Here is a 56,742-nt window from a genome sequence, read left to right as displayed (position 1 = left end):
GTGAACGTGCAGGACATCGGCGCCGACTTCTTCGTGTTCTCCGGCCACAAGGTGTTCGGCCCGACCGGCATCGGCGTGGTGTGGGGCAAGCGCGAAGTGCTCGAGGACATGCCGCCCTGGCAGGGCGGCGGCAACATGATTGCCGACGTAACTTTCGAGAAGACCGTGTTCCAGCCGATCCCGAACAAGTTCGAGGCCGGCACCGGCAACATTGCCGATGCCGTGGGGCTGGGTGCAGCCATCGACTACGTGAACAAGGTGGGCATCGAGAACATCGCGCGCTACGAGCACGACCTGCTCGTGTACGGCATGGCGCAGCTCGGCGCGATTCCGGGCGTGCGGCTGATCGGCACGGCGGCCGACAAGGCCAGCGTGATGTCCTTCGTGCTCGACGGCTACACCACCGAAGAGGTGGGCCACGCGCTCAACGACGAGGGCATCGCCGTGCGCACGGGCCACCATTGCGCACAGCCGATCCTGCGCCGCTTCGGTGTCGAGACCACCGTGCGGCCGTCGCTGGCCTTCTACAACACCTTCGACGAGATCGACCGGCTGGTGTCGGTGGTGCGGCGGTTGGCAGGGCAGCGGCGCGGCTGAACGCCGGGGGGCTGGGCCGGCTCGGCGGCTTCGTGCGCCGGGCGCATATCGATCCCTGCTTTTCTTCGTTGTGCACGCAGGCGGCCGTTGATACGGTCGCCTTCTTTGCATTGCGAGGCAACCAACCATGGGCGCGAGAGATTTCGAGCGGCAGCTTCTTTCGGGGAGCGACGGCTCCGACAGGCATCAGGCCGATGTCCTGGTGATCGGCGGCGGCCCGGCGGGCGCATGGGCCGCGGTGAGCGCGGCCGCGCAGGGCGCGCGCGTGCTGCTGGCCGACAAGGGCTTCTGCGGTACCTCGGGCGCCACCGCGCCCTCGGGCACCGGCCTGTGGCATGTGCCGCCGGACGGCTCGGCGCGCGAAGAGGCCAAGGCCAGCCGGCTTGCCATGGGCGGCCATCTCGCCGAGCATGCCTGGATGGACCGGGTGCTCGAGCAGACCTGGGCCAACGTCGAGCGGCTCAAGGACTGGGGCTATCCGTTCCCCGCCGACGACCAGGGCGCGCTGCGCTGCACTTCGCTGCAAGGGCCCGAATACATGCGGCTGATGCGCAAGCGGGTGAAGGAAGCGGGCGCGCGCATCCTCGACCACAGCCCGGCGCTGGAATTGCTGGTGGACGAGCACGGCACTGTCTGCGGCGCCACCGGCGTGAACCGCCAAAGCGGCAGCACCTGGGTGGTGCGTGCCGGCGCGGTCGTCATCGCCACCGGCGGTTGTGCCTTCCTGAGCCGGGCGCTCGGCTGCAATGTGCTCACCGGCGACGGCCAGCTGATGGCGGCCGAGGTCGGCGCGGCGCTGTCGGGCATGGAGTTCTCGAACGCCTACGGACTGGGGCCGGCCTTCTCGTCGGTCACCAAGTCGCTGTTCTACAACTGGGCGACTTTCTACACGGCCGACGGCACGGCCATCGAAGGTGCGGGCTCCTCCAAAGGGCGCGGCGTGATCGCGCAGACGCTGCAATCGCAACCGGTGTTCGCCTGCCTCGACCGCGCCGACGCACAGATCCGCGCATGGATGCGCACGGCGCAGCCCAACTTCTTCGTCTCCTTCGACCGCCAGGGCATCGATCCGTTCACGCAGCACTTTCCGGTGACGCTGCGGCTCGAAGGCACGGTGCGCGGCACGGGCGGCCTGCACCTGGTGGACGACAGCTGCGCCACCTCCGTGCCCGGCCTCTACGCCGCGGGGGATGCGGCAACGCGCGAGCTGATCTGCGGCGGCTTCACGGGCGGCGGCAGCCACAACGCGGCCTGGGCCCTGTCCTCCGGCTTCTGGGCCGGCGCAGGCGCGGCGGCCTTCGGACGCGACGCGCGCGCTGTGGGTTCCAACCGCACGGCCTTGCGCGCCGGCGGCGTGGCGCTTTCCTCGCGCGGCGCCGCGGCCTTCGACAGCCAGGAAGTGATTCGCACCGTCCAGGCGGAAGTCTTCCCCTACGAGCGCAACTGGTTCCGCGAGGGCGATGCGCTGCGCGATTCACTCGCACGGCTCGATGCCCTCTGGACCCGCCTGCGCACCAGCGCGCCGGCTGCCACGGCGACAGAGGCTGTTCGCGCACGCGAAGCCGCCGCCATGCTGGCCACCTCGCGCTGGATGTACCGCAGCGCCTTGCAGCGCACCGAAACGCGCGGCATGCACCGCCGGCGCGAACACGGTGCGGCCGACCCGGCGCAGCGCCACCGGCTGCTCAGCGGCGGGCTCGACGAGGTCTGGGTGCAGCGCCATGCCGTGCGGGACGAGGTGGCCGCATGATCGAAGTCATCAGCGCCGAGCGCTGCACCGGCTGCAACATCTGCGTGAACGCCTGCCCGACCAACGTGTTCGAGGCGGTGCCGGGCGGCCCGCCGCGCATCGCCCGGCAGGACGACTGCCAGACCTGCTTCATGTGCGAGCTGTACTGCCCCGAGGACGCGCTGTACGTCGCGCCCATTGCCGATCGCAGTGCCACCGCCGAGGAGCGCGATGCCGCGGCCTCGGCCCTGATGGGCAGCTACCGCAGTGCCATCGGCTGGGGCCGAGGCCGGCAGTCGACCGCTTCGGCCGATGCGAGCTTCGAGCTCCTGCGGCGGGCGCACTGAGCCCTTTTTTTCTTCCTTCCTGCTGCGAGTCCTCCCGATGTCCGATCTCTCCAGCCGCCGCCGGTTGCTGCGCGGCGCCGTTGCCGCAACCGCCGCGAGCGCATTGCCCCGTTTCTCCTTTGCGCAGGGCAGCGGCCAGGTGCTGCGTCTCGGCTACATCGGCCCCGGCAAGAAGCCCGCGGCCGCCACCGGCTGGGCGCTGCGCCAGGGCCACCTGCTGCGCGAGCTGGCCCCGCTCGGTTTCAAGGAAGTGACGACGCGCAATTTTCCGAACGGGCCCGATCTCAACGAGGCTTTTCTTTCGGGCGCGCTCGATGTCGGCATCTACGGCGACACGCCCGCCGTGGTGGCCCGCTCGCGCGGCCTCGAAGGCCAGCTCATCGGTTTCGACGCGGTGGGCATGAACGTCTGGCTGCTCACGCCGCGCGACGGCGTGCGCAGCGTGAAGGCGCTCGAAGGCCAGTCCATCGGCGTGGCGCGCGGCTCCTACATGCACCGCTACGTGCTGGGCCTGCTCAAGGAGAACGGGCTGCAGAAATCCGTCAAGGTGATCCACATGTTCCCGCGCGACGGCGAGGCGGCGCTCGACCAGGGCTCGATCGCGGCCTTCGCAGCGCAGGTCGACGTGGGGCCGCTGCTTGCTTCGCGCGGCTATCCGGTCATCGACGAGGCCGAGAAGCACCCGACGCTGCGCGGCACCTCGGTGATCGTCGCATCGAGCAAGCTGCTGGCGGCCGCGCCCGGACTGCCTGCGGCCTGGACGCGCGCACGCCGCGCGGCGCTGCAGGAGATCCGGCGCAACAGCGCGGACTACTACGCCTTTCACTCGGAGGTGAGCGGCTTTCCGCTCGAGATCGTGAAGATCTCGCACCCGCTCTCCCACTTCCCCGAGGCCGCGTATCCGCCCGAAGGCCTGGCGCTGCTGGACGAGGTCAAGAAGTTCCTGCTCGCTGAGAACCTCGTGAGCCGCGATTTCGCGCTCGCGCAATGGCGCGCCCAGGAAGACTGATGCGCACCGTGCTCAGGAATGGCAGACGAAGCCGTCCTTGAGCAGCGTGATCTCGAACTGCAGGTTGCCCACGCGCGCGCCGCGCGCCTTGTCCAGCGTACCGTCGGCACGCCATTGGCGCAGTGCGGCGGCCAGGTAATCGCGCGACATGGCGTCGCCTTCGGGCAGGCGGATGGCGGCATCCGAGGGTGGACGCAGGTCGCCGGCCAGGGGTTTGTAGAAGCGCCATTCCTCGCTCCGCATGAGCCGTTCCAGCACCTCGGCGTCCTCGGCGAGCGCCGCGCATTCGCCGGCCATGAAGGCCGACGCCGCATGCACCGAAGAGGGATAGCTGCGCGGCTGCGCGCCATAGCGCTGCGACACCGCGGCGGCGTAGCCCGAACCTTCGCCTACGCAGACCGATGCGCCGCGCAGCGCAGATGGCTCCTGAACCTTGCCGCGCCTGAGCGAGACCACCAGGCCGCGGCCGGTGTCGTAGCTGCCGGGGGCGGCGGCGATACCGTGTGTCGATCGGGCGGGCACACCCGCCACCAGCAGGTCGACGCGGCCTTCGCGCAGCGCGGCCTCTTGCGCCGCAGGGTCGAGGCCGACCAGCTCCAGCGGCACGCCGAGCGAAGCCGCCAGTTGCCGTGCGAGCGTGGCGTCGAAACCGTCGGGTTCCGGCGGCGTTGGCGCCTCGGGCGGGGCAGGGCGCGGATAGCGGCGCACGCCGACGACCAGCTTGCCGCGCTCGATCGCATGGGCGAGCACCGGTCCCTTGGGCAGGCCCGACAGCGGCGGCGTCGTGAAAGCCCGGGCGCCGCCGAGGCCCGCGACCGCCATGGCCAGCACGAGCGCCGTGCCGGCCAGCGCCAGCCCGCGCTTGGGCAACCTGTGCTCAGTCATCGAGGCTCAGCCCCTTGCGCCAGCGCAGCAGCCGGCGCTCCAGCAAGGCCAGCAGGTAGTTGAGCAGCAGGCCGAGCACGGCCAGCAGCAGGATGCCGGCGTACATCGTCGGGATCTGGAAGGTCTCCTGCGAATTGAGCGTGAGAAAGCCCAGGCCCGAATGCGCGCCGATCATCTCGGCCGCCACCAGCGCCGTGATGCTGTAGGCCCCCGCCAGCCGCACGCCGGTGAAGATCGACGGCAGCGAAGCCGGCAGCACCACCTTGAAGAAGACGAAGCGCGGCGAGGCGCCCATCGACAGCGCCGAGTTGACGAGCAGCCGGTCGACCTGCTTCACGCCGCTCACCGTGCTCAGCAGCACAGGCCAGAACGAGGCCCAGAAGATGATCGCCACCTTCGACAGCTCGCCGATGCCCAGGAACAGGATGAACACCGGGAACAGCGCGAAGGCCGAGGTCTGGCGAAACAGCTGCAGCACCGGATCGACGATGGCCGCCAGCCGCTTCGAGCTACCGATCAGGAGACCCAGCACCACGCCCGAGAAACTCGCGAGCAGCAGGCCCCACAGCGAGCGCTGCAGGCTCGCCGCCACATGCTTCCAGAGCTGGCCGGTGTCGACGAGCTGGGCGATGCTCGCGAGCACGGCGGACGGTGGGCTCAGGTAGGCATCGCTCACGACGCCCAGGCGCGGCAGCGCCTCCCACAGCGCCAGGAAGATCACGATGCCAATGCCGCGTTCGGCCACGCGGCCAAGGCTGCGCGCGAACCTGAAGAAGCGGCCCGGCGGGCGGGCCGCCGGCGCATCGAGCACCGCGCTCATGACACCACTCCCTCGAGCGACCGCGGCTTCAGCCCGAGCTGCACTTCATCCTTCAGCACCTCCCACGCGCGCTGGCGCAGCGCCGCGAACTCGGCCGTATGGCGCACCTGCGCCAAGCGCGGGCGCGCGAGCGGAATGTCGATGATGTCCTTGATGCGCCCAGGCCGCTGCGTCATCACCGCCACGCGGTCGGAGAGGTACACCGCTTCCTCCAGGCTGTGCGTGATGAAGACGATGGTCTTGCGGTACTGCTCCCAGATGCGCAGCAGCTCGCCCTGCAGCACCTCGCGCGTCTGCGCATCGAGCGCCGCAAAGGGCTCGTCCATCAGCAGCACGTCGGGCCTGTAGGCGAGCGAGCGCGCAATGGCCACGCGCTGCTTCATGCCGCCCGAGATCTCGTGCGGATAGCGGTCTGCAAAGCCATGCAGGCCCACCAGTTCGAGGTATTCGTGCGCGGTGCGGCGGCGCTCGGCCTTGCCAATGCCGCGAATCTCCAGCCCCACGGCGATGTTGTCGAGCACCGAGAGCCACGGAAACAGCGCATAGCCCTGGAACACCACGCCCTGGTTGCGGTTGATGCCCGCAAGCGGCTGGCCGTTGATGGCAATGCGCCCGCCGGTGCGCTCCGTCAGCCCGGCCAGGATGCCGAGGAAGGTCGACTTGCCGCAGCCCGAGGGGCCGAGCACCGAGAGGAATTCGCCGTCGCGCACGTCCAGGTCGAAGCCTTCGAGCACGCGCACGCGCTCGCTCGCACCGCGCGCCGCATAGTCCATCCGCAGGTCGCGGGCCGAGATCTTGAAGCTCATGGCGGGCGTGGGGTCAGGACTTCGCGGCCTGCTGCTGCGCGAAGGGATTGAACTCGTTCGTGTAGACGTCCTTCACCGCCACCTTGCCGGCGGCGAGCTTGCCCTCGGACTGCAGGATGTCGATGTAGTACTGGATCGGCGGCTCGGTCACCACCAGGTCGTCGACATAGGCGTAGCGGTCGACGTTCTTCAGGTCCATGTTGATGCGCTTGGCCACCAGCTTGCGCGCTTCCTCGGTGTTGGCATTGACCCAGTTGCCGGCCTTGGCGAGCGCCGCCACCACATCGCGCACCGCCTCGGGGTGCTGGCGGATGAACTGGCCATGCGCGCTGTACGGCGCCATGCCGCCCAGGCCGCCGTCCAGGTCGTAGTCGCTCCACAGCCGCACCAGGGGCTCGGCGTTGTCGGCCCGGCCCGAGAAGGGCGCGTGGATGATCGCGAGGTCGGTGTTGCCGGTCACCAGCGTCTGCTCGGCCTGCTCGTCGGGCACCACGACGAAGTTGATCTTCGCCACGTCCACGCCGTGCTGGCGCAGGTACTTCTTGGTCACGAACTCGGCGCAGGCGCCGAAGCTGTTGAAGCCGATGGTCTTGCCCTCCAGGTCCTTCGGGTTGCGGATGCCCGAGTCCTTGCGAACGAAGTACTTCATGTGCGGCGCCTCCTGCAGCGTCTTGCCGCCCGCGGCCACCACCTTGAGGTCCGCGCCCGACGCAATGGCCGAGATCACCAGCGGCACCATGCGGCTGCCGAAGTCGATCTCGCCCGTGCCCACCAGCGGAATGATCTGCGGCGCGGCGATCTTGCCGACGTACTCGGGGCGGGTATTGGTGCCGTCGAAGTAGCCGAGCTCGTCGGCCAGGTAGATCAGGTCGAACGACGGGTTGTTCGGGTACTTGAACGCCACCTTGTCGCCGGTCTTCTTCACCACGGCCGGGCCACCGGCCTCGCGCGAGCAGCCCGAAAGCCCGAGGCTGCCGATGGCCGCCACGGAGGCGAGCGAAGCGAAGGTCTTGAGCGCCAGGCGCCTCGAAGGCGGGGCGCTGGCATGGGAAGAGGAGGGCGTCTCGATGGGCATGGCGGCGCGCTCCGGCGCGGGAGCGGTCTGGCTGGTTGCGAAGCGCCGATCCTAGAAGACCGCGCACGCCTCATCAACGAAGAAAACCGCGCATGCATAGCTGAAATGCTTCTAGCAGCCATGCGCCAAAAGCGCCGCGCGGCCGGCACATTCATGGCCTGGCTTTTTTCTTCTTCTGCTCTTCCACCATGACTCACAAATTCAAGATCGTCGCTGTCTCCGGCGGCCTGCAACGCCCTTCGCGCACGCTCGCGCTGGTCGAGGAACTGCTGGAGGGCCTGACCGACGCCTGGCCCGCCGAGACGCGCCTCGTCGAACTGGGCCAGTTGGTGCCGAAGTTCGGCGGCGTGCTGCAGCGCGGCCAGCTTCCAGCCGAGGTCGAGCAGTCGCTCAAGGACGTGGAATCCGCCGACCTGCTGCTGGTGGCGAGCCCGATCTATCGCGGTTCGTACACCGGGCTTTTCAAGCACTTCTTCGACTTCGTTCATCACGAAGCGTTGATCGACGTGCCGGTGCTGCTTGCGGCCACCGGCGGCAGCGACCGCCACGCACTGGCCATCGACCACCAGCTGCGCCCGCTGTTCAGCTTCTTCCAGGCCCACACGCTGCCAGTCGGCGTCTATGCGACCGACAAGGAATTCGACAACTACCGCGTGAGCGGCAATGCACTGCGCGCACGCATCGCATTGGCCGTCGAGCGCGCATTGCCCGTGCTGCGCCAGCGCGCGGGCAGGCCGCTCGAAGTGCCTTCGCTGGCGCTGGCCTGAGCGATTCGCCGATGTCCTCCCCGCTTGAACTTCTTCCCGACGGATTCGCCGTGCCGCGCAAACCGCGCGACCCCGATCCCGCGCGCGTGCGGCGCATCCGCAGCGACGGCGAAGCGCTGGAGGCCGCCCACCGCCTTGCCGCGCTGTTCGCCCCCGGTGCTTCTGCGCGCGACCGCGAGCGGCGCTTGCCGTGGGATGAGGTCGACCTTTGGTCCGAGAGCGGGCTCGGCGGCATCACCGTGCCGCGCGCGCATGGCGGTGCCGACGTGTCCTACGCCACGCTGGCCGAGGTCTTCGTGATCCTGTCGGCCGCCGACGCCTCGCTCGGCCAGATCCCGCAGAACCACTTCGGCGTGCTGGGCGTGCTCCGCGAGATCGGCACCGAGCCGCAGAAGACCCGCTTCTACGCCGAGGTGCTCGCGGGCCAGCGCCTGGGCAATGCGGGGCCGGAGCGGCGATCGAAGACCATCGCGGAGGGCGCGACACGGCTGCGCCGCACGCCCCAGGGACTGCGCCTGGACGGCGAGCGCTTCTATTCGACCGGTGCGCTCTTCGCCCACCGCGTGCCGGCACGCGCGCTCGACGACCAGGGCCGCGCCGTGCAGGTGTGGTTGCCGCGCGATGCGCCCGGGCTCACGGTGGTCGACGACTGGTCCTCCTTCGGCCAGCGCACCACGGCCAGCGGCACGGTGCGCTTCGAGGCCGTGCCGGTCGACGAGGCGGACGTGCTGCCGCTGTGGCAGCTGGCCGACCGGCCCGGCCTGTTCGGCCCCGGCTCGCAGCTCCTGCAGGCAGCCATCGACCAGGGCATTGCGCAGGCCGCGCTGGCCGAGGCGATCGCCTTCGTGCGCGCGCACGCGCGGCCCTGGACCGATGCCGGCGTGGCCCGCGCGGCGGACGACCCTTACATCATCCAGGACGTGGGCCGCCTCGAGGTGGACTTGCATGCCGCGCACGAGGTGCTGCTGGAAAGCGGCCGCATGCTCGATGCCGTGGCGGCCCGGCCCGTCACCGCCGAATCCAGCGCCCGCGCCTCGGTTGCCGTAGCCGAGGCCAAGGTGCTGACGACGCGCATCGCGCTCGATGCCAGCGAGAAGCTGTTCGAGCTCGCCGGCTCCTCGGCCACGCGCGAAGCCCACAACCTCGGCCGCCACTGGCGCAACGCCCGCGCCCACACCCTGCACGACCCGGTGCGCTGGAAGGCGCACCTGATCGGCAACTACCTGCTCAACCACGTGCCACCGCCGCGGCATTCCTGGAACTGATCGATGACGCTCACCGCTCTTCTTCCCGATCGCACATCCGAGGCGCCCGCGGCGCGAGCTCCCGCCCGCGCCGATGCACAGCCCGCACCCGTCCCTGGGCAGAGGCCGCTGCGCATCCGCGACGATGCCCAGGCGCTGCAGATCGCGCGCGAGCTCGCCGCCGACTTCGCGCGCGATGCCGCGGTGCGCGACCGCGAGCGGCGCCTGCCCTGGGACGAGCTGGAGCGCTTCACCGCCAGCGGCCTCTGGGCCATCACGGTGCCGCGCGAGCATGGCGGCGCCGGCGTGTCGGCACGCACGCTGGCGGAGGTGATCGCCATCATCTCGGCCGCCGACGGCTCGCTCGGGCAGATTCCGCAGAACCACTACTACGCGCTGGAGGTGCTGCGCGTCGGCGGCACCGAGGCCCAGAAAAGCTTTTTCTACCGCCGCGTGCTCGAAGGCGAGCGCTTCGGCAATGCGCTCGCGGAGATCGGCCACAAGGACTTCAAGCGCCGAACGCGCCTGCACGAGGAGGGCGGCAGCCTGCAGGTCGACGGGCAGAAGTTCTACTGCACCGGCGCACTGTTCGCGCACTGGATTCCCACGCTGGTCGTGGCACAGGAGGGCGAACGCGAAGTGACCAAGCTCGCCTTCGTGCCGCGCCGCGCCGAGGGCGTGAGCATCGTTGACGACTGGGACGGCTTCGGCCAGCGCGTGACCGGCAGCGGCTCGGTGCGCTTCGAGGGGGTGCAGATCGACCCGGCCTGGGTCATTCCCTTCCTGGCCTCCTTCGAGCGGCCCACCACCATCGGCCCGTTCGCGCAGATGCTGCATGCCGCCATCGACCTTGGCATCGGGCGCGGCGCCTTCGAGGCCACGCTGCCCTTCGTGCGCGAGCGAGCGCGGCCGTGGATCGATGCCGGCGTGGAACGCGCGAGCGAAGACCCGTTCGCGATCCAGCTGACCGGCGAGTTGGCGGTGCGCCTGCGCGCGGCCGAGGCCCTGCTGCGCCGCGCCGCGCGCTTCGTCGAGGCGGCCCAGCGCGCGCCCGACGATCACAGCGTGGCCGCGGCATCGATCGCAGTGGCCGAGGCCCGCGTGCTGAGCACCACCGCTTCGCTCGACGCCGGCAACCGCATGTTCGAGCTGGCCGGCACCGGCGCCACGCTCGACGGCCTGGGGCTGGACCGCTTCTGGCGCAACGCGCGCACCCACACGCTGCACGACCCGGTGCGCTGGAAGTACCACCACATCGGCAACTACCGCCTCAACGACCGGCTGCCGCCGCGGCACGGCGCGCTGTGAGCACCGAGTCCTTTTCTTCTTTTCCCGTTCTTCTTCGGAGTCTTGCTTGAGCCGCTTCCCATCGCTTTCCGCCGCGCTGTCGCGCCGCCGCCTGCTGCAATTCGCCTCGGCCGCCGCCACCGCCGGCGCGGGCTTGCCCGCCTTCGCGGCCCTCAAGGAGCCGCCCGGCACCACCAAGGTCCTGAAGGTAGGCGTCACGACCGGGCCGCACGAGCAGACCTTCGAGGTCGCCAAGCGCGTGGCCGAGCGCGACTACGGCCTGAAGATCCAGATCGTGCCCTTCACCGACTACAGCCGGCCCAACGCCGCGCTCGATGCCGGCGACCTGGACGCCAACAGCTTCCAGCACCGGCCCTTCCTCGCGGCGCAGGTGCGTTCGCGCGACTACAGGATCGTCGGCTTCGGCCGCACCTGGATCGGCCCCATCGCCATCTATTCGCGCAAGTTCAAATCGTTCAAGGACCTGCCCGAGGGCGCCAGCATCGCCATTCCCAACGACCCGTCGAACGAAAGCCGGGTGCTGTTGCTGCTGCAGAAGGCCGGCGCCATCAAGCTCAAGAGCGGCATCGACCCGATCGCGGGCATCAACGCCACGCCGCGCGACGTCACCGAGAACCCGCGGAAGTTCCGCTTCGTCGAGATCGAGGCCGCGCAGCTGCCGCGCACGCTCGATGACACCGACGCCTCGGCCGTCAACGCCGACTATGCCAACAAGGCCGGCCTCAATCCGGCGCGCGACGGCATCCTGGTCGAGGACAAGGAGGGCCCCTATGCCTGCCTGATCGCGGTGCGCGAACAGGACAAGGAACAGCCCTGGGTGCAGCAGCTGGTCAAGGCCTACCAGACCGACGAGGTGCGCGACTTCATCGTCAAGACCTTCGCGGGCGGCGTGCTGCCGGCGTTCTGACATGGCGCAGAAGAAGAAAGAGATCCTGCTCAACGCGTTCAACATGAACTGCGTGGGCCACATCAACCATGGCCTGTGGACCCATCCGCGCGACCACTCGCTCGAATACAACACGCTCGAACACTGGACCGGCATCGCGCGCACGCTGGAGCGCGGCCTGTTCGACGGCCTGTTCATTGCCGACATCGTGGGCGTCTACGACGTCTACCAGCACAACGTCGACGTGACGCTGCGCGAGTCGATCCAGCTGCCGGTGAACGACCCGCTGATGCTGGTGTCGGCCATGGCGGCGGCGACCCGGCACCTGGGCTTCGGCGTGACGGTCAATCTGACCTACGAGCAGCCCTACCTGCTGGCGCGGCGCTTCTCGACGCTGGACCATCTCACGCGCGGACGCATCGGCTGGAACATCGTCACCGGCTATCTCGACAGCGCCGCGCGCGCGATGGGCCTGGCCGAGCAGATCGCGCACGACGAGCGCTACGAACGGGCCGACGAGTACCTGGAGGTGCTCTACAAGCTGTGGGAAGGGAGCTGGGAAGACGCGGCGGTGCGGCGCGACAAGGCCGCGCGCGTCTTCGCGGACCCGGCCAGGGTGCACAAGGTGCGGCACGACGGCCGCTACCACCAGGTCGAGGGCTACCACCTGGCCGAGCCCTCGCCGCAGCGCACGCCGGTGTTGTTCCAGGCCGGCAGCTCCGGCCGCGGCCAGCGCTTTGCCGCGCGGCACGCGGAGTGCGTCTTCATCTCGCCGCCCAGCAAGGAGGCGGCGCGCCAGACCGTGCAGGCACTGCGCGAACAGCTGGTGCAGGCCGGCCGGCGTCCCGACGACGTCAAGGTGTTCGTCGGCGCGGCGGTGGTGCCGGGCGCGAGCGCGAAGGAGGCGCAGGAAAAGTACGCGGACTACCGGGACTACGCGAGCCGCGAGGCGGGCCTGGCGCACTTCTCGGCCAGCACGGGCATCGACTACGCGCGCTACGGCCTGGACGAGCCGATCGACTACGGAAAGACCAACGCCATCGAATCGGCCACCCGCACCGCCGAGCAGCAGGGCTGGACGCGCCGCAAGCTGCTGGACCTGTTCGAGCTCGGCGGGCGCTACCCGGCCATCGTCGGAGATGCGGCGCAGGTGGCGGACGAACTGCAGTCGTGGATCGACGAGACCGGCGCGGACGGCTTCAACCTGAGCCGCACCGTGGTGCCCGAGAGCTACGAGGATTTCGTCGACCTGGTCGTGCCCGAGCTGCAGGACCGCGGCGTCTACAAGACCGCCTATGCCGAGGGCAGCCTGCGCCGCAAACTGTTCGATGCCGGCGACCGGCTGCCTGCGCGCCATGCGGCGGCGCAGTTCCGCCATCGCGCCGGCGAGGCCTGATCAACTTTCGGCCCGGCTTCCCACCGCCCAATAGAAGGTCGGCCGGGTTCCGTTGATCGCGTGGTCGCCGACCGCGCGCGCCTTGTAGATCACCGGGTTGTGCGAGGCCAGCGTGCGCGCGTTGCGCCAGTGGCGATCCAGCCGCCGGTCTTCCTGCAGCGCCGAGGCGCCGCCGACATCGAACAGGCGCGTCGCGGCGTTCAGCACGGTGTCGACGATGCCGACCTGCGCCTTGGCGGTGCGCAGCTCCACGTCGACGAGCAGGCTTTCGGGAACGGGCTCGCCGCGCTGGTGCATGCGGTCGATGTCGCCCAGCCCGCGGGCCACTGCAGCCACCGTTGCGGCGGCCGTGAAGGCCGCGCTGGAAAGCTGCCCCACCACCTGCTGGACCAACGGATCTTCCCGCGGCGTGGTGCCGCTGCCGTGGCTGTATACGCGCTTGCGCGGCTGCACGAAGGCGACCGCGTCGCGCTCGATCGCGCGCGCGATGCCGGCCAGCGTGGCCAGGTGGGTGAGCTGGAAATGGGCCGTGAGCGGCGTCGGCCGGTCGCGGTCGTAGGTCAGCACATTGCCGGCCTCGACAGCGACACGGCGAAAGCGCGTGGTGCCCGACCCGGTCAGGCGTTGGCCAAAGCCGCGCCAGTCGTCGATGCGTTCCACGCCGCTCGCTTCCGCGGGCACAAGCACCAGCACCCGGCCTTGCTTGCTCGGATCGTCCGCGCGCTGGGCGGTCACGGGAATCCAGTCGGCATAGAGCGTGCCTGTGCTGTAGTACTTGTCGCCATCGAGCAGCCAGCCCTTGCCGTCTCGTGTGAGCGTGGTCTGCAGCGTGCCCAGCTCGGCCTCGCCCAACTCGGTGGTGGCATTGCCGAAGATCGCGCCGTCGGCCGCGCGCCGCAGCCAGGGGGCATGCAGCTCGGGGTCGATCTCGGCATAGAGCCGTTCGATGAAGCCGAAGTGCGCGCGCAGGATCTGCGGCAGGTTCGAATCGGCGGCGCCAAGCTCGATGAGCAGGTCGAACAGTTGCTCGACCGAAGCGCCAAGGCCACCGTGGACCCGCGGCACGCGCAGCGCGCCGAAGTTCGCTTCGCGCAGCCAGGTGACGGCGTCGTAGGCCAGTGCGCGCTCGTTCTCGCGTTGGGCGGCATGTTCGGCGATGCGGGCGAAGACGGGGCGGAAGCGCTCGGCGAGCTGCTCGTAGGCAGGGGGTGGTGGGGGCATGAACGATGAGGTACCAGGAAAGGTGGAGAAGGCGGTCACGCGATGGCGGCCGGATGCGCTTCGCGCGCCGAATGCGCCGGATGCGCGGGCCGCCGCAGCCCGAGGTGCTCGCGCAGCGTGCGGCCTTCGTACTCGGTGCGGAACAGGCCGCGCCGCCGCAGCTCGGGCAGCACCAGTTCGATGAAGTCGTCCAGGCCGCCCGGGAACCACGGCGCCATGATGTTGAAGCCGTCCGCGCCGCTTTCCTCGAACCACTGCTGCAGCTGGTCGGCAATGCGGGCGGGCGTGCCCACCACCTGCTGGTGGCCGCGCGCACCGGCAATGCGCAGGTAGAGATCGCGGATGCTGAGGTTTTCGCGCCGCGCCAGGTCCAGCAGCAGCCGCTGGCGGCTCTTGGGGCCGTTGGTTTCCGGCAGTTCGGGCAGCGGGCCGTCGACCGGCAGCCTGGAGAAATCGAAGCCTCCGATCACGTTCGACAGCAGCGACACGCCGACCACCGGGTGCACCAGTTGCTGCAGCTGCTCGAACTTCTCCTCGGCCTCTGCCTGCGTGCGGCCGACCACGGGGAAGATGCCGGGCATGATCTTCACCTCGTCGGGGTGGCGGCCATGGCCCGGCAGGCGGCCCTTGATGTCGGCGTAGAAGGCCTTCGCTTCGTCGAAGGTCTGGTGTGCGACGAAGATCACTTCGGCCGTGCGCGCGGCAAGGTCGCGGCCTGCTTCAGAGGCGCCGGCCTGCACCACCACCGGCCGCCCCTGCGGCGAGCGCGCCACGTTGAGCGGGCCGCGTACCGAGAAGTGCGTGCCCTTGTGGCCCAGCACGTGCAGCTTGTCCTCGTCGAAGTACAGGCCGCTCGCCTTGTCGCGCACGAAGCTGTCGTCCTCCCAGCTGTCCCACAGGCCCGTGACCACGTCGTGGAACTCGGCCGCGCGCTCGTAGCGCAGCGCGTGCTCGAAATGCTCGTCGCGGCTGAAGTTCTGCGCCTCGCCGGTGCCGCTGGAGGTCACCAGGTTCCAGCCCGAGCGTCCGCCGCTGATCTGGTCGAGCGAGGCAAACTTGCGCGCCACGTTGAAGGGCTCGTTGAAGCTGGTCGACACCGTGGCGATGAGCCCGATGCGCTCGGTCAGCGCCGCAATGGCCGCAAGCAGCGTGAGCGGCTCGAAGTGGTCGGCGCGCGCCGTGCGCGAGAGCGACGCCAGGTCGCTGTTGCGAACGCCGACAGAATCGGCCAGGAAGATGGCGTCGAACTTGGCCGCTTCCGCCTTCTGCGCAAGTTCGACGTAGTGGCGGAAGTTGCTCCCGGCATCGGCCTGCGCGCCCGGATGGCGCCAGGCCGCGATATGGTGACCGGTCTGCATGAGGAAGGCGCCGAGCTTGAACTGGCGCGTGGATGAAGCCATGGGTCGAGTGCCTTGGAAATGAAGGAAAGGGGTTGCCGCGCTCACCACGCCAGCTGCAGGCGCTGCGGCAGCCCGGTTGCGACCGCTTCAGGTTGCGGTGCTGCGATCGGTGTGCGGTCGGTATCGGCATCGAGGAAGTCGCTGAGCACGTCGTCGCGCAAGGCAATGAATGCCGGGTCGCTGCGGCTGCGCGGGTGCGGCAGGTCGACCTCGACGGTGCGCCGGATGCGGCCGGGCGAGGGCTGCATCACCACCACACGATCGCCCAGGAAGACGGCTTCCTCGACATCGTGGGTTACCAGCAGCATGGTGATGCGCTCTTTCTGCCAGATGCGCTGAAGCTCGTTCTGCAGCCGCGAGCGCGTGAGCGCATCGAGCGCGCCGAAGGGTTCGTCGAGCAGCAGCACGCGCGGCCGGTTCACCAGGCCGCGCGCAATCGCCACGCGCTGCGCCATGCCGCCGGAGATCTGGTGCGGCCACGATTTTTCGAAGCCCTCGAGCCCGACCAGCGCGACATGCTCGGCCACCAGGTCGCGCTTTTCCTTGGCGCTGAAGGGTGCGTTGCGCAGGCCCACCGCGATGTTCTGCTCCACCGTGAGCCAGGGAAAGAGGCGGTGGTCCTGGAACACGATGCCGCGCTCGCGGCCGGGGCCCGAGATCGGTTCACCGTCGAGCAGGATTCGGCCCTCGTACTGCGCGTCCAAGCCGAGGATGAGCCGCAGCAGCGTGGACTTGCCGCAGCCGCTGGTGCCGACGATGCTCACGAAGCGGCCGGCCGGAATGTGCAGGTCGATGCCTTCGAGCACCTGCAGTTCGCCGCCGCTGGCCTGCGTGCTGGCATAGCGCTTGCCGAGGCCGCGGATGTCGAGTTCGTTGGAGGGGTTCGCAAGGAGGGAGGTCATGGAAGGTGAGTTCTTTCTGCGTGCGTGGTTCATGCGCGCCCGGTCCAGCGCGCCAGCCGGCGCTCCAGCGCGCGGGCCGAGGCGTTCATGAGCCAGCCGACGAGGCCGATCACGAACATGCCGAAGATGACCAGGTCCATCTGGAAATGCTCGCTGCCCTCGATCAGCGTGTTGCCGATGCCGCGGCCGGCCACCAGCAGGTACTCGGCGCCGATGGTCGCAAGCCAGGAATAGATGAGCGCCAGGTAGACGCCCGTGAAGATCGAGGGCAGGGCGGCCGGCAGCACCACCTGCGTGACGGTCTGCCAGCGCGTGTAGCCATAGACGCGCGCCACCTCGAGCAGGCCGGCCGGCGCGGTGCGGATGCCGTCGCAGGTGTTGACCACCACCGGCACCAGCGCAGCCAGCGAGAGGAACACCACCTTGGCAACGTCGCCAAGGCCGAACCACACCGAGATCAGCGGAATCCACGCGAACAGCGAGATCTGCTTGAAGGTGTTGAAGCTCGGACCGGCGATGCGGTTGAAGAGCGGCGACAGCCCCAGCAGCGCGCCGAGCACGAGGCCAGACGCGGTGCCGATCGCAAAGCCCGTCGCTTCGCGCGCCAGGCTCGCGCCGAGCGCACGCCAGAGGCGTCCGCTCGCGACCTGGTCGACGGCGGTATCGAGCACCTTGGCCGGCGAGACCAGCAGCGCCGAGTTCACGACGTCGAGCGACGACAGCAGCCACCACAGCAAGACAGCCGCCACGGGCAGCACGAAGCCGCGCCAGCGGCTGCGCTGCTCAGGCTGCAGCGGTTGCACGGCAGCCAGTTCGGCGGCTTCCCGCGTGACGGTGTTCATGGCGCGGCTCCGCCCGGCTGGCGCCGGTGCATCGAGGTTTCGAGCCGATCGAGCAGGCGGTCGATGGCATAGCCGATCGCACCCACCACGATCACGGCCGCCATCACCAGGTCGAGCTGGAACAGCTGCCGGCCATAGACGATGAGGTAGCCCAGCCCTTCGCTCGACGCCACCAGTTCCACCACCACCAGCGAGAGCCAGGCCTTGGTGAAGCCCAGCCGCACGCCGGTGAAGAGCGTGGGCACGGCGTGCGGCAGCACGATCTCCAGCACCTGCTGGCGCCGCGTATAGCCATAGACCTGGCCGACCTCGCGCAGCGCATGCGGAGTCTGCCGGAAGCCCTGCAGCGTGTTGAGCGCCACCGGCACCAGTGCCGCCTTGGCGATGAGGATGTACTTCAGCGGCTCGCCGATGCCCACGATCAGCAGCACGAAAGGCAGCCAGGCCAGCACCGGGATCTGCACCAGTGCATTGAAGGTGGGCAGCACATAGGCCTCGAAGCTGCGCGACAGGCCCATGGCCGAGCCCAGCGCCAGTCCGAGCAAAGTGCCGGCCGCGAAGCCGACGCCCACGCGGTTGAAACTGGTGCTCACGTGCAGCCACAGGTCGCCGCTCATGGCCAGGTCGCGCAATGTTTCCCACACGAACTGCGGCGGCGGCAGCACCTGCGGCGAGATCCAGCCCTGCTCGGCGCCCGTGAACCACAGCGCGAGCAGGGCGATGGGCAGCAGCCAGGGGAGCGTGCTGTCGCCGATGCGCCGCCAGGGCATCCGCGCGAGCAACGGCGCGATCGTTCGCGCCGCGGACGCGGGCGCGTCGTCGCGAGGCCGCAGGACGGCTGCCAATTCGACTTCGGCGCTCATCGGTTTTTCCCCCTCTCCCTCTGGGAGAGGGCTGGGGTGAGGGCCAGCGGCGCTTGCAGATGCGGTGCTCGTGCGAAGGCCGATGCCCTCACCCTAGCCCTCTCCCGCAAGCGGGAGAGGGGATAAGACAACGCCCTCATCGCGAAGCGACCGACGGACCCGCCTTCGGCTGTCCCTTGGCGTCGTAGGCCGTCCAGTAGTTCTCCAGCCCCTGCTTCTTCAGCGCGTTCTTCAGGTAGCGCGTGTCGAACCAGTCGTCGACCGACACCTCGCGGCGGATCAGCTTGAGCTTGAGCGCGTCGGCCACCACGGCCTTGTAGCGCCCGATGATGAAGTCGTCGGCGAGCGGCGAGTTGCGCACCGCGAGTTGCTGCTGGTCGAACTCCGCCGCCCACGAAGCCACCGGTGTGCCGCTTCGCGCCCAGATGCGGAACAGCTCATCGCGGTTCTTCTCGTCCGACGACCAGCGCGCCGCCCGCACGAACACGTCGACCACGCGCTGCACCTCGGCCGGGTTGGCCTGCTCGAAATCCGCGCGCACCAGCAGCGAGGCCTGGCGCGTGAAGGCCGGGTCCTGCCCCTGCGTGGAATACACCACCTTGGCAAGGCCCTGGTCGCGCACCTTGAACCACTCGTAGCCGCCGAAGGCCGCATCGACGCCGTTCGACACCAGCGCGGCCTGCGCGCTGCCGGTGTCGAGGTTCACGCCCTTGATGTCGCGCTCGGCCAGCCCGTTGGCCGCCAGCACGTTGATGGCCACGAGGTGGCCGTTGGTACCGCGGAAGATCGAGACCGTGCGGTCCTTCAGGTCCTTGATCGAGCGGATGTCCGACTTGGGCGGCGCCACCAGGTACAGGTTGTTGCGCGCGCCGCTCGCCAGCAGCAGCTTGGTCTTAAGGCCGTTGGAGCGCCCGACGATCGACGGCAGGTCGCCCTGGTAGGCGAAATCGATCTGCCTGTTCGACAGCGCCTCGTTCACCGCCGGTCCGGCACCCTTGAAGAACAGCCATTCGACCTTGATGCCCGTGGCCTTGAACTCCTCCTCCAGCCAGTTGTTGACGCGCGCAACGCCGCCGGGCGAACCGCCCCAGGTGACGGGGTCGCCGCCGCCCGCGGTGGCCACGCCGATGCGGATGGTGTCGGGTGCTGCCTGCGCGGGCAACGCGGCCACGGCCATCAGCGCGAGCGTGCCCAGTGGCGCGGCCCAACGGCGCAGGCGGGTGAACAGGGAGCGTGCCGCGCCGTTCACTTCGCGCCTTTCAGGCCGAGCTTGCGCCCGACCTCAGTGCCTTCGAAGAAGCGCGGATTGGCCTCGGTGTAGAAGCGGTGCGGGTTGTCGAAGACAAAGGCCTTGAAGTCCGCGGCCGAGATCACGCCTTGCTGCACCAGGTCCCAGGTTTCGGCCAGCGGCTCGGTGAACTCGGGCACGTCCCAGTGGCCCACGTCGGACGACCAGATCGCGTTGATCCTGGTGCCCAGCGGATTGACCTTGGTGTTGAACGCCGCGGCCACCGTGCGGTCGTCGGCCTCGGAGCCGAAGTAGAAGTTGTTCACCCAGCGGTCGCGGATGTCCTCCACCTTCTCGATGCCGGCGAGCGCGAAATCGTCGATCTCCGATTCGTTCGGCTCTCGGCTGTGCGGCAGCGCCGAGAGGCCGAGGCTGTCGCGCAGCAGCGTCGACTTGTCGATCGTACGGCCCTTGAGCAGGTCGCCGCCGTAGCGCTCGAACAGCGAGGCAAGCAGTTCGACGTCGGCCTCTGCGGGGTCGTAGTTGCGCACGGCGTTCCTGTTGCGCTTTTCCCAGCGGTCCACCAGGTGCGTGTAGACATGCGAGCCCCAGTCGGCACCGCCTTCGAGCAAGCCCACGCGCAGGCCGGGAAAGCGCCGCGTCACGCCGCCGAAGAACAGTGCCTTGGCAAAGGCTTGCGAGCCATCGGCAAAGTGGCCAATGTGGTTGTTCATGTAGTTGCTGATCGACTGCCGGCCGGTCCAACCCTGGCTGCCGTAGTGCGTGGTGACGGGCACGCCCAGTTCCACCACCTTGGCCCAGAAGGGGTCGTAGTCGTGCTCGCTGTCGATGCCGTAGAAGTCGATGTACCCGGTCTGCTTCGCAATCTCCGGGTGTTCCTTCGCCGGATATTTTTCGGCGATGGCGCGGATCGGCCGGCGCACCCCGCCTGCGATGTTGATGACCTTCAGGCCGAGCGTCTTTACCGCGAACTCCAGCTCTTCGATGCCTTCCTGCGGCGTGTGCAGCGGAATGCCCGCCACCGGCGTCAGGCGGTCGGCATACGGCCGGTACTGGTCGGCGTGGAAGTGGTTGATCGCGCGATGCAGCGGCTGGCGGTATTCGCTGCCGGCCGCGGCGGGCGAGAGCACGTCGTTGGGGAACAGGATCGAATAGTCCGAGCCCTGCTCGCCCAGGCGCTCGTAGAGCAGCGCGGGCAGCGTGTAGGTGGCCAGGTCGTAGGTGTTGCGCGTCACGCGGGCCCACCAGGGCGCGCGCAGCGTGCGGTGGAACTGGCGCTCCTCGGCCGTCTGCTGGTACCAGTCCTTGCCGCCGCCATTGCGCGTGACGAAGCGTCCGCCCAGCGCCTTGCGCAGCGCATCGACCAGCTTGCTGCCGCCGTACTGCGCCACGTAATCCTCGAGTACGGGCGCGTAGTCGTTGACGTGGACATCCGTGTCGATCACGGGATGGTCGAGGCCGGCCTTCACGGCGGCGGAGCGCGAGGCATGCACGCGGTTCAAACGATCGTTCATCTGCGGGTTCCTTGGAAGGGAAAGGAACGCCGCAGGCTACGCGCGGCTCACGCGCTTGCCAAAGAAGGCTTTCGGTATTGCTTAGCCGGTGCGTGCATAAGGAGCACAGCTCGGCGCGGATGTTGCGGGGCGGTACTTCGGTTTCGGGCGGCGCATCGAGGTACTCATGTTTCCACCGGAAGCTCCAGCGTGAACACCGCGCCGGTGCCCGGCCCGTCGCTGTGGGCTGTGAGGGTTCCGCCCATTTCATGCGCGGCGATCACGGCGCTGTGCAGGCCGAATCCATGGCCGGTCTTTTTCGTGGTGAACCCGTGCACGAACACCTGGGACAGGGCCTGCGTCGCAATGCCCACGCCGTTGTCCGCCACGCAGATGCGCAGCCGCTGGCCCGCCACCAGCTCCACGCGCACCGTGAGCCGGGGCTCGCGGTCGGTCACGCCGTCCATGGCCTGCTCGGCGTTGCTGATCAGGTTCACCAGGATCTGCAAGATCCGCCCCTGGTCCAGCAGCAGTTCGGGAAGAAGCGCAATCTCCTTTTCCACCACCATCCGGCGCTGCGCCAGCGCCTCGGCGTTGATGCGCAATGCATCGTCCACCAGTTCGCGGACCTGCACCTTTTCCAGCAGCCTCGATGCGCCGGCGTAGGCCTGCTGCGCGGCAATGATCTCCTTGATGTGTTCCACGTTCTTGCCCAGCGCCGCCAGCTCCTTGATGGCGTCGTTCTGCTCCGCCACCAGCGCCGAGGCCAGCTGGCGCAGATAGCCCGGAAGCACCTTGCCCTTGGGGTCCGAAGCGAGGAACGCGCCCAGGTCGTCCGCGTGCTCTTCCATCAGCTGGACGGCCCGCGCAAGCCCCGGGGCCTTGGAGGCGCGAACGCGCGAAAGAATGAGCGCCGCGGATACGTTCACGCTATTGAGCACATTGCCGACGTTGTGCAGCACGTTGGTGGCGATGCGGGCCATGCCGGCCAGGTGCGAGGCCTCGACCAGCTGCTTGTTCACCTCGGCAACCTGGCGCTCCGCCTCCTTCAGGTCGGAGATGTTCTTGGTGATGCCGAAGGTCCCGACGATCTGGCCCGCGCGGTTGCGCAGGGGCATCTTCGTCGTCAGGGCCCAGGTGTCGGGCCGCCCGTCGATCCAGGTTTCTTTTTCGATCTTGCCGATCATCGGCACACCCGTGCGGATGATCTCCTGCTCGTCCTCGAACGCCGGGCGCGCATGCTCTTCGGAAAAGACATCGAAGTCCGACTTTCCCACCAGCCCTTCGGGCGTGGCCATTCCAAACTCCAGCGCCTGCGCCGTGCTGGTCTTGATGAAGCGGGACTGCGCGTCCTTGAAGTAGATGTGGTCCGGAGAGTTGTCCAGCAGCGCGCGAAGCAGCTCGCGCTCGTTGGCCAGCATGGCGTCGTCCTCTTGATTGCGCGGGGCCGCGTCGAGCAAGACTCCCTGGCTGCCGATGACCGTGCCGTCAGGGCCCCGCACCGCAGACTCGATCACCTGCCAGGAAGCCGCCTCGTCGGAGTCGATCTCCGCGGGCGTGCGGCCCAGGATCCGTTCTGCAGCCATGCCCTTCATTTCGCAGAACCTGGCATTGACGAAGGTGAAGCGCCCCTCGGTGTCCTTGCGAAAAATGCCGACCGGCAACTGCTCGACGATCGGTGCCGTGATGTCCTCCAGGAGGGTTGCGCTTGCAGGGGAGGCGGGTTGGCTTTGCATGGCGATGTGCAGGTTCCCAAAAGTGCTTTATAGCCCCCTGCCGAGGGCAAGCACTGTTCGGCCAACGCACCCCATCAAACCGCGGCAGCTCCCACAGGATGCGCAGGCTGGTCGCAATACTCGATCAGCAGTTCGGTGAGGACGCGAATCTTCCGTGCGGGATGCTGGCCGGGCGGCCGGACGACATAGGCACCTGCCGGCGGTGGCGGATGGCGCGTCATGACCGGCACCAGCGCCCCGGAGGCCACATGTTCATGGGTGAGCCAGTCGGGCAGGTAGGCGATGCCCAGTCCTGCCGTGGCAGCGGCGACCAGCGCCGTGCCGTTGTCGGCCTTGAAGCGCCCTTGCGGGCGAACCGTGATGGTCTTGTCGCCATCCGTGAGGTGCCAGGCTTCGGTTCCCTGCATGAGGGCCTGATGGGCGAGGAGCTCCTCCGGTGTCTCGGGCGATCCATGCGCCTTGACATAGGCCGGACTCGCAACGAGCTTTCCATGCACCGGGCCGATGCGCCTTGCAATCAGGTTGGAGTCCGGGAGATAGCCGACCCGTATCGCACAGTCGTAGCCCTCCGCGATGAGATCGACGAAGCGGTCGCTGTAGCAGGTCTGGATGTGAAGCCTGGGGTGGCGTCGTGCCATTTCCGCAAGGATGGGCGCGAAGTGGGTCGGGCCCAGTGAAAACGGCGCAGCAATGCGCAAGCGCCCGCGAAGGTCGCCGGCGGGCAGGATCGCTTCCCTGGCCACGTCGATCTCGGCGCAGACCCTGGCTGCATGGTCCCGGAACGTGGCCCCGGCTTCGGTGAGCGCAGCGCCGCGGGTGGATCGCGAAAGCAGCTGCACGCCAAGCTCCTCTTCAAGCCTGAAGAGGCGGCGGCTGACGATCGACTTGGACACCCCAAGCCGCAGCGCAGCAGACGAAACCCCGCCGGCATCGGCAACTTCCACGAAGGTCCGCAGCTCTTCGATGTCCAATTTGGTGTTCCTCATTGCGCGACACAGCTCGCCGCGAAATGGTACTACCGCATCAAAAAGAGGAACAACAGAATCCTGCTTCGGGGCAAGCAATGTCCCGCTCACAACCGAAACAAAGGATTCATCAATGACTTTTCGCAACGGCCTGGCTTCGCTTCTTCGTCCCGAAGACTCGGTACTCGTTCTCATCGACCACCAGCCCTACCAGCTCTCCAACCTGAACAGCCATGACCCGCAGGCCGTGGTGAACAACACGACCGCGCTGGCGAAGCTGGCAAAAGCCTTCAATGTTCCGACCATTCTCACCAGCGTGATCGCGGCGCGCGGTGGACTTCTCTTCAAGCAGATCACCGACGTATTTCCAGACCAGGAAGTCATCGATCGCACCTGGGTGAACACCTGGCAGGACGAGAACGTGGTGAGCGTCGTCAAGGCGACTGGCCGCAAGCAGCTGATCATCGCCGGCTTGTGGACCGAGGTCTGCGTTGCAATGCCTGTCATCCAGGCCGCCGGCGAAGGCTGGGACGTGACCGTGATCACCGATGCGTCGGGCGGGATTTCGAAGGAGTCCCATGAAGTTGCCGTCCAGCGAATGATCGCGGCCGGCGCGAATGTGATGACCGTGATGGCGCTCGCTGGCGAATGGCAACGCGATTGGGCGCGCACCGAGCACGTCGAGGAACTGACCGAGATTCTCATCCAGCACTTCGCCGGCAGCGGCATCGCGTATCTTTGGGAGCAGCAGCTGCTCAACACGCCTGTGCCGCGCAAGGCAGGATGATCTGAGGGGGGCGCTCGCCGCCCCCATCACGCTCAGTAAGTCACCGTCACCCGCATCGAATTGCTCCCATCTCCGTCCGCAGCAGCAGCCTTCGGTGCGGCGCGGGCCGTGATGGCAGCCATGGCGCCGATGGCGCTGCGCCAGGTGGGATCGAGGGTGTCGAGGCCGTCGGCGGTGGTGCCCGCGACCGTGAAGGTCGTCTCGCCGATCTTGTCGAACTGGTATTCGCGGCCCTTGATGAGCACCGACTTCATGTTGGTCCAGACGCGGTATTCGTGGCCGCCACTGACCGGCGTGACCTGGAGCACCTTGAAGGTCGGCAGGACGATCATCGTCACGTTGAACCGTGCCGCGGCGCTGTGCGGGCCGTGCGTCGGCTCCGCGGAGCCGAGCCGCAGCGGCAACAGCAGCATCATGCCGACGGCGGCCGCCGTGCGGGCCGCACGCGGTGGAAGCGGCGGGCCGGCCGAACCCGCACGGGACAACATGTTTCCGGACATGGGACCTCCTCTCGTCGCAACCTCGGTGGAGGGCATCGCATCGATGCCCCAAACTGGGTTATCGGCAGAGTAGCCGGAAAATTAAGGCCGCCCGTGCTTTTTTTGGGAGGGCTTCCCCTTGGCCTTGGCCGTTCAGTAGGTCACGGTGACCGTCACGGTGTCCCGGTAGCTGTCCGGCCGCACGTTCACGCTGCTGCCCAGCACCCGGCCGTACACGGTCAGCGCCTGGACCGTGCCCGTGCCGGTGCCCGCGACGGTGTTGGTGCCTATGACGTTGCCCCACGGAGCCGAGCGGCCGGCATTGCTGTAGAGCCGGTAGGGCACCGCGTCCGCGTTGCCGGGCACGCCGCCTGTCGGCGACATCGACCCGATGCCGGTCGTCGAATTGTTGGAGGGCGTCAGCGCCACCGTGTAGCTGGTGGGCGTTGTGCAGGTGACGTTGATCGTGCTGAACTGGTCCCGGTCGGCCATGCCCGGCAGGCCGTCGATGGTGCCGAAGTTCAGCGGGTCGGCCGTGACCAGGCAGCTTTTGGAGACCGTCGCCTTGACCAAGAATGGAAAGTTGTCCGCCGCCGTACCGTTGCATGCTGTCGGCGTGCCGGTCGTGCTTGACGAGAACGTGATCGAGGTGTGGACGCTGCCGAAGTTGTCCTGGTAGGCACCCGGAGGTACCGTGCCCTGGCCTGCGAGCAGATCCCCTCGCATGGTTGTGCTTCCCGAGAAGCTTCCCGGGACGGTGCCGGAAGTCCGGCGAGGAACGCTGAACGTGGCGATGAAGGGGTTCGGCACCACACCGTTGCCGCTCGAACCCCAGATGACATTGCTCGTTCCCTGGTAGAGCTGGAACTTCAAACTGTTTGTCCCGCTCTTCATGACGCGCGGGTTGAAGTTTGTCAGGCCTTCATCGCCGTCACCAATGTTGAAGCAGACCCTGACGATCTCGGCAGAAGTGCCGTTGTTGGTGCAGGTGTAGTCCAGCGTGGCGGTGGGAGAGGGCGGCGTACTCCCGTCGACCAACTCCACGGTGCCGAAATTCAGGGCAGACATCTGCGCCGTGCAAGTAATCGCTGCCTGCGCACTCCCCACCCCCACCCACCAAAGCAACGCGCAAAACAGCGGCAGGCGCAGCGCCCGCAAAGTGCGGCTCAAAGAAAAGCTCATGGCGTCTTCCCCTCCCTGATGCAGCGCAGCGGCCCGATCTGCGGAATGCCTGCGCCTTCCTTGCGATAGTCGAAGCTCACGCGGCAGCGGCCACCGCCCGGTGTCTGCACCTCGAGCGTGTTGCGCGCCTGCAGCGATTCCAGGTACACGGCGCCGTCAAAGCCCACCAGCGCCGGCTCGCCGGTGCCGCCGTTCACGCGCACCCGGCTGCCCAGCGGCAGCGGCTTGCCCGCCTCGTCCGCCAGCAGCAGCGCCGCCGCATTCACGGGCGTGATGCCAAAGCGCACCAAGGTGCCGGCGCGGTCGCTTGGCGTGGCCACGGTCTTCACGCGCTCGATGCGCACGTCGGCCGGCAGCTGCATCGGGTCGATCGACAGCTGGTTGTTCTGGTATGCCCGCAGCGGTGCCACCAGCAGCATGCCGTGGCTGTCCGTCGTGCCGATGTCGCGGTTCTCCAGCCTCACCGGCACGCCTGCGATGCCGTCGGTGGAAACCACCGCAAAGGCATCGTCGATGCGCCGCGCTGCAAAGGGCTGGCCGCCCATGAAGGCGATCGAGCCGGTGGCGCCCGCGTAGGCGTAGCGGCTGTCGCCCAGCACGCTGATGCCGGCCATTGCGCGGCCGTAGCGGCCCAGGTAGTCGACTTCGGCCTGGCCGCCGTTCTGGCCGCCGCCCTGGCGCAGGCCCGCGCGCCAGCCGATGCCGCCTTCGCCCGGAATCGAGCTTTGCGCGTCGGCCGAGAAGGTGGTGCGGTCGCCGTCGCGCTGCACGCCCGTGCTGGCCGTGATCTTGCCGTCCAGCGCCCAGGTGAAGCCCACGTACAGGCTGCGTTCGCGCCGGTTGTCCAGGTTCTGGTTGAGGCTCACGTTCACCGAGGCGCTGCGGCCAATCGCGCTGAACCAGTAGACGCTGGCCAGCCGCGTCGCCGCCTGTGCGGGATAGCGCAGGTACAGGTAGCTCAGGCCAAAGCTGCCAAAGCTCCCGGTGGTGTAGCCGACCGAAGCGCGGCCCGATCCGCGCGGCGGCGCGCTGCCGTACAGCGACGCCACGTCGCGGTACTCGCCGTAGGTGCGCGTGCCCTCGACCGCAAAGTTGAAGTGGTTGTCGCGCCAGCTGTAGCCCAGGTTGACCAGCGAGCCTTGCTCCGAGCGGTAGCTGCTGTGCGCCACCGCGCCCGCCAGCACGCCGCTCTGGCCGAGCAGCCAGGCGCCGCCCACGCCGGCCTTGACCAATCCCTTGGTGGCTTCGCCGTGCGCTTCCATGGTGAAGCTGTTGTTCACGCCATAGCGCCAGGTGCCGCTGGCCGCCGGATCGCTGCCGTATTGGAACGAGCGCAGGCCGTAGTCCTTGCGCACCATGCCCAAGTCCACCGACCAGTCCGACAGGCCCGCTTCCAGCAGCCGCTGCGTGTCGTACAAGGAAAAGTCGAGCGTCGTCGCGCGCCCGAAAGCATCGGTCAACACCACCTGCGCATTGCCCGCGCCATTGATGCTCGGCACCGTCTTCAGCTGGAACGGCCCCGCCGGCACCTGGCCCGTGTACTGCCGCATGCCGTTGATGTACAGCTCCACCTGCGAAGGCAGCGCAGCCGCCCCCAGGAAGGCCGGCAGCGGCGTGGTCGTGCGATAGGGCTGCAGCGCAAAGTTGCGCGACAGCTGGATGCCGCCGATGCGCGTGGAGCGCGACCAAGGCAGCGAAGCCGTGGTCGTGTCGCCCACGCGCAGCGTCAGCATGTCTTCAGGAAAAGAGGTGCTCAGCGTGGTGTCCAGCCGCACCGAGTCGTGCGTCCAGCCTTCGCCCGGAAGGCGGGCCGAGCGCGACATCATCGTGTTGCTGAGCACCGTGCTTCCGGTGAACGCGCGCAGTTCGGTCAGCGCATTCAGGCTCGACGTGTTGCCGCGCCCCTGCGTGCCATACAGGTCGTAGTTGAGCAGCAGGCCGGGCGAAGCACTGGCCTTGGGCACGATGGTGGTCGATGTGTCCACCACCGTCGTCGGCAGGCGCAGCACCTCGGCCGAGGCGTTGATGGCAACGCTCTGGGTTGCTGCGTCGTATTTGATCTGCAAGCCCGGAAGGCTCTTGAGCCGCACCGGGTCTGACACGCCCGCCGGCAGCACAAAGCCCAGCTGCCGCAGCGTGGCGGCGCTGGCCCACAGCTCCTGGCCGCGCAGGCCAAAGTGCACCAGCCCCTGCGGGTTGCCGTTGAGGCTCAGGTCCAGATAAAGGTCGCTGCCGGTGGGGCCGGCCAGCTCGCCCTCCGCGGGCGCGACCAAAGATGCGCTCGAGCCGGCTGCGGCATTCTCAGCCTGGGCGGCAAAAGACATCAGGCCGGAAAGAAGCAGCAGTGGCAGCAGGCGCTCAGCGGGCGCGTGGGAGCGGCGGGATTTTTTCCTGCGTCGCGTTGCCATTGATCTTCGTTTCCAGGATGCCGCCGAGGGCAAAAGCCTCCGCGGAAGTCTTCAGTGGCCAACGCATGCGCGCACCCGGCAAAACGTAGCCCAGCAGGCCCGCATGCACCGGCGTGCGGCGGCCCACCGTGTCGAGAAATTCCACATCGGCAAGCTGCGCATGCATGCCGCCGGTGTTGGCCACTTCGAGCACGGCCTGGCCTTCTTCGCGGCGCAGCGACCATGCGAGCTGCGGCTCGGACGACTGCGCGCCCGCCGCTGCAATGAAGATCGGAACCGAATAGCGCAGCACCAGCTGGAGGCCCTTCTTTTCCTTCATCTCCACCGGCAGCTCGTCGATCACCACCCGGTAAGAGCCTTCGACCGTGCCGGCCGGAACGCCCGTGCGAATCACGCGGATCAGCTGCCTGTCGGAGGCGGCCAGCTGCACCATCGGCGGACTGACCAGCAGTTCGCGCGAGGGCGTCAGCTTTTCTGCGCCGTTCTCCTGCGCCCAGTGGTAGACCCGCACCTGCGCATGCACCACCGTGTCGCCCGTGTTGCTGAGCCAAAGGCCTTCGGCGTTTTGCGTGGCCTGCAGCGTCAGCGTGACCGGCGACACCTGCAATCCGCTCGCCAATGCAACCGCCTGCGCCAGGGCAAGCGCGAGAACGGCGGTATGGCGAAGCAGGCGGCGCATGGGCGGCAATCGATCGATCAATCGATCAGTAGTTGACCTGGACCGTCACCGTGTCCGAGTAGTCGCCAGGCGTCACGTTGGCGCTGGCGACCGTGGCGTACACGGGAATCGTCTGTGCCGCGCCGGTGCCGGTGCCGGCCACGCCGTTGCCCACGGCGGTGGACGTTGCCGTGCTGCCCCAGACCGAGCCCGTAGCGCTCACCGAACGGAGCTGGTAGGCCACCGTGTCCGAACCGCTCGCGGGGCTCATCACGCCGGCGCCGGTGGTGTTGTTGTTCGAAGGCAGCAGGCCGATGTTGTAAGGCGTGGTCTTGGAGCAGGTCACGCTGATGTTGCTGTTGCCGCTCAGGTTGGTGGCCGACGAATCGACCGAGCCGAAGTCGATCTTCGAGCCAGCGCCCGCCACGACCGAGCAGGCCTTGGCCACATTGATCAGGACCTGGAACGTGGCCGTGGCCGGGCTCGTGGCTGCCAAGACAGCGCTGGTGGTGACTGCAAGGGTGGCTGCAACGATGAGGGAGAGTTTTTTCATGGTGAACGCCGACTGGTTAAAAAAAGAGTTGTGAAGACGGGGTTGAGGACCACGGGGCTTGCTGTAGCAAAGTAACCTTATAGTTCTCAATGTGAGATTATTGGAACTTTAGTTTCAAAAAGTCAACAGACGCGCTCCAAGTCGTCGCGCGGTGTTGACACGCTCTGAGGTTTCCCGTGGGTACCCAATCTGCCGGGGCAGGGGGTACCCCGCCGCCTGGCAAATGGATGTTTTTGGCTCGAAGGCGCCCCTGTACGGGGGCGAAAGCTCCGGTACGTGCCGGATTCCTTCTGGCTGTACAAACCCGCCCAAAAGGCGGGGTGTGCAGAAGCAATCGGCACGGCAGGCGCGGCAATCGTTTTTCGAGTGCCGATGCCCGTTTTGCTGCGACCTAAGTCACTTCTGACTTACAAAATGTAGCTTGAAGTACCAGTTGTCACAGGAGCGTGCTCACATTTTAAAAGCGATTTTGCCAACTCCATCACGGATTTCCGTGGCGGGCAAGGGCGCCTAGGGCCTCCAAACGGGTGCCGAAGGGCGCATCCGCCGTGATGCGTAGCAACAACAGTTAACTGACCCCGGCTTGGATCCGGGGCAGGGCGGCGTCAGTCGTCCGACCGCGAGACGAAGAGCAGGCACATGAGTACCACGCCCAGAAAGGCGCCAGCTACGAAGATTCCGGTGTCGATTGCAAAGGTGTGCATGGTGTTGGCGGCAAATTCCCTCCCAAAGGCTTCTTTTTCAAAGCATTGGACACAGCGCACCTGACCGCCTACTGATTGCAGTAGGGCTGCAGCAGCGGGGCTAAATAAAAGCGCCGACCTCCCCAAAACGTGGGATGACAACTTGTTCATTTCTCCCTGCTACCTCGTGCATCCCACTGCTAACAGTTATCAACTTTGCCCGGCAAGGGCATCCATCACATTTTGATAGACTAATGGGTAGCAAAACGTAAAAGCCGTTAGCTTTTCGTGGAAAAGTGATCCGCATCACTTTCTTAATACAAACGTTTAGCTACAAAAGATAAAATATAGGTACAGGGAGGAGCATTCAGCAACAGCTGATCCCTGTTTGGGCCGTGGTCGGCCTCGCTGCAACAACCAGGGGACTGTTTTGAGACGAGAAGTGAACGCGGCGGCATGGATTGCCGCTGCAATGTTGGGTGCGGCCGTGCTTCAGGGCTGCGCCGTGGCTCCGGGCATGGGTCCCGTCGAGCCGTACCAGGTTGCCGAAGAACTGCCCCCCAAGTTCCAGTACCTGCCCGACGCCGCACCGGAAGACCGGATCACCCCCATCACGCCAGCCCTTGTGCGCACGCTGGCCAAAACCTCGCCCAAGAACGTGCCGCCTGAAGTGCAGGCCCTGTTCGGCAAGCCGCAGCGCTACACCATCGGCCCCGGAGACGTGGTGGGCGTCATCGTGTATGACCACCCCGAGCTGCTGCCCAATGCCGGCGCCGTTATCTCCCAGCAAGCTGACCCTACCGGCGTGAGCGTGGCGCCCGGCTTCATCGTCGATTCGTCCGGCGAAATCGCCTTTCCGTACGTCGGCCGTGTCAGGGTTGCGGGCCTTACCGAGGCAGAGGCGGGCGACCTGATCTCCAAGCTCATCGTCACCCAGGTGCGCGAGCCCGAAGTGACCGTGCGCATCCAGTCGTTCCGCAGCCGCCGCGCCTATATAGAAGGCGAAGTGCGCTCACCCGGCTCGCAGATCTTCACCGACGTGCCCATGACGCTGAGCGAGGCCATCAATCGCGCCGGCGGCATCACCGTCAACGGCAACCGCGCTGACGTCACCCTGGTGCGCGACGGCAAGTCCGTCGACATCGACCTTACGCGCCTGCGCCAGGCTGGCCGCGACGGCAATGACATTCCGCTGAGAAACGGCGACACCATCCGCGTGGGCGCCCGCGAAGACGCCAAGGTGTACGTGATGGGCGAAGTCCTCGTTCCGTCTGCACTCACGATGCGCAGCAACGGCCGCCTCAACCTGAACGAGGCGCTGGGCGAAGCGGGCGGCCCGGTGCTCACCACCGCCAACCCTGGCCAGATCTATGTGATTCGCCAGGGTGCCACCGGCTTGCCCGCGATCTTCCACCTGGACGCCAAGAACCCCGCTGCCATGGTGCTGGCCAGGCAGTTCAGCCTGGAGCCGCAAGACGTGGTCTACATCGACCCCGTACCGCTCGTGAAGTGGAACCGCGTCGTCAGCTTGATTCTTCCGTCTGCGCAGGTGGTGAACAGCGCCAGCGAGACGTACGTCAGGCACCGCTAGTCGAAGCCTGAAAGTCCCGCGCCGCCTTTAGCGGTTAGCGGCGCAGGGACTTGCCTCAAGAAAAAGAACAACCGCAAGCGCGGCGTGGCGGCAGGGGCCGTGCCGTCTTTTTTTGTGCCGGTAGTCAATATGCAAGCCATTCATTCAAATCGACCGATTGCCATCATTGGCCTGGGCTACGTGGGTCTGCCCCTTGCCGTGGAGTTTGGCAAGAAGCGCCAGGTGATCGGCTTCGACATCAATGCCAAGCGCATTGCTGAATTGCAGAGCGGACGTGACCACACCCTGGAAACCACGCCGGAAGAACTGAAGGCCGCCGCTCAACTGGCGTTTACGTCGCACCCCGATGACTTGCGAGATTGCGCTGTTTTCATCGTGACGGTTCCCACGCCCATCGACAACGCCAATCGGCCTGACCTGACGCCTCTCATCAAGGCCAGCGAAACCGTCGGCAAGGTAATGCCGGTTGGCGCAATCGTGATCTTCGAGTCGACGGTATACCCCGGAGCAACCGAAGAGGTCTGCGTGCCTGTGCTGGAAAAATTCAGCGGCAAGAAGTTCAACGTCGACTTCTTCTGCGGCTACAGCCCCGAGCGGATCAATCCTGGCGACAAGGAACACCGTCTGCCGACCATCAAGAAAGTGACCAGCGGCAGCACGCCCGAGGTCGCGGAAGCCGTTGACCAGCTGTACAGCCAGATCATTACCGCCGGCACCCACAAGGCCAGCAGCATCAAAGTGGCGGAAGCCGCAAAGGTGATTGAAAACACCCAGCGCGACGTGAACATTGCGCTCATGAACGAACTGAGCCTGATCTTCCACAGGCTCGGTATCGACACAGGGGAGGTCTTGCAGGCTGCAGGCACAAAGTGGAACTTTCTGCCTTTTCGTCCGGGACTGGTGGGCGGTCACTGCATCGGCGTGGACCCGTACTACCTGACCCATAAGGCGGTTGAAGTCGGCTACCACCCAGAAGTGATCCTGGCGGGCCGCCGCATCAACGACAACATGGCCATCCACGTAGCCGACGAAGTCATCAAGTTGATGCTGCGAAAGAGCTTGCCGGTGCTGGGCAGCAAGGTTCTGGTGCTGGGGTTGACCTTCAAGGAAAACTGCCCCGACGTGCGCAACACCAAGGTGGTGGACATCGTGCGTACTCTCCAGAGCTACAACGTTCAAGTGGACGTGTTCGACCCGTGGATCAACGTGGCCGATGCCGAGCATGAATACGGCTTGCAATGCCTGGTCGAAATGCCCCCACCCGGCCAATACGCTGCCGTGGTGTTGGCAGTGGGGCACCACCAGTTTGTTGCCCTGGGCGAATCCGGCATCAAGGCCTTGGGCCAGGCAGGCGCCGTGCTTTTTGACGTCAAGAGCATCTTGCCGCTGGGCGCCGCGGACGGAAGGCTATGACGGCTTCCACCCCAAATTCGACTGCTTACGAGCAGTTGCTCGAACGTTTGGCCAGAGAACGCCATACCTGGCTGGTCACGGGGGTGGCCGGCTTCATTGGCAGCAACCTTCTCGAGACGCTTCTCAAGCTCGACCAGCAAGTCGTGGGCTTGGATAACTTTGCCACTGGCCACCAGCGCAACCTTGACGAGGTGCGAACTTTGGTCACCACAGATCAATGGGCGCAGTTCACTTTCATCGAAGGCGATATCCGCAAACTGGAGGATTGTCGCCGTGCATGCGAGGGCGCGGAGTACGTCTTGCATCAAGCCGCATTGGGTTCGGTGCCGCGCAGCCTTGCGGACCCGATCACCACCAACGCCACCAATATCGATGGCTTTCTCAACATGTTGGTGGCGGCGCGCGACGCCGAAGTGAAGAGCTTCACCTATGCCGCAAGCAGCTCGACATATGGCGATCACCCGGCGTTGCCAAAGGTCGAAGACGTGATCGGCAAGCCCTTGTCGCCCTACGCGGTAACCAAGCTCGTCAATGAGCTTTATGCGGATGTTTTTGCGCGGAGCTACGGGTTTAAGTCGATCGGCCTTCGCTACTTCAATGTATTTGGACCGCGCCAAGATCCCCATAGTGCCTACGCGGCGGTAATTCCAAAGTGGGCGGCAGCAATGATTTCCGGCGAGGACATATTCATAAATGGGGACGGCGAAACTAGCCGGGACTTCTGCTTTATAGCTAATGCTATTCAGGCAAACCTGCTCGCCGCTACTACTCCAAAAGTCGAGGCCCGGGATCAAATCTATAACGTTGCAGTTGGCGATCGCACCACACTCAACCAACTCTTTAATGAGCTGCGAAACACGCTCGCTGCCAACGGTATCTCGTATTCAAAAGAGCCGTCATATCGTGACTTCCGTTCAGGGGACGTACGCCACTCGCAAGCTTATGTGGGTAAAGGAAAAGCGCTGCTTGGATATGAGCCGAGCCACCCTATTCATGCAGGCATAGCTTGCGCCGTGCCTTGGTATCTTGGGCTAAAGCGTTAAGGCGGTTGAAGATGCCCACTATGGCAAGGCCAAAAACGGAAATGAGCCGCCCCGCTGACCATCGCTCGGCACAAAGCGATACATCGGAGGCGATATACCGGCCGCCATCTAGTGATGAAGTTCCAAAACTCGCGAGACGAGCTGCAGGTTGGTCCATATTTCTGACTGTTGTGCGTCAGGTGCTCACGATTGGTACCACCATGGTTGTTTCGCGTCACGTCACTCCAACCGAGTTCGGAGTTGCGGCGATAGCGCTGACATTTTTGGCATTTCTTGTCTTATTTGATACGGCGCTGACTTGGGCAACGGTCCAATCGCCGACGTATGACAAAGAAAAATTCGACGCACTCTTTTTCTTTGGTCTTGCATTTGGAGTTGGTCTGTTGGGGCTTTCTGCTGCGGCCGGACCTCTCCTAGCTAAGTTCTACGACGCGCCCGAACTGAGATGGCTCAGCCTCTTCATTGGCGGCGGAGCTTTTCTTAATAGTATTGCAACACAACCAGCGGCGCTACTTCGCCGGCGACTTCAGCAAAAAAAGCTAAATGTGATCGATACGGTAGCGTTATTTGTGAGTTGCGCCGTTGGAGTTGGGTTGGCTCTTAAGGGAGGCGGAGTGTGGGCTGTAGCAAGCCAAGTAGTCTGCATGCATGCGGTTCGATCTACCGCAGTGCTCATGCTGTCCGAAGCGGTTCCGCGTTGGCCACGCAAGCTTTCTGTTGCATTGCCTGAGCTGCGTAAAGGAGCAGGATTTGCTCTCTCTAATTACGTTTGCTACTTTCAGTTGTACTTGGGCGGAATTCTGGCCGCGCGTTGCTTTGGGAGCCTCGCTATGGGCAATTATCAGCGCGCAAACGGCGTGAAATCAATGCCCACGCAATATGCGTCAATGGTTGTAACCGATGTCATGGTCTCGTCCCTGGCAGCATTAAAAACCGATCCTGAGAAGCTCGCCTCACTCTATCGTAAGGCATTGATTGCTACCTCCATCATTGGATGCCCGGCCGGAGCATTTTTATTTGCGGGGGGCGCGGAAATAATTCAAATTCTCTATGGTCCGCAATGGCAGGAAGCCGCCCGCTTGCTGCAATGGTTCGCCTTCGCCGCAATGGCTTTGCCAATATCGACCTCTACTATATGGTTGTTCCTAGCCGCAGGAAAAGCTCGGGAGCAATTGCGAATGAACTTTGCCCTGACAGGGCTCTCTTTGACCGTGCTGCCGTTCGTAGCGATAGTTTCAAGTGAGATAAAAACGCTCGTGATTATAGAGAGTTTCCTATTTGCTGGTCCCTATCTCGCAGTGAATCTCTTCTGCTCTCATCGCGCTCTCGGAATCTCCTTGGCTTCGACGATGCGGAGTCTGGCGCCGATTATTTTTGCCTCAATCATTGCGAGTGCATCCGCCTATATGTTTGGAGGACTGTGGGAGGCAGGACTTTGGGGTGAGCTAGCCCTAAAAATGATTGTTTTTTCGGCAATTTACGGCCCGATTGTCTTGCTTGCAATACGACCGTTTCCCTTTGCAAAAGTGGAGCGATTGCTGACAAAGATGAGGAGAAAGAAAGTGCGTTATGAATTTTAGAAACGCCACGCTCCTTTTTTCCGCGGTTTGCGATGATATGGACTATCAGGTGCATCGCAAACGCATAAAACGTGCAACTACCGAAAGTAGCTGTAATCCCAAGACGCAGGCGGAACTCTATTGTGGACTGCTTGAAAAAAGAGAGAATTTCGAGTCACTATGCGAAGTCTAGGGCAGCTATTTTCTCGCATCGGACTTCTTGCTGCCGGTGCTGCCGTGTTTCTCATTAGCTTTGCGCCTGACGCAGGCCCCGTGGGTTATCCCTACTGGATCGTGCTTGTGGCGTTTGCGGTGGGTTCATTTGCAATTTCGAGTTTCGCTCGAGGTCCAGTGAAAATACCGTCGCGCATTGAATTAGCGGCCGGCCTATTCTTGATATGGGTAAGTCTTTCATTCTTCTGGTCAATCGCTCCGCAGCGCACATTTTCCGCAATATTGTCATATTGTTTGGCATTTGCGCTAATGTCGTGTTCGTTTCGAGTCGGAAGAAACGCTCCCTGGTGGAGGTTTCTTGGCCTAGCTTACGTGGGAGGGTGCTCGATTGCCGCACTCGTGGTTATTTTTAATGGGTTTTCGTTCATTCCAAGTAGCGCCATTGATGCGCGCTCTACTGTTGGTGAACTGAATGCAAATTATGTGGCCTATGCCGTGTCTACTGCCCTTCCGATTGCCATAACATTAATTCTAAATAGGCCGGGTCGCATTCTGACAAATTACATGCTGCTGGCTTTTTTGGGGCTTGGGCTAATCGCCATCATGTTCTCTGGATCCCGTGGGGCTTTATCGGGTGTGCTCGCTGCTCTTTTCTTCTATGCATTGACAAAAGCTCGCCGTAATCTTGGTAAAGCTTTGCTGGTCATGCTGATGATCGGATTCCTCCTCTTTTTCATATTCGACTTTTTGCCTTTTGAGGTAAGGCAAAGATTGGATCTGTTTGCTTATCTTGGCAATGAAAGATGGGAAATCGACTTCTCTGGCCGCGAGGAGCTTTGGCCGTTCGCACTCGCCGAACTGTATTCAAATCCTATTCTGGGTATTGGGGCCTATGCGTTTCAGGAAATAAGTCCCTTGGAAATTCCGGTTCACAACGTTCTTCTCACCATCGCAGTCGAAAGCGGGCTAGTAGGGGTTTTTCTATATTTTCGAACCCTTTACCTAATCCTTCGAAGGTTGCTAAAAGCGGAAAACATGGTGGCGAGAACTGGCGGAATTTTGCTCTTTCTTGTTTGGGCTCCAATGGCATTAACCGGAGTATGGGAGTTTGCCGCACCGGCATGGTTCGCCTTTGGGTGGATGTTAGGGGCGACCAAGCATATGCCTAAAGAGGCGGAGTCAGCCCAATATGCAGGCCTTCATCCTCCCTATAAGTCGCATCACTTGGAAGCCCTTGCGGCGCGATCTGCTCGTTCAAGCTCGATGTGAAGCGCGAACTCGAGGCCTGAACGAGAACATTTATTCAAATGCACGAATTTCCTAAAGTTCTAATCGTCAACGGCGAGCCACTGAGTGACGTCTCAGCCACTGGAATTACGGTTTCAAATCTTTTCGGAGATTGGCCGCGTGATTCGATTTCGCAAATATATACAGCTAATCTTCCGACGAATCCGGATAAATTCAAATTCAGTTCTCGATTGACCGCGCGCGATCTGTTGCCATTTGCATTCTTGGCCCGACGCACGAGAGGGGACACAAGAGTAGCTGTTAAAGCTGAGGCTGGGGTTCCAAATAAAGCGCCCCGCAAAAAAAATATACGTACAAAGCTTCAGTACGGAAGCGCTCCTCTACTCGATTTCTTGCCTTATCACCTTCCAGCAGCCGTAGCTAAGCAGATCGAAGAGTTCCAGCCTGACGTTATCTATTCACTTCTCGGAAACATACGAATTACGCGGCTTGTGCATGAGTTAGGGCGTCGACTTCGCGTGCCTATCGTTCCGCACTTTATGGATGATTGGCTCGCGACGTATTCTGTGCCCGACAAAAGCACTGGAACGCGCCTGCACCGTGAGGTGCTTAATTGGACAGTTCGGCGCCTTTTCGAGCGCGTGCCATTCGGAATGGCCATTGGCGATCTGATGGCTGAAGAATACTCAAGGAAGTTTGGATGTGATTTCCTTCCTTTTATGAATCCTGTTGCTGAAATTCTAGACGGCAAGAAATTCGTGCGTGACTCGAAAAAGCCATTGGTATTTGTTTATGTTGGGGGACTGCATTTGCGCCGAGATCAGGCGATCTTGGACCTGATAGACATACTGTCTAACATTAATCAAAGCTTTTTTGTTGCGAAGCTGCTCATATATGCGCCTGAATCTGATAAAGAAAAGGCCGTGCAGCTTGCTGAAATTAGCCCGTTCGTCCAATACTGCGGTAGCGTCGCCGCTAGCGAAATTGCTGAAACACTAAAGGGATGTGACGTTGCCATCCACGTGGAGTCGACCGAGCCAAATGTCGCTCGATATACCCGCTTCTCCGTATCAACAAAGATTCCGCAATACCTTGCAGGAGGCTTGCCAATACTTGCATACGGCCCCGCAGCCTCTGCCTCCTCTTTATATATCAGTGACTCGAAAGTAGGTATCTCTGTTAACGGCGGCGATAAATCGGTTTTGCTTTCGACAGTTAAAAGGCTCGTCGCAGATGACAGTTGGCGTAAGGAACTGGGTTTGGCGGCCCTGAATCTAGCAAAGGAGCGTCATTTAAGCGAACATGTTCGATCTGCCTTTAAGACAGCACTGTCGCGTGCCGTACTCGTCGAGCGTCGGGGATTGAACTGATGCTTGAACACAGGCAGCAAGTTGTCATTATGGGAACTTTTCGTTTTCCTGAGGGTGATGCGGCGGCGGCGCGAGTTCTTGGTATTGGGAAAACGCTTCGACAAAGTGGCTATGAAGTTCATTTTGCCGGCTGGGAAGAAAATGGACGGTCGGAGGATAGGTGCGATGAGGGAAAGTTTTCCTACCAAGGATTTTATTATTCTTCGCAAAATCAATTTAGGCTGAAAAGGCTTAACCCAATTTCTCGTTTACTCAAGTATCTGACGATGGGGGTGGGGGCGATAGGTTGGTTGCGACGGTACTCCGATGAAAATAAGATTGATGCCGTCATCTCATATCATGGGGGAGTTATTTATCTTTCCCTGTTGAAGTTCTTCTGTTGGAAAAGAAACATAAAACTAATCGCCGACTGTACTGAGTGGTATGACCCTGATTCTTTGCCCGGCGGAAAATGGGGAATCGCCGCGATGGAAAGCGAATTACGGATGCGGCTCATAAATCCATGGATTGGGCAAATCATTTCGATTAGCCGATTATTGCGTGGAGTTTATGAACGGAAAGGTTGCCACGTTCTGCTTGTGCCTCCAACAGTGGATTTGACAGATTCAAAGTGGGTTGCGGAGCCAACACAGGGCGAAAGAGAGAAAAAAATAGCACCGAGATTGCGATTGGTGTATGCGGGTGTGCCTGGAAAGAAGGATGTTCTCCGTGCGGTACTGTTGAGTCTTGATGCTCTTTGTAAGGAAGGCTTTCAAATTAGTTTGGATCTCGTCGGGCCATCTGAAGCGGAAGTATTGACGACTGTAAATGGTGATCGCGAATTGCTCCATCGACTTCGTGGTAGGGTAATTTTTCACGGCCGAATTGCGCAATCGAAAGTCCCCGCTTTGCTGCGGCAAGCGGATTTCTCCATTCTCTTTCGACCGCAACGTCGGTCTTCGCATGCTGGATTCTCAACAAAGCTTGTTGAAAGTCTTGCGGCCGGCGTTCCGATAATCGCCAATTCGATCGGTGATGTTCCCGTTTATATAAATGATGGAATCGAAGGAATACTGGTCATTGACGAAGCCTACGAGTCAGTGATTGCGGGTTTAAGACGTGCGCTTGCCTTGGATGGGAAGAAATTATTCGAAATGCGGGAGGCAGCGAAGCGGTGTGCAAGACAGAATTTTCACTACGAAGTTTATCGCGATGATCTTCGGAAATTCATTGAAGATTGTCAATAATGCGAATTGTGTTCCAATATTATAGTGGTGGGGGAGGCGGACTCGCAAATTTTGCTTTGCTTTTGCAGGCGTACTTGGAAAGATTTCCCGAAGATCACATAACAATTGTTTGCTCTAATAAGTCAACTCTTCAACAGTTGGGGGGTGCACCTAACGTGGAAGTTATTGGGCTTCGTGAAGGAAGATTTAAGGAGTTGGTGCGGCTATGGTTGGGTTGCGTAGGGCTTAATAACATAGCAAAAAAGGCACAAGCAGATATTGTGTGGTCCCTTAACCTTGGCACCTACGTCAAAGGAGAAATCCCAGCTGTTCTTTCATTAAATAACGCACACCAGATATACCCCAGAGCCGTCACTAAGACGCATCCGGGAAGTAGATTTCGGGTAGTTTTGCTCAGATTATTCTTTCGTCTTTCGTCGCGGGCTGCCAGTGGAATTATTGTGCAAACGTCGTTGATGTCGAAATATGTTGCAGATCTTTGCGGGGAAAAATATCCTATTGCGATTGTGCCGAAGGCAGTAGAGGCAGAGCAAGATGTTGCTTTCGAATCGCTTCCGCCTGACATTGTCGGCCGATTGGATCGGCACCCAATAGCAGTTGATTTCAATTGGCTTTATGTTGCGACGTCTGTGCCACATAAAAATCACGCCGTAATAATTCGAGCGTTTGAAATTCTAAAGAATCGAGGGAAAAATCACCGGCTTATTCTCACCATTGATGAAGAGGCGGCGATTAATTGGGGAGGTGATTCTGCACGTCGACTGATCCGCGATGGCCATCTTCTCGCCTTGGGCTGGGTAAATAAGACCCATCTCAGATCTCTGTACGCAAATTGCGATGCATGCGTAATGCCAAGCGTTCTTGAATCTTTGAGCTCGTCGCACTTGGAAGCCATGGAGTGGGGCTTGCCCCAGATTGTTGCCGATCTACCTTATGCGCGAGATCTATGTGGGGAAGCGGCGATTTATGTCGATCCCCATGATGCAGAGCGGTGGGCCCACGCTATTGAATTTTTATCCGGCAACCGGTCACTGCAAAGTCAATTAATTGCAGAAGGCCGCGAGCGTATGAGCAAATTTCCTGCGAGCTGGACGGAGTGCGCGGAGCGCGTTCGTTTGTTTCTTGCCTCCATTAAATGAAGAACTAATTTATATGGCCGAAAATTTCTTTAAAAAGACTTTGCTTCTAACCGGCGGCACCGGTTCTTTTGGCAATGCGGTGCTCAATCGCTTTATCTCCACAGACATCGGGGAAATTCGCATTTTTAGCCGTGACGAGAAAAAACAAGATGACATGCGCAAGCGCTATCACCATCCAAAGCTCAAGTTCTATATCGGCGATGTGCGTGATTCGCGCAGCGTAAACGCCGCCATGCGTGGTGTTGACTATGTCTTCCACGCCGCGGCGCTCAAGCAGGTGCCCTCTTGCGAATTCCACCCTATGCAAGCGGTGCGCACGAATGTGCTCGGCACCGAAAACGTCTTAGAGGCGGCAATCGCCGCCGGGGTTAAACGTGTCGTGTGCCTCAGCACCGACAAGGCTGTCTATCCCATCAATGCCATGGGCATCAGCAAAGCCATGATGGAAAAGGTGATGGTCGCTGCCAGTCGAAATCTGGAGAGTACAAATACCGTCATTTGCGGCACCCGCTACGGCAACGTCATGGCCTCCCGCGGCTCCGTCATTCCCCTGTTTGTAGAGCAAGTGCGGGCGGGCAAGCCCATTACCGTGACAGATCCGTCCATGACCCGTTTCATGATGACGCTCGAAGACGCAGTCGAACTCGTGCTGCATGCCTTCGAGCACGGAACTAACGGTGACATCTTTGTGCAGAAGGCACCAGCAGCCACTGTGCGGGTGCTGACTCAGGCGATCTTGGAGGTGATGCGCAAGCCCGATCACGAGGTGCTTGAGATCGGCACGCGCCACGGAGAGAAACTCTATGAAGCGCTGCTGAGCCGAGAGGAAATGGCCTGCGCTGAAGATCAAGGCGACTACTACCGTGTGCCTCCGGATGGGCGCGACCTGAACTACGCCAAGTACGTGGAAGAGGGCGAAGAACGCATCACCCGCAGCACCCATGGTGAGGACTACAACTCGCACAACACCACTCGGCTCGATGTGGAAGGCATGAAGAAGCTTCTGCTGAAGCTCGACTTCATGCAGCGCATTGCCCGTGGTGAACCCGCCTTGGTGCAGGAGTAAGCACATGAAGGTGGTGATCACAGGCGCGGGTGGCTTTGTCGGCAAGAACCTGCAGTTGCATTTGGCCGAGCGCAAGGATGTGCAGGTAGTCTGCTTTACCCGTGACGACGGTGTGGAACAGTTGCCTGCACTGCTGCAGGGGGTGGATTTCGTGTTCCATCTTGCGGGGGTCAATCGTCCTCAAGATCCCAAGGAATTCACTAGCGGCAACGCAGGGCTCACGCAAAGCTTGTGCAGCGCCATCTGCGCCGTAGCTGACGCCACGGGCAAGAAGGTGCCCATCGTCTACACCTCGTCCACGCAGGCCAGTTTCGACAACCCCTACGGCCGCAGCAAACGCGGTGCGGAAGAAGCGCTGGGGGCAGCCGCCCGGAGCCACGGCATTCCGGTACATCTCTTTCGGCTACCCAATGTGTTCGGCAAATGGTGCCGGCCCAACTACAACTCGGCCGTGGCTACCTTCTGCCACAACATTTCGCGCGGCCTCCCTATCCAGGTCAATGACCCATCGGCGCCCGTCACCCTGGTGTACGTGGATGACGTCATCGAACGTTTCATTCAGTTGATGGATGGCGCAGATGCCGCGGTAAACGCGGATGGTTTTGCTGCGGTGGCGCCGCAGTACACCACCACGGTGGGCGAACTGGCTAGGCAGATTCAGTCGTTCAGGGATAGCCGCAATACGCTCATGACCGATCGCGTGGGAACCGGGCTGGTGCGGGCGCTCTATTCAACCTATGTGAGCTACCTGCCGCCCGAGTCCTTTGCATACCCAGTGCCGCAATACGGAGACGCTCGCGGCGTGTTCGTCGAAATGCTCAAGACGCCAGACGCCGGCCAGTTCTCGTTCTTTACCGCCCATCCCGGCATCACACGAGGCGGCCACTACCACCACAGCAAGACCGAGAAGTTCCTGGTCATCAAGGGGCAAGCACGCTTCAAGTTCCGGCACATGCAAACCGGCGAAGCGCACGAACTGGTCACCGCGGGCGACAAGTCTGAAATCGTCGAGACCGTACCGGGCTGGACGCACGACATTACCAACGTTGGCACAGATGAAATGGTGGTGATGCTCTGGGCCAACGAGGTATTCGATCGCGCGCGACCAGACACCTTCGCCTGCCCGTTGTAGGCCCCACGACTTTTGATTGATCCCATGAAAAAACTCAAAGTCTTGACCGTGGTCGGCACCCGGCCCGAGATCATCCGCCTGTCGCGTGTGCTGGCCCGGCTGGACGAGCATTGCGAGCATGTGCTGGTGCATACCGGCCAGAACTACGACTACGAACTCAATCAGGTTTTCTTTGACGACCTTGGCGTTCGCAAGCCCGATCATTTCTTGAACAGTGCGGCAGATTCGACGGGTGCGGCGCATACCATCGGCAACCTCATCATTGCGGTGGACAAGGTGCTTGGACAGGAGCAGCCAGAGGCCATGCTGGTGCTGGGCGACACCAACAGCTGCCTGTCGGTCATTCCGGCCAAACGCCGCAAGATTCCGATCTTTCACATGGAAGCCGGCAACCGCTGCTTCGACCAGCGCGTGCCAGAAGAGACCAACCGGCGCATCGTGGACCACACGGCCGATGTGAATCTGACCTACAGCACCATTGCCCGCGACTACCTGCTGCGCGAAGGCCTGCCGCCAGACCTGGTCATCAAGACTGGCAGTCCGATGTTCGAAGTGCTTTCTCACTACCGCCCGAACATCGATGCATCCGATGTGCTCACGCGGCTGAACCTTGGGGCAAGCCAATATTTTGTGGTCAGCGCCCATCGTGAGGAGAACATCGAGTCTTCCCAGTCTTTTGCAAAGCTGGTCGACGTGCTCAATGCCGTTGCTGAAGATCATGACTTGCCGGTGATCGTCTCGACACACCCCCGTACCCAGAAGCGCATTGATGCCACCGGAGCGCGCTTTCATGCCAACGTTCGGCTGCTCAAGCCTCTGGGCTTTCACGACTACGTCAAGCTGCAGATGTCTGCCCGTGCGGTTCTCTCCGACAGCGGCACCATCAATGAAGAGTCGTCTATCCTGAACTTTCCGGCGCTCAACCTGCGCGAGGCCCACGAGCGACCTGAAGGAATGGAAGAGGGCGCTGTAATGATGGTGGGCCTTGAGGTTGCTCGTGTGCGCCAAGGGTTGGCCATTCTCCAGACCCAGCCCCGCGGTGATCAGCGCGGCTTGCGCCAGGTTGCGGACTACAGCATGCCGAATGTCTCGGACAAGGTGCTGCGCATCATCCACAGCTACACCGACTACGTGAATCGCGTCGTCTGGAAGAAGTACTGACTCCATCATGGCCGTCCGTGTACTTCTGCTGACCCAATGGTTCGATCCCGAACCAACCTTCAAGGGCATCGTGTTCGCGCGCGAACTCGTGCGCCAGGGGTTCGAGGTGGAGGTGGTCACGGGCTTTCCCAACTACCCGGGTGGACAGGTGTATCCGGGCTATCGCATCAAGTGGCTGCAGCGTGAGGTGATAGATGGCGTGCAGGTCACTCGGTTGCCGCTTTACCCAGATCATGGCCAATCCGCCATCAAGCGGGTGTTGAACTACGCAAGCTTCGCGGCGTCTGTGTCCATCTACGGCTTGCTCTTTGCTAAGCGCCCTGCGGTGATGTACGCCTACCATCCGCCGTTGACTGTGGGCGTGGCAGCCGGATTGATCCGCCTTCTTCGTCGTATTCCTGTTGTCTATGACATCCAGGACATGTGGCCAGACACCTTGCGGGCAACCGGCATGCTCAATAACGAGCGAGCGCTGGGTATCGTGGCCTCAGTCTGCAAGTGGGTCTACAGGCGCGTGGATCACATTGCCGTGCTTTCGCCGGGCTTCAAGAAACTGCTGGTGCAGCGCGATGTGCCCGAGGCAAAGATAGACGTGATCTACAACTGGGCCGATGAGGCCTCGCTGACCACGCCTCAGGGGCAACTGCCAGCCGCGTTCCCCAGCGCCGAAAAATTCCGGATCTTGTTTGCCGGAAATATGGGCAAGGCGCAGGCTTTGGATGCCGTGCTGGACGCGGCGCTGCTGCTGCAACAACGCGAGTCTCGTGTTTGTTTTGTGCTGCTCGGCGGCGGTGTAGAGGTGAGTCGCCTCGTTGAGCGTGCTGCGGAATTGCGCCTCGGCAATGTCGTGTTCTTGCCGCCTGTGCCCATGGCCGAAGTGGGCACCCTGCTGAATGCGGCCGATGCATTGCTCGTGCATCTGCGCAAAGATCCGCTGTTCGAAATCACCATTCCATCCAAGACGCAGGCCTATATGGCCGCAGGCAAGCCTTTGTTGATGGCGGTGGATGGCGATGCCGCCGATCTGGTGAGGGAGTCTGGAGGCGGAGTTGTTGCTGCGTCTGAAGATCCGCAGGCGTTGGTGGCCTCTGCCGAAGCATTGGCTGCAATGGACCCGGAAGCCTTGGCGGAGATGGGCGCGAAGGCACAGCGCCACTATCGCGAGCAACTGTCACTGCGGATTGGCGTGGAGCGCTTCGGCAGGCTCTTCAAGCGGCTGGGCGCCAAAAAGGCATTCGACTTGAAGCGCATGTTCGATGTCTTCTTGGCTGCGACAGCGTTGCTGCTGTTTGCTGCTCCTCTTGCGCTCCTTACCTGGCAAGTGAGCCGCAAGCTCGGCAAGCCCGCGTTCTTCCGGCAGGTCCGGCCGGGGCGGGAGGGGCGGCCCTTCGAACTGATCAAGTTCCGCACCATGACCAATGCGCGCGACGCCAGCGGGCAGTTGTTGCCGGACGCAGAGCGGCTCACGCCATTTGGCCGCTTCCTGCGTTCGAGCAGCCTCGATGAACTGCCCGAACTCTGGAACGTGCTCAAGGGCGAGATGAGCCTGGTTGGGCCGCGCCCCTTGTTGGTGGAATACCTGCCTCTCTACTCCGTGGAGCAGGCACGCCGCCATGAAGTGCGCCCCGGCATCACCGGCTGGGCGCAGGTCAACGGCCGCAATGCACTTAGTTGGGAAGAAAAATTCAAGCTCGACGTCTGGTACGTCGACAACCGCACGTTGTGGCTCGACATCAAGATCCTCTGGCTCACGGTGCGCAAGGTGCTGGTTCGCGACGGAATCTCTGCGGCGGGCGAGGCAACCATGCCGCGCTTCACCGGCTCTTCTGCCGCTGCTTCGCACGGAGGTGAGTCATGACGCAACCCTTGTTCGCGGTCTACGGCGCGAGCGGCTGCGGCCGTGGCGTGATGCCGCTGGCGCGTGCGCAGCTGGCAGGGCAATGCATTGCTGGAACGCGGCTTGTTTTCATAGATGACCAACCCGCCGAACCTGTGGTCAATGGTCAGCGGGTGCTGCGCTACGCGGAATTCCTGCAGCAAGAGGCGAGCGAGCGCCATGTCGTTCTGGCCATTGCCAACAGCAAGGTGCGCGAGCAATTGGCCGGGCGCTGCAAGGCGGATGGCGTACGCGCCTGGACTGTGAGCGCGAGCAACGTGGTGCGCATGGACGACGTGGAACTGGGCGAGGGTGCGGCCCTGAGCCCCTTCGTCACGCTCACGTCCAACATCCGTATCGGCCGACATTTTCACGCCAACCTTTATAGCTACGTCGAGCACGACTGCGTGATCGGCGACTTTGTCACCTTTGCGCCGGGCGCCAAGTGCAACGGCAATGTGGTCATCGAAGACCACGCCTACATCGGTTCGGGCGCGGTCATCAAGCAAGGCCGTCCGGGCAAGCCATTGGTCATTGGGCGCGGCGCCGTCGTGGGCATGGGTGCCGTTGTCACGCGTGATGTGCCAGCCGGCGCCACGGTGATCGGCAATCCGGCCCGCCTCTTTTCTTCCAAAGGTTGATTGTGCTGAATACCTCGTTCTCTCCCTGGCCCAGCTTCACCGCCGAAGAGGCCGAAGCCGTGCAGCGCGTGCTGCTCTCCAACAAGGTCAACTACTGGACCGGGCAGGAATGCCGCGAGTTCGAAAAGGAGTTTGCTTCGTGGACGGGCACCGCGCATGCCGTGGCGCTGGCCAATGGCACATTGGCGTTGGACGTGGCCCTGAAGGCGTTGGGCATCGGCCCGGGCGATGAAGTGGTGGTTACACCGCGCACCTTCATGGCAAGCGTTTCTTGCGTGGTCAATGCAGGTGCCACGCCGGTGTTCGCGGATGTCGAGGCCGACAGCGGCAACCTATCGGCGGCCACCATTGCGCGGGTGCTCACCCCGCGGACGCGCGCAGTGATATGCGTGCACCTGGGCGGCTGGTCTTGCGACATGGACCCGATCATGGCACTGGCCGAACAGCATGGGTTCAAGGTCATCGAAGACTGCGCACAGGCACACGGCTCGCGCTACAAGGGGCGGGCGGTCGGCTCCATCGGGCACGTGGGCGCCTGGTCCTTCTGCCAAGACAAGATCATGACCACGGGCGGCGAGGGCGGCATGGTCACCACCAACGACGAGTCGCTCTGGCGCGCCATGTGGGAGTTCAAGGACCACGGCAAGAGCCACGATGCGGTGTTCAAGCGCGAGCATCCGCCCGGTTTTCGTTGGCTTCATGAAAGCTTCGGCACCAACTGGCGCATGCTGGAGATGCAGGCTGTGATCGGCCGCATCCAGTTGCGCCGCATGGCCGACTGGACCGCGCTGCGCACGCGACATGCAGAAGCGCTGTGGGCGGCCTGCCGCCCGCACGCGGCAGTGCGTGTGCCAGTCTTGCCCGCAGGCAGCGTACATGCGCACTACAAGTGCTATGCCTACGTTCAGCCCGAGCGGCTGGCCCCCGGCTGGAACCGCGACCGTATCGTGAACGCCATTCAGGCGCTGGGCGTGCCCTGTTACCAGGGCTCCTGCTCGGAGGTCTACCTGGAGAAGGCTTTCGATGGCACCGACTGGCGGCCGGCGGAGCGCCTGCCCGTGGCACGCGCGCTGGGTGAAACCAGCGTCATGTTCCTGGTGCATCCAACGCTCACAGCGGCGGAAATGGACGCCAGCTGCGCGGCCATTGGGCAAGTGCTGAAAGAAGCGAGCGCCACATGAACTTCCATGCAGCGCCCAGTTGGTGGCCCCGGCCCGGTGCCGCGGTGTGGAGCTGGCTGCTGGCCTTGGCAATGCTCGCGCTGCTGGTGTTGAGCTTGGCCCCGTCCTCGGTGGCCTCTGCCTTGCCTTCGACTGGCTGGGACAAAAGCAATCACGCCTTGGGCTTTGCGGTGCTGGGGCTGCTGGGCCAGTTGGCTTGGCCGGGGCGCACGGCCATCGTCTTGACCACATTGCTGGCCTATGGCGGGCTCATCGAGCTGCTGCAATCGTTGACGCCTGATCGCGTTGCCGAGGCTACCGATCTGCTCGCGGATTGGGTGGGGCTGCTGCTGGGCGCGGGCCTGGCGTTCTTGCTGGAGCGTCGGCGTAGCGATAAGAATTTGCCGAGGGAATCCACATGATCGATCGTCTGGCCCAGCCTGTGTTGGCAATGCCACGGCCCTTGAAGCGGGTATTGGCGTTGTCGGTGGACGCCGGCCTGTGTGTGCTGTGCGTGTGGATGGCACTCAGCCTGCGCTACGACAGGTGGGTAGAACTGGCGGGCGTGCACTGGCTGGCGGTAGCGGGCGCGATCATGTTGGCGCTGCCGCTGTTCGTGATCACGGGCCTGTACCGCGCGATCTTCCGGTATGCCGGCAGTGCGGCGTTGATGGCAATTGGGCGAGCCTGCTCCTTGTTCAGCGTGGGCTACGTCATGATGTTCACCTTGGTCGGCGTGGAGGGCATTCCGCGCACGGTGGGCCTGTTGGTGCCTGCGCTGCTGTTGTTCACCGTGGGCGCTTCGCGCCTGGCTGCACGCTACTGGCTGGGCGGCCTGTATTCGCAGCTGTTGCGCAGCAAGACGCTGCCGCAGGTGGTGATCTACGGCGCCGGCAAGGCCGGGCGCCAGTTGGCGGCGGCGCTGGCGCACAGCCCTGAGATGGTGGTGCATAGCTTTGTCGACGATTCGCCGCATCTGCAGGGCCGCACCCTCAACGGCCTGCCCATCTACGCGCCATCATGGCTCAAGGCCAATGCTGCCGCCCAAGGCATTACCGACGTGCTGCTGGCATTGCCCTCGGTCTCGCAAGGGCGCAGGGCGCAAATTCTGAACGAGCTCTTGTCGCTGCACCTGCACGTGCGCACGCTCCCTGGCATGGCCGACCTGGCGCAGGGCCGGGTACAGGTCAAGGACCTGATGGAGGTCGACATCGAAGACCTGCTGGGCCGCGACCCAGTGGCGCCGGTCGAAGACCTGCTGCACCGCCATGTGCGCGGCAAGGTGGTGTTGGTGACGGGGGCGGGCGGCTCCATTGGCAGTGAGCTGTGCCGCCAGATTGCACAGCTGAAGCCCTCGGTGCTGCTGTTGGTGGAGTGGAGCGAATACGCGCTTTATGCCATTCACCGTGAGCTGGATCAAAAGGCGCCTGCGCTGAACGTGGTGCCGCTGTTGGCCTCCGTGTGCGACGGGGCGCGCATGCGCCAGATCATGGGCGTGTGGCGGCCCAATACGGTCTACCACGCAGCGGCCTACAAGCATGTGCCGCTGGTGGAACACAACCCTGTGGAAGGCCTGATCAACAACACGCTGGGCACGCTTACAGCGGCCTTGGCGGCGCGTGACCATGGCGTGGGCCAGTTTGTGCTGGTGAGCACTGACAAGGCCGTGCGGCCGACCAACATCATGGGCGCCAGCAAGCGCTTGGCCGAAATGACGCTGCAGGGATTGGCCCAGCAGAAGCCGAGCACCTGCTTTTCGATGGTGCGCTTTGGCAATGTGCTGGGCTCCAGCGGCTCGGTGGTGCCGCTGTTCCGCCAGCAGATCGAAGCGGGTGGGCCGATCACGCTCACGCACGAAGACATCACGCGCTACTTCATGACCATTCCTGAAGCGGCGCAATTGGTAATCCAGGCTGGCGCCATGGCCGAGGGCGGCGATGTGTTTGTGCTGGAAATGGGAGAGCCCGTGCGCATCATCGACCTGGCGCGCCGCCTGGTGGAACTGTCGGGCCGCACAGTGTGCGATGCGCAAAACCCCGAAGGCGACATCGAGCTGCTGATCACCGGGCTGCGGCCCGGTGAAAAGCTTTATGAAGAGCTGCTGATTGGCGACAACGCGATGCCCACCGCCCATCCGCGCGTGATGAAGGCGCACGAGGCCTGCCCGCCTTGGCAAGAGCTGACCCGGCAGATCGATGAGCTGGGTGCGCTGCTGGAGCGCAACGATGTGCCTGCAATCAAGTGCAAGCTGCAACAGTTACTGGGTGGCTACCGCCCACACGCAGAGGTAGTCGACTGGGTGTACATGGAGCTTGAACGCCAGAATGACCTGCTGCCCGCCCCGGTATCGGTTGCACCTGATGATTCCGCAGCCTCCGGCGTTGCGGTGCCACCGCCGGTACTCGCTTCCGTCTGATCTTTTGTTGCGGTGCTGAGGCATGCCCCAGCACCGCGCGCCCGACGCGCGGGCTTATTCGTTGTACTTGTAAGTGGTGTACCTGTAGCCACCGTAGCGGTAGCCATGGCTGCCGTAGTGGCGCCGCGTCAGGTCGATGCCATTGAAGATCACGCCGCTGACCGCCTTGCCTGCATGTGCGAGGCGCTTGGCGCTTTCGTTGAGTTCGCCAAGTTGGGTTTGATCCGCGCGGGCCACCAGCAGCACTGCGCCCATGTAGGGTGCCACTGCGGCCGTGTCAGCAGCCACCAGCACCGGAGGCGTATCGATGATGACCAACTCGTACTGCGCCGAAAGCACGTCGAGCAGGCGCACGAAGGTTTCCGACATCAGCATGTCGGCCGGGTTGGTCGGCAGCTTGCCGGTGGTCAGCACGTCAAGGTTCGGCAGCACCTGCGAGCGGATGGCCTGCTGTGCCGAAAGCTCGCCAGCCAACAGTTCCGAAAGACCGCCGTCACGCGGCAGGCCGAACTGCTTGTTCAGGTGGCCCTTGCGCATGTCGGCATCGATCAGCAGCACGCGCTTGCCAGCGTGCGCCATGATGGCCGCGAAGTTGCCCGAAACAAAGCTCTTGCCGATGCCTGGCGTTGCGCCTGTGATGAGCACGCGGTTGTTGCCAGCTTCGAGCGTGGCGAATTGAAGCGCGATGCGCAGGCTGCGCAATGCCTCGATGGGGGGACTGTCCGGATGGGTCACTGCCAGCAACTGGATGCCCTTGGCGCCGGCTGCAACGCTTTGGTTGAGCGTCGTCTGTTCGGGAGTAAAGGGCACGACTGAATAAACCGAAAGGCCGGTATGAGCTTCGATCTCCTGTGGGTCCCGGATGCCCGCCAAAAAATTGCTGCGCACGATCGCTAGCGCTGCACCAGCTAAAAGACCCAATGCCAGAGCTATTGCGAGGATGAGCGGCTTTTGCGGTTTGATGGGTTCCTTGGTCTTCACCGCTTTGTCGAGCAGACGCACGTTGCCGGTCTTGCCTTCTTTCACCAGACGCAATTGCAGTGCGTTATTTTGCAGCGACTGATAAAGGCCGCTGTTCACCCGCACATCACGCTCAAGGCGGAGCGCATCTTGCTGCAGCGTGGGCATGCGGCTCACACGCGCGTTGAGGCCGCCAATCTCTTTTTCGATAGCGGCAATCTGCCCATCGATGATCTTCACGCGCGAGTTGGCGTCGGTGAAACGCGCCGCTACCTCGCGGCGGCGCTGCTGGGCTTCGAGTAGTTTGGTCTGGAGCTCGATGGTCTGGGCTAGGACGCCCTTTGCTTCTTCGTCAAAGGCCACGGTGCCGTTCTTATTGCGGAAACGTGTGTAGGCATCTTCAGAGGCTTCGAGCTGGCGCTTGAACTCCGGCAACTGCTCGTCCAGGAAAGCCAGCGTTTTTTGCGCCTCGGCTGCCTTGCGCTCCACGTTCTGCTGCACGTACTGCTCGCCAATGGCGTTGAGGATGCGGGAGAGCCGGTCGCGATCGCTGTCTTGAAGCGCCACGCTGATCACGTTCGATTGCTTTCCTTGTTCACTGAGTTGCAATCGCTTTTGCAGGTCCTCAATGGTGCGTAACTGCGAGGCGCGCAACACGACGAACTCCGCGCCTGGCTTTCCTTCGAGCTTATCGACTAATAGATCGATTGCCCCCTCTCCGAGGGCATGGTGCAGCGGCTGGCCCACGGTGCCGCTCAGCGGCTGGTCCAGCTCCGTATGCCTGAGCGTGTATCTGCCTTCGCCCTGTGCCGTGATCAGAAAGGGCGCTTCGTCCTCGAGTTCTACCGGCAGGTCGAAGCGTGCGACGCTGATGCGTTCCTTGCCATTGACGTAGCCGCCGATGCCAAGGAAGCCGGGGTCCGAAAGCCCCTCCGCCCGACGTGCCAGCCATCGGCCGAATATCGGGAGGTAGCGCGGCCTAGCGTCAATGTAGGCACGCGTTTGGTCCACGGCCGCACCCAGCACCATCCGTGAGCGGATGACCTGTATCTCGCCGGTGGCTGGTGTCTTTACGTCAAAAAGGCTCGAGGCTTCGCCGAGGAAGCCCTTTGCATCAGGCGCAGCATCCTCGACTTGGATCAGCAGGTTGGACTGATAGACGGGGGTGGATAGCAGGGCATACGCCACACCGAGCGCTAGCGCTAGTGCGGTGACAGCCAGAACGAGCCACTTTCGGTCGATCAGGATGTCGAACCATTCTTTCAGATTGATCTCATCTTCGTCCGGCCTCGCAACCGAAGGCGCAGCAGTCTGCCCGACACGCGCAGCATTGGAAGTAGTCACAGCAGGAGTGTTCATTTGAATTGCCGAATCCGTTCGGCCCATGTCTTGACGCCGGCGTCGATGAGTTGAAGTGCGTGCTCGAAGGCTTCCTGGCCCATGCGGTAGGGGTCGGGGATATTCAGCTTGGCGGTTTCGGCAAGCCGAAAGACCCTGCCGCGCGTGAGCGGGTAGGTGGTTTCGATGTGGCGGCGCTGCCCCTCGTCCATGGTGAGGATCAGGTCGGCCTGAACGCACATGGGCTGGGTGATCTGGCGCGCGCGGTGGGCGCTCAGGTCAAGGCCGCGCGCGGCCATCAGTTCCTGCGCAATGGGGTCCGCGGGGTGGCCTATCAACGCACCCGTGCCGGCTGACGACACGGTGATCTCCGGCAGCGCATCGGCCAGCAGCACATGCGCCATTGGGCTTCGGCAGATGTTGCCGATGCAAACGACAAGAACGGATTTCAACGTGTCCGCCTTTCTTTGAAGGAAAAAACGCTCATGGGCTGCGATCGAAATTCAAGATGTTGTCTCCGGCACGTGGCTTGTTGTCTGGCGGGGCCGCAAAGTTGAAGGCGCCCTGGTCGCGCACGGAGGTCAGTTCATAAAGGGTGTTGCTGCGGCCCAGGCGCGCGCCGCCGTCGCGCGTGAGCGGCGACCATGCAAAGCCCAGCGCAAACTTGCTGGACCGCGGCAGCAGCGCGTCGAGCGGAATCGAAAGATAGATGCCCTTGTCGAAGTCGCCTTCGCCAAACTGCTTTGACGAGACGTTGGTCTTGGTGGCGTAGGCGCCCAGCACAAAGCCGTTGTCGAAGCGGCGGATGACTTCGAGCGTCACGCCGCGGTCGCCCGCAAGGTACTGGCCCGCGCTGATCTTGGCCATGACGCCGTTCCAGCCGGTGTCCCAGTAAAGGGTGGCGTGGCCGGTGGTCACCTTGTAGTCGCGCAGGCCAAAGTCCTGGTTGAAGTCGCGCTGGCGCACGCGGTTGATGTCCACGCCAAAGGCCACGGGCGAGCGCGCGGGCCGGTAGAGCCATTCGGCGCCCACGCCCGCAAACATGGATTCGAGCAGGCCGCCATACACGCTGTAGTAGTGGTTGCTCGACAGCTGCCCCACATGCGTGAGCTGCAGCGACGGAATGGTGAAGCGGCTGGAGGTGACGTACTCGCGCTGGTAGGTGCGCACGCGTGGCAGCTCGCTGGGCGCGGTGTAGGTGAACTTGTCGTAGTTGTCGGCCAGCCGCAGGTTGACTGCGCCGCTGAGCCAGGTGCGCTGGGTAAAGCGGTATTCGGCGGTGGCCTGGATGCCAAGCTGATAGAGCAGGAAGGCGTCGGGCCCGCCGACGATCTGGCCATAGCTGGGCGCAATGCCAAAGGTGAACTTGTCGCGGGGGCGCACCCAGGGGGCGTTCGTTTCAGTGGCGGCGGCTTCGGTGGCGGCGGTGTTCTGAGCGGGGCTGCTGCGCGTGTCGTCGGGGCGGGCCAGCTCGGGTTCGTAGTCGCGCTTGGATACGGCCCGCGCCGCATGCGGCGGCAAGGCCTCGATGCGCGCCGCCACCCATTCGGCACGGTCGATGGCCTGTGCATGCACCGCGAGCCCGCGCTCCGAGTAGTGAAAGACAAAGCTCTTGATGGCGTCCGGCGCATCGTGGTGGAGCACCGCAATGGCTTTTTCGACGCGCGCGGTGCGGTAGACGGTGTTGCTGTCGGTCACCCACACATGCAGCACGTCGTCCTTGGGCGCAATGCGCTCGACGATCCATTCGGTCTGCGCCTCGATCTCGGCCGCAGTGGTGGCCCAGCCGGGGGAGCGCGGGGCGGCCTCGGGCCTGAATTCCGGCAGCGGCCGGTCGGCCGGCTTGGGCGACTGCGACGCGGCCAGGTTGCTCGACAGCGTGAGGCCAATCATGAACTTGTCGCCGCGCTCGAAGCCGGCAGACAGCGTGACCTTGGGCGACACCTGGTAAGACAGGCCGACGTTGAAGGGCGAGCGCTGGCGCTGGTTGTTGTTCTGCGGCTCGCTCTGGTAGTCGTTGCCTTCGTATTCGAGCTTGAGCGTGAGCGGGTCCCACGGCGTGCGCCACTGCACGCCGCCAAAGAGGGCGGCCGGGCCACGAAAGTAGGAGCCGAACCTGCCTGGGCTGGTGCTCGAGTTGCCGCGGGTGTCGAAGCGGCTGCCCAGCAGCTTGAAGGGGTTGCTGATGTTGCCGCTTGTGCCCAGGTAGCCCCAGCCGATGCCAAGGCTGAAGTCGAGGTCGTACCAGCGCTTGCTTGCCACCAGGTACTCGCCGGAGAAAAGGCCGGTACCGCCCAGGTCGCGAAAGCCCAGCGCAAGCTCGGGCACGAAGGTGGTTTCCTTGAGCAGCCGAAGCTTGATGTCGATGCTCTTGTCCTTGTTCGACTGGCCGGTGGTGCTGGCTTCGTACGCGCGGTTGGAAATGGAGGTGTAGCGAAAGCCCGCCTCCATCCAATCGAGGGGCTGGAACATCACGTTCAGCCGCGTGTAGGGCCAGATCGACGTGAGCGATGCGCGCGTGTCGCCGGCCACGCCCATGCGGGCCGATGGCGTTTGCAGCAGGCCGGTTTCGCCCCAGTCGTTTCCGCTGATGTCGAGCGGGCGCGGCTGCGAGGCCACGGCCTCGGGGAGCGTGGCGGCGACGGTGGGCGCGGCGAACACGGGTGCGTTGGCGGCCGGGGGCGCGGTGGTGGTGGGTTCCTGCGGCGACGGGCCTTGCACGGCAAGGAACTTGATGAGGCCTTCCGACAGGTCCGCCAGGGCGGCCATGCGGCGCGGCGGGGCCCAGATCCAGGCGCCGGGCGCGGGTTCGTCGGCGGGCTCGGCATTCCAGGCGCCGATGCCTGCGCGGGTGGTGCGGCCGTCGGGCTGGGCGATCCAGGCCCAGTCGGCACCGCTGCCCAGGCCACAGGCGCCCAGGTAGTCGAGCACCGAGCGGCCGCCTTCGTGCGCCACCTGGCAAAAACTGCCGTCGGGCTGCACCACGGTGACCGAGCGCAGCGGGGCGGGCGGCACCGCGAGCCGCTGGCCTTCGCGCAGCACCGGGTCTTGCCCGGGATTCGCCTGCAGCCAGCGCGGGTCGACAATGCCCAGCGCCACGCGGCCGGTGGCCGGAAGGCTTTGCAGCACGGACAAGAGCTGCTCGCGCGAGGCCCGCTCTTCAGGCGAGGCCGATCGAACGGCCGCTTCCACCCGCACCAGCAGCGACTCTTTCAGGTACTGCTGTGCGAGCAGCTCCTGCGGCACCTGCCATGCGAGGCCGGGGCCGGCTGCATCTTCGGGTTGGCGCAGCAGCCAGTCGCTGAGCCGCTCGCCCGGGCGCACTTGCGCAGCGCCGCCAACAGGGCGGTCGGTGGCTGCGGCATGGGCGGAGGGAGTCATCAACACGATCGCGGCGGCCAACAGGCTGAGGCGGAAGGGGTTGGTGATGGGGCCGGGCGGGGGCGGGGGTCTCATGAACCAGCTGCGCTTGTCGAGGCAACGTTGGCTGGCGCAGAGGGATTCCACCGCTCGAAGCTCAAGCACAGATCACGGGAAAGGCACTGCTCGGAATACACCGCCTCGAGCTTGTCGCCAACTTGGGCGAGGCCAAAGCGCGCCGGCGGCAGCGAGGCTGAGGCCGGACGCGTGCTGCTGCGCTCCTCGACCCAGCGCAGCGAGCTCGCGGGCCGGCCGGCGAGCATGCTGTCGGTGGGCGGCGCGATTTGCCGCTGCTCGATGTCGTCGCGTATGCCGGAGCGGTAGCCGGGCATCAGGTCGCGCTCGCGCTGGAAGCGTGTTGTTGCAGTCGCTGTGCTCTCGGCGGCCGTGGCGGAGGGCCAGGCAGGCGCGTTGACAAGGCGCACGGCGCGCCAGTCGGTCGTGAGGCCGGCCGTGGCCACCAGGCGCCCGTGGCGCAGGCGCACCGTTTCACCCGAGGCGCTGTACCAGACCTCTGTA

Annotated in this window: 49 protein-coding genes and 1 pseudogene (2 of these 50 only partly in view); 27 read left to right on the top strand and 23 right to left on the bottom strand. The window is 63.7% G+C overall.

What is annotated here, in order from left to right:
- From AC1DSC_RS07650 to AC1DSC_RS07635, 4 genes are all read left to right on the top strand, one after another.
- Window positions 1-597 carry the 3' portion of a family 2A encapsulin nanocompartment cargo protein cysteine desulfurase gene (locus AC1DSC_RS07650; RefSeq protein ID WP_018902965.1) on the top strand. Its footprint begins 1,296 nt before the window's first position, so the window shows 597 of its 1,893 coding nt (coding positions 1,297-1,893); the start codon falls outside the window, past its left edge; it ends in the stop codon at window positions 595-597.
- 127 nt (window positions 598-724) lie between these two features.
- Window positions 725-2,347: an FAD-dependent oxidoreductase gene (locus AC1DSC_RS07645; protein ID WP_478131794.1), complete on the top strand. Its 1,623-nt coding sequence runs from the start codon at window positions 725-727 to the stop codon at window positions 2,345-2,347.
- A complete protein-coding gene (locus AC1DSC_RS07640; protein ID WP_012747031.1) occupies window positions 2,344-2,673 on the top strand; it encodes a 4Fe-4S dicluster domain-containing protein in 330 nt (109 codons plus the stop codon). The genes AC1DSC_RS07645 and AC1DSC_RS07640 overlap by 4 nt, the downstream gene beginning before the upstream one ends.
- A 37-nt stretch (window positions 2,674-2,710) precedes the next feature.
- On the top strand, window positions 2,711-3,682 hold the full coding sequence (locus AC1DSC_RS07635) for an ABC transporter substrate-binding protein (RefSeq protein ID WP_478131793.1): 972 nt from the start codon (window positions 2,711-2,713) through the stop codon (window positions 3,680-3,682).
- 12 nt (window positions 3,683-3,694) lie between these two features.
- Here AC1DSC_RS07635 and AC1DSC_RS07630 read toward each other — a convergent pair whose 3' ends face one another.
- The 4 genes from AC1DSC_RS07630 to AC1DSC_RS07615 are packed head-to-tail and all read right to left on the bottom strand — an operon-like array spanning window position 3,695 to window position 7,268.
- Entirely contained in the window at window positions 3,695-4,567 is an 873-nt protein-coding gene (locus AC1DSC_RS07630; RefSeq protein WP_436298309.1) for a substrate-binding periplasmic protein, read from the bottom strand.
- Window positions 4,560-5,387 (bottom strand): ABC transporter permease, encoded by an 828-nt coding sequence (locus AC1DSC_RS07625; protein WP_018902961.1) that lies wholly within the window; start codon window positions 5,385-5,387, stop codon window positions 4,560-4,562. The genes AC1DSC_RS07630 and AC1DSC_RS07625 overlap by 8 nt, the downstream gene beginning before the upstream one ends.
- Entirely contained in the window at window positions 5,384-6,193 is an 810-nt protein-coding gene (locus tag AC1DSC_RS07620) for an ABC transporter ATP-binding protein (RefSeq protein ID WP_027729416.1), read from the bottom strand. Before AC1DSC_RS07620 ends, AC1DSC_RS07625 begins: the two co-directional genes overlap by 4 nt.
- Before the next feature lie 13 nt (window positions 6,194-6,206).
- Window positions 6,207-7,268 carry an ABC transporter substrate-binding protein gene (locus AC1DSC_RS07615; RefSeq protein WP_049805735.1) on the bottom strand — a complete coding sequence of 354 codons (1,062 nt, stop codon included), beginning with the start codon at window positions 7,266-7,268 and terminating at the stop codon, window positions 6,207-6,209.
- Window positions 7,269-7,456: 188 nt separating this feature from the next.
- On the opposite strand from AC1DSC_RS07615, the gene msuE reads away from it, so the two are divergent.
- Genes msuE through AC1DSC_RS07590 form a run of 5 tightly spaced genes read left to right on the top strand, consistent with a single transcriptional unit; the run spans window position 7,457 to window position 12,869 of the window.
- The gene (gene msuE / locus AC1DSC_RS07610; protein WP_436298310.1) at window positions 7,457-8,035 is read left to right on the top strand and encodes an FMN reductase; all 579 of its coding nucleotides are present in this window, start codon (window positions 7,457-7,459) and stop codon (window positions 8,033-8,035) included.
- A gap of 11 nt (window positions 8,036-8,046) precedes the next feature.
- Window positions 8,047-9,300: an SfnB family sulfur acquisition oxidoreductase gene (locus AC1DSC_RS07605; RefSeq protein WP_436298311.1), complete on the top strand. Its 1,254-nt coding sequence runs from the start codon at window positions 8,047-8,049 to the stop codon at window positions 9,298-9,300.
- Between the two features lie 3 nt (window positions 9,301-9,303).
- Complete coding sequence (locus AC1DSC_RS07600; protein ID WP_436298312.1) at window positions 9,304-10,587, top strand: SfnB family sulfur acquisition oxidoreductase; 1,284 nt, start codon at window positions 9,304-9,306, stop codon at window positions 10,585-10,587.
- A gap of 46 nt (window positions 10,588-10,633) precedes the next feature.
- On the top strand, window positions 10,634-11,494 hold the full coding sequence (locus tag AC1DSC_RS07595; protein WP_436298313.1) for a MetQ/NlpA family ABC transporter substrate-binding protein: 861 nt from the start codon (window positions 10,634-10,636) through the stop codon (window positions 11,492-11,494).
- A 1-nt stretch (window position 11,495) separates the two neighbouring features.
- On the top strand, window positions 11,496-12,869 hold the full coding sequence (locus AC1DSC_RS07590; protein ID WP_027729410.1) for an LLM class flavin-dependent oxidoreductase: 1,374 nt from the start codon (window positions 11,496-11,498) through the stop codon (window positions 12,867-12,869).
- Here the strand turns inward: AC1DSC_RS07590 and AC1DSC_RS07585 are convergent, their stop codons facing one another.
- The 9 genes from AC1DSC_RS07585 to AC1DSC_RS07545 form a co-directional block, all read right to left on the bottom strand.
- Entirely contained in the window at window positions 12,870-14,090 is a 1,221-nt protein-coding gene (locus AC1DSC_RS07585) for an acyl-CoA dehydrogenase family protein (RefSeq protein ID WP_049805738.1), read from the bottom strand. It lies immediately after the preceding gene.
- 35 nt (window positions 14,091-14,125) lie between these two features.
- A complete protein-coding gene (locus AC1DSC_RS07580; protein ID WP_436298314.1) occupies window positions 14,126-15,490 on the bottom strand; it encodes an LLM class flavin-dependent oxidoreductase in 1,365 nt (454 codons plus the stop codon).
- A 41-nt stretch (window positions 15,491-15,531) separates the two neighbouring features.
- Complete coding sequence (locus AC1DSC_RS07575; RefSeq protein WP_436298315.1) at window positions 15,532-16,392, bottom strand: ABC transporter ATP-binding protein; 861 nt, start codon at window positions 16,390-16,392, stop codon at window positions 15,532-15,534.
- Between the two features lie 29 nt (window positions 16,393-16,421).
- Window positions 16,422-17,234, bottom strand: a complete 813-nt coding sequence (locus AC1DSC_RS07570) for an ABC transporter permease (RefSeq protein WP_436298316.1) — start codon at window positions 17,232-17,234, stop codon at window positions 16,422-16,424.
- Entirely contained in the window at window positions 17,231-18,097 is an 867-nt protein-coding gene (locus AC1DSC_RS07565; RefSeq protein ID WP_436298317.1) for an ABC transporter permease, read from the bottom strand. The genes AC1DSC_RS07570 and AC1DSC_RS07565 overlap by 4 nt, the downstream gene beginning before the upstream one ends.
- A gap of 136 nt (window positions 18,098-18,233) precedes the next feature.
- Window positions 18,234-19,274, bottom strand: a complete 1,041-nt coding sequence (locus AC1DSC_RS07560) for an ABC transporter substrate-binding protein (RefSeq protein ID WP_436298788.1) — start codon at window positions 19,272-19,274, stop codon at window positions 18,234-18,236.
- Between the two features lie 68 nt (window positions 19,275-19,342).
- Window positions 19,343-20,860 carry an amidohydrolase family protein gene (locus AC1DSC_RS07555; protein WP_062362031.1) on the bottom strand — a complete coding sequence of 506 codons (1,518 nt, stop codon included), beginning with the start codon at window positions 20,858-20,860 and terminating at the stop codon, window positions 19,343-19,345.
- Between the two features lie 164 nt (window positions 20,861-21,024).
- The gene (locus AC1DSC_RS07550) at window positions 21,025-22,575 is read right to left on the bottom strand and encodes a PAS domain-containing protein (RefSeq protein WP_436298318.1); all 1,551 of its coding nucleotides are present in this window, start codon (window positions 22,573-22,575) and stop codon (window positions 21,025-21,027) included.
- A 74-nt stretch (window positions 22,576-22,649) separates the two neighbouring features.
- On the bottom strand, window positions 22,650-23,546 hold the full coding sequence (locus AC1DSC_RS07545; protein WP_436298319.1) for a LysR family transcriptional regulator: 897 nt from the start codon (window positions 23,544-23,546) through the stop codon (window positions 22,650-22,652).
- A gap of 127 nt (window positions 23,547-23,673) precedes the next feature.
- On the opposite strand from AC1DSC_RS07545, the gene AC1DSC_RS07540 reads away from it, so the two are divergent.
- Window positions 23,674-24,327 carry a hydrolase gene (locus AC1DSC_RS07540; protein ID WP_436298320.1) on the top strand — a complete coding sequence of 218 codons (654 nt, stop codon included), beginning with the start codon at window positions 23,674-23,676 and terminating at the stop codon, window positions 24,325-24,327.
- 32 nt (window positions 24,328-24,359) lie between these two features.
- On the opposite strand, the gene AC1DSC_RS07535 is transcribed toward AC1DSC_RS07540, so the two are convergent.
- From AC1DSC_RS07535 to AC1DSC_RS07510, 6 genes are all read right to left on the bottom strand, one after another.
- On the bottom strand, window positions 24,360-24,827 hold the full coding sequence (locus tag AC1DSC_RS07535) for a hypothetical protein (protein WP_436298321.1): 468 nt from the start codon (window positions 24,825-24,827) through the stop codon (window positions 24,360-24,362).
- A 132-nt stretch (window positions 24,828-24,959) separates the two neighbouring features.
- A complete protein-coding gene (locus AC1DSC_RS07530; protein WP_436298323.1) occupies window positions 24,960-25,988 on the bottom strand; it encodes a Csu type fimbrial protein in 1,029 nt (342 codons plus the stop codon).
- Window positions 25,985-28,261, bottom strand: coding sequence for a fimbria/pilus outer membrane usher protein (locus tag AC1DSC_RS07525; RefSeq protein ID WP_436298324.1), 2,277 nt, complete (start codon window positions 28,259-28,261; stop codon window positions 25,985-25,987). The genes AC1DSC_RS07530 and AC1DSC_RS07525 overlap by 4 nt, the downstream gene beginning before the upstream one ends.
- Before the next feature lie 85 nt (window positions 28,262-28,346).
- Complete coding sequence (locus tag AC1DSC_RS07520; protein WP_436298325.1) at window positions 28,347-29,075, bottom strand: fimbrial biogenesis chaperone; 729 nt, start codon at window positions 29,073-29,075, stop codon at window positions 28,347-28,349.
- A 25-nt stretch (window positions 29,076-29,100) separates the two neighbouring features.
- A complete protein-coding gene (locus AC1DSC_RS07515; RefSeq protein ID WP_018902941.1) occupies window positions 29,101-29,607 on the bottom strand; it encodes a Csu type fimbrial protein in 507 nt (168 codons plus the stop codon).
- Window positions 29,608-30,212: 605 nt separating this feature from the next.
- Entirely contained in the window at window positions 30,213-30,461 is a 249-nt protein-coding gene (locus AC1DSC_RS07510) for a DUF3789 domain-containing protein (RefSeq protein WP_418147095.1), read from the bottom strand.
- 346 nt (window positions 30,462-30,807) lie between these two features.
- Between AC1DSC_RS07510 and AC1DSC_RS07505 the strand changes: the two genes are divergently transcribed.
- From AC1DSC_RS07505 to AC1DSC_RS07425, 17 genes and pseudogenes are all read left to right on the top strand, one after another.
- Entirely contained in the window at window positions 30,808-31,881 is a 1,074-nt protein-coding gene (locus tag AC1DSC_RS07505; RefSeq protein WP_436298326.1) for a polysaccharide biosynthesis/export family protein, read from the top strand.
- A gap of 129 nt (window positions 31,882-32,010) precedes the next feature.
- Window positions 32,011-33,294 carry a Vi polysaccharide biosynthesis UDP-N-acetylglucosamine C-6 dehydrogenase TviB gene (gene tviB / locus AC1DSC_RS07500; protein WP_436298328.1) on the top strand — a complete coding sequence of 428 codons (1,284 nt, stop codon included), beginning with the start codon at window positions 32,011-32,013 and terminating at the stop codon, window positions 33,292-33,294.
- Complete coding sequence (locus AC1DSC_RS07495; RefSeq protein WP_436298329.1) at window positions 33,291-34,337, top strand: NAD-dependent epimerase/dehydratase family protein; 1,047 nt, start codon at window positions 33,291-33,293, stop codon at window positions 34,335-34,337. Before tviB ends, AC1DSC_RS07495 begins: the two co-directional genes overlap by 4 nt.
- Before the next feature lie 41 nt (window positions 34,338-34,378).
- Window positions 34,379-35,917, top strand: a complete 1,539-nt coding sequence (locus AC1DSC_RS07490; RefSeq protein WP_478131792.1) for a lipopolysaccharide biosynthesis protein — start codon at window positions 34,379-34,381, stop codon at window positions 35,915-35,917.
- 159 nt (window positions 35,918-36,076) lie between these two features.
- Complete coding sequence (locus AC1DSC_RS07485; RefSeq protein ID WP_478131791.1) at window positions 36,077-37,339, top strand: O-antigen ligase family protein; 1,263 nt, start codon at window positions 36,077-36,079, stop codon at window positions 37,337-37,339.
- A 38-nt stretch (window positions 37,340-37,377) separates the two neighbouring features.
- Window positions 37,378-38,688 carry a glycosyltransferase family protein gene (locus tag AC1DSC_RS07480; protein ID WP_436298332.1) on the top strand — a complete coding sequence of 437 codons (1,311 nt, stop codon included), beginning with the start codon at window positions 37,378-37,380 and terminating at the stop codon, window positions 38,686-38,688.
- Window positions 38,688-39,914: a glycosyltransferase gene (locus tag AC1DSC_RS07475; RefSeq protein ID WP_436298333.1), complete on the top strand. Its 1,227-nt coding sequence runs from the start codon at window positions 38,688-38,690 to the stop codon at window positions 39,912-39,914. The genes AC1DSC_RS07480 and AC1DSC_RS07475 overlap by 1 nt, the downstream gene beginning before the upstream one ends.
- On the top strand, window positions 39,914-41,053 hold the full coding sequence (locus AC1DSC_RS07470) for a glycosyltransferase (protein WP_436298334.1): 1,140 nt from the start codon (window positions 39,914-39,916) through the stop codon (window positions 41,051-41,053). The genes AC1DSC_RS07475 and AC1DSC_RS07470 overlap by 1 nt, the downstream gene beginning before the upstream one ends.
- Before the next feature lie 13 nt (window positions 41,054-41,066).
- Entirely contained in the window at window positions 41,067-42,119 is a 1,053-nt protein-coding gene (locus AC1DSC_RS07465; RefSeq protein WP_436298335.1) for a polysaccharide biosynthesis protein, read from the top strand.
- A 4-nt stretch (window positions 42,120-42,123) separates the two neighbouring features.
- A complete protein-coding gene (gene wbjC / locus AC1DSC_RS07460; protein ID WP_436298336.1) occupies window positions 42,124-43,251 on the top strand; it encodes a UDP-2-acetamido-2,6-beta-L-arabino-hexul-4-ose reductase in 1,128 nt (375 codons plus the stop codon).
- Window positions 43,252-43,275: 24 nt separating this feature from the next.
- Window positions 43,276-44,412: a non-hydrolyzing UDP-N-acetylglucosamine 2-epimerase gene (wecB, locus tag AC1DSC_RS07455; protein ID WP_436298337.1), complete on the top strand. Its 1,137-nt coding sequence runs from the start codon at window positions 43,276-43,278 to the stop codon at window positions 44,410-44,412.
- A 7-nt stretch (window positions 44,413-44,419) separates the two neighbouring features.
- A pseudogene (locus AC1DSC_RS07450) lies at window positions 44,420-45,553 on the top strand (glycosyltransferase family 4 protein); the annotation flags it as partial.
- A 99-nt stretch (window positions 45,554-45,652) separates the two neighbouring features.
- Window positions 45,653-46,270, top strand: a complete 618-nt coding sequence (locus AC1DSC_RS07445; RefSeq protein WP_436298789.1) for a sugar transferase — start codon at window positions 45,653-45,655, stop codon at window positions 46,268-46,270.
- The gene (locus AC1DSC_RS07440) at window positions 46,267-46,929 is read left to right on the top strand and encodes an acetyltransferase (RefSeq protein ID WP_436298338.1); all 663 of its coding nucleotides are present in this window, start codon (window positions 46,267-46,269) and stop codon (window positions 46,927-46,929) included. Before AC1DSC_RS07445 ends, AC1DSC_RS07440 begins: the two co-directional genes overlap by 4 nt.
- A gap of 2 nt (window positions 46,930-46,931) precedes the next feature.
- Window positions 46,932-48,110 (top strand): DegT/DnrJ/EryC1/StrS family aminotransferase, encoded by a 1,179-nt coding sequence (locus AC1DSC_RS07435; RefSeq protein WP_436298790.1) that lies wholly within the window; start codon window positions 46,932-46,934, stop codon window positions 48,108-48,110.
- Complete coding sequence (locus AC1DSC_RS07430; protein ID WP_278881583.1) at window positions 48,107-48,511, top strand: VanZ family protein; 405 nt, start codon at window positions 48,107-48,109, stop codon at window positions 48,509-48,511. The genes AC1DSC_RS07435 and AC1DSC_RS07430 overlap by 4 nt, the downstream gene beginning before the upstream one ends.
- On the top strand, window positions 48,508-50,505 hold the full coding sequence (locus AC1DSC_RS07425; protein ID WP_436298339.1) for a polysaccharide biosynthesis protein: 1,998 nt from the start codon (window positions 48,508-48,510) through the stop codon (window positions 50,503-50,505). The genes AC1DSC_RS07430 and AC1DSC_RS07425 overlap by 4 nt, the downstream gene beginning before the upstream one ends.
- A gap of 54 nt (window positions 50,506-50,559) precedes the next feature.
- On the opposite strand, the gene AC1DSC_RS07420 is transcribed toward AC1DSC_RS07425, so the two are convergent.
- The 4 genes in view from AC1DSC_RS07420 to AC1DSC_RS07405 are tightly spaced (at most 31 nt apart) and all read right to left on the bottom strand, a layout consistent with a single transcriptional unit that may run on beyond the window.
- Window positions 50,560-52,824, bottom strand: a complete 2,265-nt coding sequence (locus AC1DSC_RS07420) for a polysaccharide biosynthesis tyrosine autokinase (protein ID WP_436298340.1) — start codon at window positions 52,822-52,824, stop codon at window positions 50,560-50,562.
- On the bottom strand, window positions 52,821-53,255 hold the full coding sequence (locus AC1DSC_RS07415) for a low molecular weight protein-tyrosine-phosphatase (RefSeq protein ID WP_027730615.1): 435 nt from the start codon (window positions 53,253-53,255) through the stop codon (window positions 52,821-52,823). The genes AC1DSC_RS07420 and AC1DSC_RS07415 overlap by 4 nt, the downstream gene beginning before the upstream one ends.
- Window positions 53,256-53,286: 31 nt before the next feature.
- Window positions 53,287-56,259, bottom strand: coding sequence for a YjbH domain-containing protein (locus AC1DSC_RS07410; protein ID WP_436298341.1), 2,973 nt, complete (start codon window positions 56,257-56,259; stop codon window positions 53,287-53,289).
- On the bottom strand, window positions 56,256-56,742 hold the 3' portion of the coding sequence (locus AC1DSC_RS07405; protein WP_436289126.1) for a YjbF family lipoprotein. Its footprint extends 152 nt past the window's final position; the window shows 487 of its 639 coding nt (coding positions 153-639); its start codon lies beyond the right edge, outside the window; the stop codon is at window positions 56,256-56,258. Before AC1DSC_RS07405 ends, AC1DSC_RS07410 begins: the two co-directional genes overlap by 4 nt.

The organism is Variovorax sp. 01N425, assembly GCF_056399465.1.
This window is presented reverse-complemented; position numbering and strand designations above follow the sequence as displayed.

What these genes read in the sequence shown, in the direction of transcription:
- AC1DSC_RS07645 (WP_478131794.1), top strand. Translation starts at nt 725, where the DNA reads ATGGGCGCGAGAGATTTCGAGCGGCAGCTTCTTTCGGGGAGCGACGGC.
- AC1DSC_RS07640 (WP_012747031.1), top strand. Translation starts at nt 2,344, where the DNA reads ATGATCGAAGTCATCAGCGCCGAGCGCTGCACCGGCTGCAACATCTGC.
- AC1DSC_RS07635 (WP_478131793.1), top strand. Translation starts at nt 2,711, where the DNA reads ATGTCCGATCTCTCCAGCCGCCGCCGGTTGCTGCGCGGCGCCGTTGCC.
- AC1DSC_RS07630 (WP_436298309.1), bottom strand. Translation starts at nt 4,567, where the DNA reads ATGACTGAGCACAGGTTGCCCAAGCGCGGGCTGGCGCTGGCCGGCACG.
- AC1DSC_RS07625 (WP_018902961.1), bottom strand. Translation starts at nt 5,387, where the DNA reads ATGAGCGCGGTGCTCGATGCGCCGGCGGCCCGCCCGCCGGGCCGCTTC.
- AC1DSC_RS07620 (WP_027729416.1), bottom strand. Translation starts at nt 6,193, where the DNA reads ATGAGCTTCAAGATCTCGGCCCGCGACCTGCGGATGGACTATGCGGCG.
- AC1DSC_RS07615 (WP_049805735.1), bottom strand. Translation starts at nt 7,268, where the DNA reads ATGCCCATCGAGACGCCCTCCTCTTCCCATGCCAGCGCCCCGCCTTCG.
- msuE (WP_436298310.1), top strand. Translation starts at nt 7,457, where the DNA reads ATGACTCACAAATTCAAGATCGTCGCTGTCTCCGGCGGCCTGCAACGC.
- AC1DSC_RS07605 (WP_436298311.1), top strand. Translation starts at nt 8,047, where the DNA reads ATGTCCTCCCCGCTTGAACTTCTTCCCGACGGATTCGCCGTGCCGCGC.
- AC1DSC_RS07600 (WP_436298312.1), top strand. Translation starts at nt 9,304, where the DNA reads ATGACGCTCACCGCTCTTCTTCCCGATCGCACATCCGAGGCGCCCGCG.
- AC1DSC_RS07590 (WP_027729410.1), top strand. Translation starts at nt 11,496, where the DNA reads ATGGCGCAGAAGAAGAAAGAGATCCTGCTCAACGCGTTCAACATGAAC.
- AC1DSC_RS07585 (WP_049805738.1), bottom strand. Translation starts at nt 14,090, where the DNA reads ATGCCCCCACCACCCCCTGCCTACGAGCAGCTCGCCGAGCGCTTCCGC.
- AC1DSC_RS07580 (WP_436298314.1), bottom strand. Translation starts at nt 15,490, where the DNA reads ATGGCTTCATCCACGCGCCAGTTCAAGCTCGGCGCCTTCCTCATGCAG.
- AC1DSC_RS07575 (WP_436298315.1), bottom strand. Translation starts at nt 16,392, where the DNA reads ATGACCTCCCTCCTTGCGAACCCCTCCAACGAACTCGACATCCGCGGC.
- AC1DSC_RS07570 (WP_436298316.1), bottom strand. Translation starts at nt 17,234, where the DNA reads ATGAACACCGTCACGCGGGAAGCCGCCGAACTGGCTGCCGTGCAACCG.
- AC1DSC_RS07565 (WP_436298317.1), bottom strand. Translation starts at nt 18,097, where the DNA reads ATGAGCGCCGAAGTCGAATTGGCAGCCGTCCTGCGGCCTCGCGACGAC.
- AC1DSC_RS07560 (WP_436298788.1), bottom strand. Translation starts at nt 19,274, where the DNA reads ATGGCCGTGGCCGCGTTGCCCGCGCAGGCAGCACCCGACACCATCCGC.
- AC1DSC_RS07555 (WP_062362031.1), bottom strand. Translation starts at nt 20,860, where the DNA reads ATGAACGATCGTTTGAACCGCGTGCATGCCTCGCGCTCCGCCGCCGTG.
- AC1DSC_RS07550 (WP_436298318.1), bottom strand. Translation starts at nt 22,575, where the DNA reads ATGCAAAGCCAACCCGCCTCCCCTGCAAGCGCAACCCTCCTGGAGGAC.
- AC1DSC_RS07540 (WP_436298320.1), top strand. Translation starts at nt 23,674, where the DNA reads ATGACTTTTCGCAACGGCCTGGCTTCGCTTCTTCGTCCCGAAGACTCG.
- AC1DSC_RS07535 (WP_436298321.1), bottom strand. Translation starts at nt 24,827, where the DNA reads ATGTCCGGAAACATGTTGTCCCGTGCGGGTTCGGCCGGCCCGCCGCTT.
- AC1DSC_RS07530 (WP_436298323.1), bottom strand. Translation starts at nt 25,988, where the DNA reads ATGAGCTTTTCTTTGAGCCGCACTTTGCGGGCGCTGCGCCTGCCGCTG.
- AC1DSC_RS07520 (WP_436298325.1), bottom strand. Translation starts at nt 29,075, where the DNA reads ATGCGCCGCCTGCTTCGCCATACCGCCGTTCTCGCGCTTGCCCTGGCG.
- AC1DSC_RS07515 (WP_018902941.1), bottom strand. Translation starts at nt 29,607, where the DNA reads ATGAAAAAACTCTCCCTCATCGTTGCAGCCACCCTTGCAGTCACCACC.
- AC1DSC_RS07510 (WP_418147095.1), bottom strand. Translation starts at nt 30,461, where the DNA reads ATGAACAAGTTGTCATCCCACGTTTTGGGGAGGTCGGCGCTTTTATTT.
- AC1DSC_RS07505 (WP_436298326.1), top strand. Translation starts at nt 30,808, where the DNA reads ATGGGTCCCGTCGAGCCGTACCAGGTTGCCGAAGAACTGCCCCCCAAG.
- tviB (WP_436298328.1), top strand. Translation starts at nt 32,011, where the DNA reads ATGCAAGCCATTCATTCAAATCGACCGATTGCCATCATTGGCCTGGGC.
- AC1DSC_RS07495 (WP_436298329.1), top strand. Translation starts at nt 33,291, where the DNA reads ATGACGGCTTCCACCCCAAATTCGACTGCTTACGAGCAGTTGCTCGAA.
- AC1DSC_RS07490 (WP_478131792.1), top strand. Translation starts at nt 34,379, where the DNA reads ATGAGCCGCCCCGCTGACCATCGCTCGGCACAAAGCGATACATCGGAG.
- AC1DSC_RS07485 (WP_478131791.1), top strand. Translation starts at nt 36,077, where the DNA reads ATGCGAAGTCTAGGGCAGCTATTTTCTCGCATCGGACTTCTTGCTGCC.
- AC1DSC_RS07480 (WP_436298332.1), top strand. Translation starts at nt 37,378, where the DNA reads ATGCACGAATTTCCTAAAGTTCTAATCGTCAACGGCGAGCCACTGAGT.
- AC1DSC_RS07475 (WP_436298333.1), top strand. Translation starts at nt 38,688, where the DNA reads ATGCTTGAACACAGGCAGCAAGTTGTCATTATGGGAACTTTTCGTTTT.
- AC1DSC_RS07470 (WP_436298334.1), top strand. Translation starts at nt 39,914, where the DNA reads ATGCGAATTGTGTTCCAATATTATAGTGGTGGGGGAGGCGGACTCGCA.
- AC1DSC_RS07465 (WP_436298335.1), top strand. Translation starts at nt 41,067, where the DNA reads ATGGCCGAAAATTTCTTTAAAAAGACTTTGCTTCTAACCGGCGGCACC.
- wbjC (WP_436298336.1), top strand. Translation starts at nt 42,124, where the DNA reads ATGAAGGTGGTGATCACAGGCGCGGGTGGCTTTGTCGGCAAGAACCTG.
- wecB (WP_436298337.1), top strand. Translation starts at nt 43,276, where the DNA reads ATGAAAAAACTCAAAGTCTTGACCGTGGTCGGCACCCGGCCCGAGATC.
- AC1DSC_RS07440 (WP_436298338.1), top strand. Translation starts at nt 46,267, where the DNA reads ATGACGCAACCCTTGTTCGCGGTCTACGGCGCGAGCGGCTGCGGCCGT.
- AC1DSC_RS07430 (WP_278881583.1), top strand. Translation starts at nt 48,107, where the DNA reads ATGAACTTCCATGCAGCGCCCAGTTGGTGGCCCCGGCCCGGTGCCGCG.
- AC1DSC_RS07425 (WP_436298339.1), top strand. Translation starts at nt 48,508, where the DNA reads ATGATCGATCGTCTGGCCCAGCCTGTGTTGGCAATGCCACGGCCCTTG.
- AC1DSC_RS07420 (WP_436298340.1), bottom strand. Translation starts at nt 52,824, where the DNA reads ATGAACACTCCTGCTGTGACTACTTCCAATGCTGCGCGTGTCGGGCAG.
- AC1DSC_RS07410 (WP_436298341.1), bottom strand. Translation starts at nt 56,259, where the DNA reads ATGAGACCCCCGCCCCCGCCCGGCCCCATCACCAACCCCTTCCGCCTC.